The organism is Pinisolibacter aquiterrae, from assembly GCF_019160155.1.
Lineage (GTDB): Bacteria > Pseudomonadota > Alphaproteobacteria > Rhizobiales > Ancalomicrobiaceae > Pinisolibacter > Pinisolibacter aquiterrae.
The window spans coordinates 223,379-273,100 of record NZ_JAFNIH010000035.1; the positions used below are offsets into that span (position 1 = coordinate 223,379).

Here is a 49,722-nt window from a genome sequence, read left to right on the forward strand (position 1 = left end):
CGGCAGAGACCGCAGCATAGCGGCGGCGGCTCGCGAAAAACACAGCAAAATCCACGGGATCGGACTGGCACGCGACTTGCCATCCCACAGGGTGAACGGGTCCGTCGGCCCGGACCTCGATCCTGGGAGCCTTCCATGGGTGTCTATGACGCAATGAGCAACGCGGTGGTCGGCCTCCAGGCCCAGGCCTACGCGCTGCAGAACATCTCCGGCAACATCGCCAATTCCTCGACCACCGGCTACAAGTCGGTCGAGACCGCCTTCGAGGATCTCCTGACCTCGGCCGGCACCACCGCCGCCTCGCAGAACTCCGGTTCGGTCTCGGCGCGGTCGGTCTCCACCAACACCGTCCAGGGCAACATTTCCGCGACCTCGGTCTCCACCAACATGGCGATCAGCGGCGACGGCTATTTCCAGGTCCAGGCCAAGACCGGCGAGGTCGACGGAAGCACGGTCCTGTCGAGCGTCAACTACTATACCCGCCAGGGCGACTTCACGATGAACGCCAGCGGCTATCTGACCAACAGCGCCGGCTATTATCTCGACGGCCTTCCGGTCGACCCGGTCACCGGCAACGTCACCGGCACGACCGCCGAGCCGATCAAGATCGATACCGGGATCATTCCGGCCAAGGCGACGACGACGATCGACTACACCGCCAATCTGCCCTCCGACAGCTCGGTTGCGACGATCTCGGCGACCGATTTGACCGCGAGCACCAACTATCCGACCGAGATCGCGGCCGCCGACAGCACCGCCTTCCTGGCGGAATCGCTCTCCGGCGGCTCGGCGACGGTCTACGACGAGCAGGGCAACGAGATCTCGCTCAACCTGCGTTGGGCCAAGACCGCCAGCGGCACTTGGAACCTCTATTACAAGTCGGATTCCGCGGCCACCGGCTCCGCCGCCCAGTGGACCCAGGCGACCAGCTCCGCCTTCACCTTCGACGGCACCGGCAAGCTGACCTCGCCGACGTCGAGCTCGCTCAGCCTGACCGGCCTCACGGTGGACGGGACCGCGCTCGGGGCGCTGACCTTCAACTACGGCAGCAATCTCACCCAGTACAATTCGGGCACCACCGTCAGCCAGACCGACATCGGCCAGGACGGTTACGGCAGCGGTTCCTACACGGGCCTGTCGATCAGCTCCGACGGGATCCTGACCGCCTCCTATTCGAACGGCAAGACGATCGATCTCTACAAGATCGGCATCTATTCGTTCGACGGCGACTCCGAACTCCTGTCGGTGTCGGGCAACGCCTATCAGGCGACCAAGGGGTCGGGCAGCCCCTATCTCTCGGACAGTTCCTCGATCAAGGGCTCGGCCCTGGAAGCCTCCAACGTCGACATCACCGATCAGTTCTCCAAGATGATCGTCACCCAGCAGGCCTATTCGGCCAACTCCAAGGTGATGTCGACCGCCAACACGATGATGCAGGACGTCCTCAACATCATCCGCTGACGGGCGTGATCGGACGGCGTTCGCCGAAAGGGTAGGGCAATGGGTCTCACGACGACGGTGGGCATCGCGGCGAGTGGCCTCAAGGTCACGCAGACGGCGACGGCTCTGGTGTCGGCGAACATCGCCGGCGCCTCCACCGACGGCTTTACCAAGAAATCGACCAGCACCCAGGGCATCTATGCAGCCACCGGGCTGATCGGCTTCACCACGACCGTGACCCGCGCCTTCGACCAGGAGGTCTTCGACCAACTGGCCTCCTCGACGGCGACGTCGTCCTATCTCGACACCAAGAGCACCTATCTCGATCAGGTCGACACGCTGCTCGGCTCGACCGAGACCGGGGCGGCGCTGCCGACGGCGCTGTCGTCCTTCTCCACCGATCTGCAGACGCTGGCGGCGCAGCCCGACAGCACCGCCGCGCAGATCCAGGTGGTGAATTCGGCGACGGTGTTGTCGCAGACGCTCAACTCGCTGTCCTCGACGGTGTCGGATCTCTCCGACTCCGTCTCCGTCTCGATCTCCGAAGGGGTCGATTCGGTCAATCGCCTGACCCAGCAGGTCTCCGACCTCAACGCCAAGATCATCCAGTTCCGGGCGACCGGCATGGATTCGACCGGGCTCGAGGATCAGCGCGATCAGGCGATCCTCGAATTGTCGACCTATGTCGACGTGCAGGTGAAGCCCCAGGACGACGGGGCGCTGCGGGTCTCGACCGGGTCGGGTCTGACGCTCGTCGACAATGCCCGCGCGACGCAACTCGTCGTCGACGGTCAGGGGGACCTGCGGATCGACGACGGCCACGGCACCGGCACGGAGCTGATCTCCTCGGGCATGATCGGCTCGGGTTCGCTGAAGGCGCTCTACGAGGTTCGCGACACGATCCTGCCGCAGGTCCAGAGCCAGCTCGATCAGGTCGCCGCCGGGCTCGCCTCGGCGATGTCGGACACGACCTCGGCCGGGACCGCCGTCACCTCCGGCACCCAGGCGGGTTATTCCGTCGACACCGGCGATCTCGTCTCCGGCAATCGGATGACGCTCACCTATACCGACACCGTCACCGGCGAGAGCAAGACCGTCTCGCTGATCGCGGTGAACGACCCGAGCGCCCTGCCGCTCTCCGACGACGCGACGCTCGATCCGAACGACACGGTGGTCGGGATCGACTTCTCCGGCGGCAGCGCCTCGGTCGCCTCGCAGATCCAGGCGGCGCTCGGCTCCTCCTTCGCGGTCTCGAACCCGAGCGGGTCGACCATCCAGATCCTCGACGCCGGCACCGGCGCGGTCACCGTCGACGGCCTGACCAAGACGGTCACGGCGACGACGACGCAGTCGGGCTCGGCCGGCGTTCCGCTCTTCACCGACGCGGGCACGATCTACAGCGGCAGCCTCGATCAGGGCGCGCAGATCGACGGGCTCGCCTCGCGCCTGCGGGTCAATTCCGCGATCACCGCCGATCCGTCGCTGCTGGTCGCCTATTCCTCGACGACCGAGGTCGGCGATTCCACCCGTCCCGACGCGCTCTTCGCGGCGCTCTCGAACGGCACGGTGACGACCACGCTCGGCAACGGCAGCGCGCCGAAGACCGGCACGATCGCCTCCTTCGCCAATTCGATGGTGTCCTATTGGGCCGGCCGCGCCGAGACCCAGCAGACGCTCGCGGACAACCAGTCGGTGATCCAGTCGAACCTGCAATCGCGGATGAGCGACGCCTCGGCGGTCGACACCGACACCGAGCTGACCAAACTCATTCAGCTGCAGTCCTATTATTCCGCCAATGCTCAGGTTCTGTCGACGCTGCGCAGCATGCTCGACACCCTGATGAACGCGATGTGAGGAGTGGCGGGGCGATGGACATCAAGAATTATTCCTACACCGGCCTGAACGGATCCCTCGCCAATCGGCTGAGCGCGCAGCGCGCCCAGATGAGCGATCTGACCCAGCAGGAGGTCTCGCAGCTCAAGGCGCCGACCTACAAAGGGATCGAAAATCGCTCGCTGACCCTCGCGTTCCAGGCGAAGATCGCCCAGAACGAGAGCTATCAGTCGACGATCACGACGATCAACACGCGCCTGTCGGTGCTCGGCAACAGCCTCGACGCGATGAGCACGGTGTCGCAGGACCTCTCCGGCGTCCTCGGGACCAACGGCTATCAGCTGACGTCCTCGGGGCAGACCTCCGAGCAGATCGTCGCCAAGAACGCGCTCGAGACCTACATCTCCACCCTCAACACCGACGTCGACGGGCAATTCGTCTTCGCCGGCAAGGCGAGCGACGTGAGCCCGGTGGTCGACCTGACCACCATGCTCGAGGGCAACGGCGTCCAGGCGGGCTACAAGACGGTCGCGGCGCAGCGCCTTCAGGCCGATCTCGGCTCGGACGGGCTCGGCCGGCTCGATCTCACCTCGTCCGGCTCCGATGTGACCCTGGCGGAGGACGGTTCGCACGTCTTCGGCATGAAGCTCACGGGCGTCACCTCGACGCTCTCCAACGTCACCACGACCGGCCCGTCGGGCACGCCCGCGTCGCTCTCGATCGACGTGACCGGCCAGCCGACCGCCGGCGAGGCGATGGACATCGAGCTGACGCTTCCCGACGGCACCACCACCAAAGTGACGCTGACCGCCGGGACCGAGGCCGATACCGCCAACGGCACCTTCGCCATCGGCGCGACCACCGACGAGACGGCGGCGAACATCCAGGCGGCCCTGCAGGCGCAGCTCGAGACCACCGCGAAGACCGATCTCACCGCCGCCTCGGCGGAGGCGGCCGCGAACAATTTCTTCGATACCGCCGGCGGCGCCGCGCCGATGCGGGTCGACGGCCCGCCCTACGACACCGCGACCGAGCTCGTGGCCGGCACCGAGGCCGACACGGTCATGTGGTATCGCGGCACCAACGACGCCGAGACGCCGCGCGCCGACGCCCATGCCGAGGTCGAGGACGGGCTCACCGTGAACTACGGCGTGCGCGCCAACGAGGGGGCCTTCACCTCGCAGATCAAGCAGCTGGCGGTTCTCTCGACGATCGACGTCTCGGGCGGCACCGACACCGACCAGGCGCTGTTCGCCTCGGTCGTCGAGCGCACCAAGGGGCCGCTCGAGGCGACGACGGGCTCGGATTCGCTGCAGTCGGTCGCGGCCGAGATCGCCGGCGCGCAGAGCACCGCCAAATCGGCGAACACGCGCATGACCGTCGCCAACAACACCTATCAGGCCGCCGTCGACGGCGCCCTCGGCATCGACGAGACCGAGGTGGCGGTGAAGATGACGACGCTCCAGACCCAGATCGAGGCGAGCTACAAGGCCTCCGCGATCCTCTACAAATTGACGCTGACCAACTATCTGTGACGGTGGTCGGGGGGCGGTCCCTTCACTCTTCGTTAACCTTGTTTAACTAAGGGTCAACGAAAGAGGGAGAGCCGCCCATGAAGGTGATCATCGCCACGCCGGTCTACGGCGACACCATCTCGACCGGGTGTCACGTGTCGATCCTCGATACGATCCGCTTCTTCGCCCGCGAGTTTCCGCACATCGGCTTCACGACGCACGTGTTGTCGACGTCGTTCTTCCCGATGGCGCGCAACGTGCTCACCTCGAACTTTCTCGCCGACACGAGCGCCACGCACATTCTCTTCGTCGATCCCGACATGAGCTTCTCGCCGGAGCTGGTGGCCAAGATGCTGGCCTTCGGCAAGCCGGTGGTGGGGGTGATCTATCCGGAGAAGGCGGCCGATTTCGAGGCCTTCCGCGCCGCCATCCGGCGCTCGCCCAACACGCTCCAGGCGCAGATGCAGTCGGTGCGCTACGTCTTCGACGGCGACGCGATCGTCGGGCGCCCGGCCAAGGACGGCAAGAAGGAGATCGAGGTCGTCGACGGCTTCGTGCGGGTGACGCGGGCCGGCACCGGGATGCTCCTGGTGGCGCGCGAGGCCTTCGACCGGATGCGCGAACGGATGCCGGAGCTGTGGGTCGCCGAGCCGCAGGATTGGCTGGTGAAGATGGGTCTCGGCGCGGGAGCCGGCTATCTCCAGTGTTTCGACATGGTGCCGGGCGACGACGGCTCGCACACCGGCTCGGACGTGGCCTTCTCCGATCGCTGGGTGAAGGGGTGTGGCGGAGAGATCTGGTCCTGCGTCGACGAGGCGATCATTCGGCTCGGCGCGCAGAACTACGTCGGTCACTTCCTCACCCACGTCCAGGCCAACTGCGACGACATGCGCGTGATCGCCCTTTCGACGAGCGCCGAGCCGGTCGCGTGAGGCCGACCGCGAGGGGAGGGCGGCGATGACCACCAAGATCCTGATCGCGACGCCGGCCTACGGCGACAAGGTGCACGTCGGCTATCACGAATCGATCGCCGGCCTCGTCTCCGCCTTCGCGCGGGGCGCCCCCGACGTGATCTTCGAGCAGAAGGTGATCAACGTCCCGGTGCTCGCGACCGCGCGCAACATCCTGGCGAGCATCGTCATCGACGATCCGAGCTACAGCCATCTCCTCTTCGTCGACGCCGACATGGCCTTCTCGCCGTCGCTGATCGCCAAGATGCTGAAGGCCGGCCGTCCCTTCGTCGCCTCGGTCTATCCGGAAAAGCTGACGCATTGGAAGGAACTCGGCGAGGAACTGGCCAAGGATCGCATGGCGACGATGCGGGCCCGTCTCGTCACCTCCACCTATGTCTGCGGCAAGGAGTTGTGGGAGGAGCTGCACCCCTCGGGGCGGCGGGTCATCCGTATGGTCGACGGGTTCGCGCGCATGGGGTTGGTCGGGACCGGGGTGATGCTGGTCTCGCGCGCGGCGCTGCTGGCGATCCGCGACGACAATCCCTCACTCTGGGTCGAGGAGCCGGCGGCGGAGGTGCGCGCCTGGGGGCTCACCCAGGGCGGGCTGCTGCGCTGCTTCGACACGTTCGTCAACGAGGGCGGCTATCTGGTGGGCGAGGACATCGCCTTCTGTCACCGCTGGCGGCGCACCGGCGGCGAGATCTGGGCGGCGATGGACGAGGCGATCGTCCATTCCGGCGTGGCGCGCTTCATGGGGCACGCGCTGATCGCGCTGAAGAGCGATCCGAAGGTGCGGGTCAAGGGCGTCGCCAAGCGGTCGCGCGGGCGCGACGATCGTTGGTTCGTACGGGTGCTCGCCGCGAAGGCGTGAGACGGAGCGCCGGAGCGCCTCTCCCGCCGATCGATGCCATCGGCCGTCCGAGAGCACGGGTCTTCCGAAACGCGAAGAGGCGGCGGGGCCTCGGCCCCGCCGCCTCTCGTTCGCGTCGCGACTGCGATCAGAACAGCGACAGCACGCTCTGGTCGGCCTGGTTGGCCAGCGACAGGGCCTTGGTCGACAGGCTCTGACGGGTCTGGAGGGCCAGCAGGTTCGCGGATTCCGCGTTGGTGTCGGCAGCCACGAGGCCGTCGGCGCCGGTGGTCAGGGTCGACACCATGTTGTTGGTGAAGTCCTGGCGCGCCTGAACCATCGACAGGTTCGAACCGAAGGTCGACGATTGGGTCCGCAGATCGGTCAGAGCCGAGGTCAGCGTGTCGAGGACCTTGTTCACCTGCTTGTTGGTCTGGAAGCCACCTTCGCTCTCCTGGTCGAGGCCGAGGCCCGACGAGTTGAAGACCGTGCCGGAGATCGTCATCGTGGACTGATCCTTGCCGGTCTTCTCGTTGAAGGTGGTGGTCAGATCGTTGCCCATCAGCAGGTTGATGCCGTTGTAGCCGGAGTCCTTCGCCATCTGGTCGATCTGGACCAGGATGTCGTTGAACTGCTGGCGGAACGAGTCGCGGGTCTCGGAGGTCTCGGCGGTGTCGGAGGACGCCGTGGTCGAGAAGCCGAGCGACGTGATCGAGGCGGCCGAGCCGGTGATGGACAGATCCTCGCCGCCGGTCTCTTCGATCGAGATCGCGCCGTTGTCGTCGATGACGGCGGAGACGTCGAGCGAGGAGGCGTTGATCGCCTTGAGGAGCGAGCCGACGGTGTCGTATTCGCCCGAGCCGGTGCCGATGGTGAAGGTCTTCACCGAGGTGCCGGTGGTCGAGTTGCCGGTGGTGATGGTGATGTCGGTGCCGTCCGCGACGCCGAGATCGGTCACCATGCTCTTCGACTTGGTCAGATCCTCGACCGAGCCGGTCACGATCGCGTCGGTCTCGCTGTCGGCGGTCTGCAGGGCCTGCTTGGCGGCCGACTGCGCGTCCTTGACGAGCGAGGTGATCGACGTGATGCCGTTCGACGCGGCCTGCAACGTCTGGATGGAGTTGGAGATGCCATCCATGAGGTTGGTCAGGTCGCCGGCACGATCGTTCAGCGAGGCGGAGGTGAAGAAGTTGACCGGGTTGTCGAGCGCCGAGTTGACCTTCTTGCCGGTGGCCAGACGGCTCTCGGTCATCGTCTGCTGCGACTTGATGGACTGCAGCGAGTTGAGGTTCTGACGGACGCCGGTCGAAAGGATAGCGGACATGATACTCAATCCCATTCTTGGGGGTGTGAACGCCTCCTCGTTCTGAGGAGTGCGGCGATCATGTCGGCGGGAAGTTTCGCACGGGTTAAGTTCGAGGCTCGAATTCTCACGAGCGAGATTTCGGGACGAATGCTTGGAATTATGCTTAACGAATACCTAAGTGTGTGAATTCACTCGAAGATTGCATCGGGCTTCGACTTCCACCGACCCAGGCGCGCGGGGGTGATTCGCCCGGTCGCGGGGCCTCCCGCGCGGTGCGCGAACTCGAACCGATTCAAGCGAAGACGTCGGTTCTCGACCGATCGGCGGCATCGACCTTGACGACGTCGATCATCGCGTGGGCGAGGCGCAGATAGGCCTCGGTCGGGTTCTGCGCGACGACGTCTCCGGTGTCGACGTCGATGGTCCGCACGACGGTGAAGCCCGCGTCGTCGAAAATGATCTTGTTGGCGGTCGGGATCTCGCGTGGCGAATTGTCCCGACGCGTGGCGTCGGTGCTCGCGTTGGTCGCGGAGCGGGGCGCGGGGGATGCTTCCGCCGCGCTTCTCTGGTGTCTTTCGCCGGTCGGCGGGAACGCCGACACCTGGGCGATACTCATGTTCATGGCCTGCATCGCCTCTTCAATGCAAAGATGCCACGATCGATACCATCCATCCGTGTCTTCACTATTTCACTCAACATCGCGAATCGATTCAAAGTCGATCGAGTGTTTCATCAACCCGAGGTGGCGACGTCCGGAAGGGGGTGGAATGAGGACATCACCTTACGGCATAGAGTATTTCGGGCGAGATCGACGGTCGCGAACCGAGGGCGCGCAGCATTAAACCGCTGTTAACCCTAATCGGCGTTAATCATGACAACGCAGCTTTGGGAAGCCATCGTTCCCCACGGAGTCCGCCATGTCCACAAGTCCGATTCTCTCGACCGGTGTTCGTCAGAACCTCAACTCGCTGCAGTCGATCAAGACGAACCAGACCATGACCGAGAGCCGTCTGGCCACCGGCAAGAAGGTCAACACCGCACTCGACAACCCGGTCAACTATTTCACCTCCGCCTCGCTCAACGATCGCGCCGGTGATCTGACCAATCTTCTCGACGGCGTGGCGAATTCGATCCAGACGCTTCAGGCGGCCTCGAACGGCATCGAGTCGATCACCTCGCTGGTGAAGGACGCGCAGTCGGCCGCCAAGCAGGCGCTGCAGACCGCCGACAGCGAGACCGACGCGATCGTCACCGGCTCGGTCGAGGATCTGACCAAGGCCAAGAATCTGGTGACCGACCTCGGCGTCGCCGACGGCACCGACTTCACCATCACCACCGGCAATTCCTTGACCGGCACCTCGGTGAAGACCTTCACCATCGGCACCGGCTCGGGCGAATATGCCACCGTCGGCGCGTTGCTGAAGGCGATCAACGCCTCCTCGCTCGACGTCTCCGCCGTCATCGACGACAACGGCGCCATCGAGATCGAAGAGACCGGCGGCGAAGATCTGTCCATCATCGGCTCGGCCGCGACGATCACGGCGCTCGGCTTCTCGACCACGGCGTCGTCCGACACCGCCGAGACCTCCGAGACTCGCGACGCCTATCGCCAGCAGTTCAACGACATCCTCGGCCAGATCGACCAGATGGCGAAGGACTCCGGCTACAACGGCATCAACCTCTTGATGGGCAACGACCTCACGACGATCCTGAACGAGAAGACCGGCTCGGATCAGTCGAAGATGGTCATCAACGGTACGGTCTTCAACTCGTCGGGTCTCGGTCTCGATACCGAGAACGAGGGCGGATTCCAGACCAACAAGCAGGTCAACAAGATCCTCGACACCTTGTCCTCGGCGCTGATGACGCTTCGAACGCAGTCGTCGACCTTCGGTTCGAACCTCGCCATCGTCCAGGCACGACAGGACTTCACCAACAACATGGTGTCGACCCTGACGACCGGCGCCGACGGGCTCGTGGCCGCCGACACCAATTCGGAATCCGCCAATCTGCTGGCGCTCCAGACCCGACAGAGCCTGTCGACCAAGGCCCTGTCGCTGGCCAACCAGGCCGATCAGAGCGTGCTGCAGCTGTTCGGCTGAGGCCGAACCACACGGAAGAGACGAGGGCCTCTCGGTGGGCGGGCGCGACGACCTCGCGTCCGCTTCGCCGTATCCGGGCCGAGCCTCGTCGCCTTGGGGCGAACCGCACGCGGAGCGGGGCTTCCGCAACAGTCGAGGAGAGGGCGATGACGCTCAAGGTGGAGATCAAGCCGGGCGAGCGCATCATCATCGGCGAGAGCCTGATCACCAACGGTGGTGGTCGGGCCAAGCTCTTCATCGAGGGCGATGCGCCGATCCTGCGCGAAAAAGACGTGTTGCCTGCGCGTCAGGCGGACACGCCGGCAAAGCTGGTCTATCTGGCCGTGCAGCTGATCTATCTGAAACGCGGAGACGAAACCGTCTTAGAGGAGTACCGAGCCTTGGCGAAGGACTTCGGAGAGGCCGCGCCGGGCGCTCGTGACATTCTCGATGCGATCGATAACTGCCTATTAATCGGCGATTTCTATAAAGGGATCAAACAGGCGAAGCGTCTGATCGAATACGAGGAGCAGCGGATCCATCATGTATAACAATCATGCCGCACGTGCCTATCAGCAGACCCGGCGCGCCGTGGTCACCGGACGCGATCTGGAATCGATGCTTCTCCTCAAGGCCGCCGCTCAGCTCCAGGCGGTTCGTGATCATTGGGACACCCGTCGGGACGAACTTCTCAACGCCCTGACCTACAATCGCAAGCTCTGGACCGTGCTGATCGATCTCATCCTGCGCCCGAGCAATCCGCTGCCGCAGGAAGACAAGAACAACCTGTTCAACATCTCGATCTTCATCTTCAAGCACACGATCGAGGTTCAGGCCGATCCGTCGCCGGAGGGGATCGCGCCCTTGGTCGACATCAACCGGGCGATCGCCGAAGGGCTGCGCTCCTGAGCGACCCGGAATGTCTGCCTCATGCAACGGCCGCCCCTCGGGCGGCCGTCGTCGTTCGTGGGGGGGGGCGCGCATCTCTGGGGTGTGGGGCGTTCGTGAACGGCGGTGAGGCTTCGGCCCGGCGTGTCGTTCCCGGCCTCTGGGGCGCCGTCGACGGCTTGCTCAGGCGCGCGGCGGCCAGAAGCGCGAGGCGGGATCGCCGACGAAGTCGATCGGGCCGGTGTGGGAGAGGCTGCCGAGCGTGTCGAGCCAGAGGGTGCCGCCGAGGGCGCGCCAGCGGCGGCAGAAGCCGAAGTCCTCGCTCAGATATTCGCCGGTGTCGGGATCGATCAGGCATTCGAACAGGGCATGGGCCGCGCCGCCGCCGGCGCCGGAGGCGGTGTGGACGTGATCGCTGCGATAGGCGGTCTCGGGGTGAGCGGCGACCATTCTCTCCAGTACGGAGCGCTTCATCAGCATGAAGCCGGTGCCGCAATAGACGCCGGTGACGAAGCCGTCCCGCGTCGCCAGGGCCTCGCCGGTCTCGAACTGGCCGACGTAGTGGAGGAGGGCGGTGCGCGGGTCCTCGGGGTGCTTCAGCGTCGCCGGCTGCTCCCAGCGCAGCGCCTTCAGCGGATACATGCCGGCGACGACGTCCGCGTCGAAGTCGAGCATTCGCTTCACCTGCTCCGGGCGGAAGCCGATGTCGGCATCGATGAACATCATGTGGGAGGCGGTCGATCCGCCGAGGAAATGCGCGACCAGCGTGTTGCGGCTGCGGGTGATCAGCGAGTCCTTGCCGAGCAGGTTCACGGAGACGTCGAACCCCATCTCCGGCGCGCTCCGGGTGAGATCGAGGACCGACAACATGTAGGCGGTCGTCACTTGACCGCCGTAGGCCGGGGTGGCGAGGTAGATCTCGGGGCGCGACATAGGGCGTCCTCGTGGATGGCGTCGAGTGGTGAGGCCGTCAACTGCGGCGATCGACGGCGATGCCGCGGGCGGCGAAGCGGGAGGAGGCGAGGGCGGCGGCGTCGCGGCCATAGGTGCGCGGCGCGGCCTGACGGCCGACGCTGGCGGAGACGTTGCGGACGATACCCTCGGCGACCTCGCGGGCGATGGCGAGCACGCCGAGATTGGCGCGGACCTTCTCGATCGCGGCGAGATGGTCGTCACGCATCCGGGAGAGACGCTCGGGGATCAGCCGCGAGATCGTCTCGAATTCGTTCTTCAGCCGCGTGCGGATCTGGAGATAGTGGCCGAGCTGGGCGTTCTTGCGGGTGATCACGTCGGTGGCGGCGAAGAGGCGCCCGGCGCGGACGAGCGCGGTCTCCTCCTCGATGGTCTCCATCAACGCCCCCATGGCGGCCTCGAACTCGGCGACGAAGGCGCGGGCCTCGTCGGCGGTGCGGATGGCGCGGTCACCCGCCTGGGCGGCCTGGATCAGGACGAGATCGGGGGTCATGCGCGGGCGCCTTCCTGTACACCGAGGAGATCGCGATAGACCGAGTCGGCGATGCCCACGCCGCCGGCCTTGGAGATGGTTTGGGCATATTGATCGACCAGCATGCCGCGCCAGGTCTCCTCGGCCTGTCCGCCGCCGAAGGGGGCCTCGGTGGAGAGGCCGGCGAACATCTGCTTGAGCATGGTGGCGAGATAGACCTGTTCGAATTCGGTCGCCTGGGCGCGGGCCTTCTCCTCGCGGGTGGCGGTCTTGGGCAGGGTGGTGGGGACCTGATGCAGGGCCGGGGCGGAGACCGCGAGGGAGAGGGTGGCGTCGTAACCCATCACATCACCTCGATTTCGGCCTGGAGGGCACCGGAGGCCTTGATCGCCTGGAGAATGGTGATCATGTCGCGCGGGCCGACGCCGAGCGCGTTGAGGCCGTCGACCAGTTCACGCAGCGAGACGGTCTGCTGGATGATGCCGAGCTTCTTCTTGTCCTGGGTGTCGACCGTGACCTGGGTGCGCGGCACCACCACGGTCTGGCCCTGGCCGAAGGGGTTGGGCTGGCTCACCTCGGGGATCTCGGAGACGGTGACGGTCAGATTGCCCTGGGCGACGGCGACGGTGGAGACGCGCACGTCCTGGCCCATGACGATGATGCCGGTCGCCTCGTCGATCACCACCTTGGCCGGCAGATCGGGCTCGACCGCCAGTTGCTCGATGTCGGTGATGAGGTCGACGATGTTGCCGTTGAACTTCGGCGGCAGGGTGAGGCGGACGGTCGAGGGATCGATCGGCTCGGCCGAGGGCACGCCGATCAGATCGTTGATCGCCATGGCGATGCGGCGGGCGGTGGTGAAGTCGGGGTTGCGCAGGGCGAGACGCACGGTGCTCTGGGCGCCGAGCTTGAACTCGACCTCGCGTTCGACCAGGGCGCCGTTGGCGATGCGGGCGGAGGTCGGAACGCCGCGCGTCACCGAGGCGGCGTCGCCCTTGGCGGTGAAGCCGCCGACGGCGAGCGCGCCTTGGGCGATGGCGTAGGCCTCGCCGTCGGCGCCGATCAGCGGGGTCACCAGGAGGGTGCCGCCCTGGAGGCTCTTGGCGTCGCCGAGGGCGGAGATCGACACGTCGATGCGGGTGCCCTGGGTGGCGAAGGGGGGGAGATTGGCCGTCACCATCACGGCGGCGACGTTGGCGGTGCGCATCGAGGCGCCGCGGGTGTTGACGCCCATGCGTTCCAACATCGCCTGCAGCGACTGTTTGGTGAAGGGCGCGTTGTTGAGGCTGTCGCCGGTGCCGGCGAGACCCACGACGATGCCGTAGCCGACGAGTTGGTTCTCGCGGACGCCCTCGATCGAGGCGAGGTCCTTGATGCGCGAGGCGGCGGCCAAGCTCTCGGCCGTGGGGCCGAAGGCGAAGGCGGCGACCAGGACCGCGCGGACGAGGGTACGGCTGTAGCTGAACATCGATGGAGATCTCCCCAAATCTCGCGTCTTCATCTGCGAAGGCCGTGCCAGATCGAGGGGCTCGCGCGCCGTCCCGCCAAGTCGCTGAAACGAAAGGCCGACCGCCGCGCGGGCGGGATCCGGCGGCGGCGGCGGGATCGCGCGAGGGGCAAATCGTGCCGATTCGTGCTAGACAGATGCGGTGACCCGTCGGCAAAACCTGCCGAGGGCGAGGAGGGGCGACGTGGCGATCAGGATCGACGGACCGGGACGGACGGGCGGGCTCCAGGGAACCGTGCCGGGGCGGCGGACCGAGGGCACCGGCGCGGCCTTCACGCTGCCCGATCAGGACGCGCCGTCCCGCGCGGCGGTGACGGGAGGTCCGGTCGGCGTCTCCGACGTCGCGAGCCTCCTGGCGCTCCAGGCGATCCCGAACGTCGACCCGCGCGAGAAGCGCCGCAAGGCGGTGCGTCATGGGCTCGATCTGCTCGACGTGCTCGAGGAGGTGAAGCTCGATCTGCTCGGCGGCGGCGTGCCGGTGGAGCGGCTGGAGCGGCTCGTCGCGCTTCTCGGTCGGCGCGAGCCGTCGGGCGAGGAGAAACTCGACGCTCTCGTCGCCGACATCGAGCTTCGGGCGCGCGTGGAGCTCGCCAAATACGGCCGCTTCCCCGATTGAACGGCCGATCGGGCGGCGTCCGGCCGGCCCGGCTCCTGGAATTTCTTGGGACCATTGGATATTCGTCGGCGTACTGCCGAGAATTTGTCCACTTCCGGCACGCTTTCTACGTGACCTTTCCGTCTCGTCGTTGTATTGGGGCGCCGCGACGGCCGATCATGATCCATCGGCCGTGCCCGGACCAACGTGGACCTGGAAGGGAGCATGATGTCGGTCGTAGTCACTGATTATCGCCCGTCGGACGACGAACCCTTCATGAACGAACGCCAGCGCGAGTACTTCCGTAAGAAGTTGCTCGACTGGAAGGACGACATCCTGAAGGAATCGCGCGAGACGTTGCAGCATCTCGCCGACGAGAGTCAGAACCATCCGGATCTCGCCGATCGCGCCTCCTCGGAGACCGATCGCGCGATCGAACTCAGAGCCCGCGACCGTCAGCGCAAGCTGATCTCCAAGATCGACGCCGCCCTGAAGCGGCTCGAGGACGGCAGTTACGGCTATTGCGAGGAGACCGGCGAACCCATCTCGCTGAAGCGCCTCGACGCCCGCCCGATCGCCACGTTGTCGATCGAAGCGCAGGAGCGTCACGAGCGTCGCGAACGGGTCTATCGGGACGATTGAGCCCGAGGCGATCTTCGTCATCGAAACGAGAGAGGCGCGGTTCCCGGGGAGAGGGGAGCCGCGCCTCTTCTTTTCGTCGCCTCGCCGCGGATCTGGGGAGAACGGCGGGCGACGGATGGGCCTCTCGACACTCTCGTCCGGTCTCGGGGAGCGACCGGCGAGAGGGGGACGTCGGGAGGCGGTTCCGGGGAGGGGATCGCGGATCGGGTGGGGAGGCCCGATCCGCGCGCGATCAGAAGGGCATCAGCACGTCCATGACCTGGGTGCCGTAGCGGGCCTGTTGGACGTCGGTGATCTGGCCACGGCCGCCGTAGGAGATGCGAGCCTCGGCGATCTTGGCGCTCTCGATGGTGTTGTCGGAGGCGATGTCCTCGGGACGGACGACGCCGGCGACGATCAGCTCGCGGATCTCGTTGTTGACCCGGACCTCCTGGCGGCCCTCGATGACGAGGTTGCCGTTGGGCAGGACCTGGGTGACGAGGGCGGCGACGTTGGTCGACAGGGTCTCGGAACGGTCGACCGAGCCGGTGCCGGTCTGCGAGGTCTTGGTGGAGTTGGCGACGAGGTCGGAGGAGGCCATGCCGGCCGGCAGCAGCACCTTGTCGATGACCGCGCCGGGGACGCCGCCGACCGAGGTCGAGTCGGTCTCGGTGCGCGAGCGGCCGCTCTCGTTGGCGATCTTGGCCTTGTCGGTGATGACCACGGCGACGGTCAGGATGTCGCCGATGCGGCGCGCGCGCTGATCCTTGAAGAAGGCGCGGCTGCCCTTCGACCACAGCGAGTTCGGGGCGTAGGCGGCCGGCTCGGGCGTCGGCATCGGCATCGACACCGGCCGATAGCCGGGCTGGGCGGTGGGGTCGTCGATGGCGGCGAGCTTGGGCGCCTTGCCGACGTTCTCCAGGCGATCGATCGTCGAGGAGCACCCGGCGAGGGCGACGGCGGCGATCAGGAGCAGAGAACCGCGACGGAGCGCCGAGGCACGGACGAGGGAGAGAGCGAGCATCACTTGACGACCTTGCCGATGGAAGCCACGGCGGTGGCGGGGGCGGCGATCTCGACGAGACCGGGGCCGGCGACGGTGGCGTGTATCGTGCGTTTGGACTGGGGGTTGAGGACGGGGACCATGTCGCCGAGGGCGCCGGCCTGGAGGGCCTGGCCGCGCGCGGTGACCTGGAGGGCGCGGGTGCGGAAGACGATGGTGACGGTTTCGCCGCGCGCGACGATCTGGGGGCGGGCGAAGTCGGCGGCGGCGACGGCCTGTCCGGCGCGGAGCGCGCAGCGGGCCTGACGGCCGACGATCTCGCTCGGATCGACGATCGAATGGAGCAGGCCGGAGCGGCTGCGGGGCTGGCGATCGACGCGGACGTCGTCGGCGGTGACGATGTCGCCGCGCGAGAGCGGGCGGTTCAAGACGGTGACGGCGGCGGTCTCGACCACCTGACCGCGCAGGTGGACGCGCTCGTTGCGTTCGCCCTGGTCGATCTGGACGAGGGCGTCGAAACGGCCGTTCATCGGGTTCAGCGACAGCGACACGATGCGGACCGGCACCTCGGCGCGGACGTCGGCGTGGCGCGGCTCGACCGGGGCATCGAAGACCACGTCGAGATCGTCGATCGAGACGTCGTCGGTGCGGCCGGGGCGGCGCAGCGCCTCGGTGGCGATCAGGCGGGCGATCTCGGTCGCCTCGACCGAGCGCGACAGGCGGGTGACGGAGATCTCGACGAGACCGTCGGCGCGGGCCGTGGCGAGGCCGGCGGCGCGGGCCATGTCGACCACGCGGGCGGCGGAGACGGGGCCGGTGGTGCCGAGATCGGGGGCCCGGAACAGCGGCCGGTCGGCGAGGGGGCCGGCGTCGTCGAAGAAGTCGCCGAGAGTGACGACGTCGCCGTTCACGCTCACCGAGGAGCGCAGCGTCGGCGCCTCGGCGCTGGCGGCCGGCGACGGGTCGATGATCGACAGCAGCAGGGTCGCGAGCAGGGCGAGGGTGGCGGCGCCGAGAAGTGTGCGGACCAGCCGCTCGCCGGCCTCGCCGGAACAGGAGAAGAGACAGGGGCGCGGGTCGCGCCGGGCCGAGTATTTCATCACGGGCCTCCTCACTTCGGCGTCACCGAGGCCGACATCATTTCGTCGGCGGCGCGGATGACGCGCGAATTCATCTCGTAGGCGCGCTGGGCGGCGATCAGGTCGGAGATCTCGGAGACCGAGTTGACGTTGCCCTGTTCCAACTGGTTCTGGAGCAGGGTGCCGTAGCCCTCGTCGCCCGGATTGGCGGTCTGGGGGGCGCCGGAGGACGCGGTCTCGAGGAACAGGTTGTTGCCGATGGCGTCGAGGCCCGACTTGTTGACGAAGCGGGCGAGCTGGATCTGGCCGATGGTGGTGGGGGCGGTGGCGTTGCCGACGGTCACCTGGACCGAGCCCTGGGCGTTGATGGTGAGGCCGGTCGAGTTCTGCGGCACGGTGATGGTCGGATCGAGCGTGTAGCCGTCGGCGGTGACGATGCGGCCCTGGCTGTCGAGCTCGAAGGAGCCGTCGCGGGTATAGGCGGTGCGGCCGTCGGGCATCAGCACGCGGAAGAAGCCCTCGCCGCGAATGGCGACGTCGGTCTCCTTCTCGGTCGAGGAGAGGGTCCCCTGCGACATGATGCGGGGCGTCGCGGCGGCGCGCACGCCGGACCCGATCTGGACGCCGGTCGGCAGGATGTTGCCGCTCTCCGAGGTCGAGGTGCCGACCCGGCGCATGTCCTGATAGAGCAGGTCCTGGAAGTCGACGCGCTGGCGCTTGAAGCCGGTGGTGCGCATGTTGGCGATGTTGTTGGAGATGAGTTCGACGTTCATCTCCTGGGCCAGCATGCCCGAGGCGGCGATGTGAAGAGCCTTCATGGTTCGTCCTCCCCTCAGGCGACCTGAGCCAGTTTTTCGATGGCGTTGCGGCGCAGTTCGTCGGCCTTGCCCATCCACGAGGCGACCGCCTCGTAGGAGCGGCCGACCTCGATCAGACGCGAGATCTGCTCGACGGCGCGCACGTTGGACTTCTCGAGCTGGCCCTGGACCAGGCGGGGGAGAGTGGCGGGCTGGGGGTTGGTGCCCTGAAAGAGAGTTTCGCCGACCTTCTTGAGCGAGCCCGCGTCGGCGAAGTCGACGACGCGGAGCTTGCCGCGAACGCCTTGCGAGGTGGAGATGGTGCCGTCGGCGGCGATCGACAGGCGGGTCTCGTTGGGCTGGAGAACCAGCGGGCCGCCTTCGGTGAGGACCGGGTTGCCGTCGCGGGTGACGACGGTGCCGTCGGCGGCGATGGCGAAGGAGCCGTTGCGGGTGTAGCGCTCGCCCTGAGCGGTCTGCACCGCGAACCAGCCCTTGCCGTCGACGGCGACGTCGAGATCGTTGCCGGTGGTGATCATCTGACCGGCCGAGAGGTCGTAGCGATTGGCGTCGTCGAGGACGAAGCTGATCGGACGGTCGGAGCCGCGAAAGTCGAGATCGGCGGCCGGGGCCATCCGCTGCTCCTTGGCGAGCAGCGCCTGGGCCTTGAAGCCGTTGGTCTCGACGTTGGCGACGTTGTTGGCGATCAGGTCGAGCTCGCGTCGCAGAACGATCTGCCTCGACAGGCCGACGAGTTGCGCATTTTCCATGTGGACTTCTCCCCAGCGACCGCGCCGGCTCCCCAGCCGACACGATCGGGAGAGGTGGTGCAGGGGGCGTGCCATATGGTTAACGTGCGCAAAATCAATGTCTTATGTCGACGACCGGCCGCTTCGGGGTGGGCAGTTCCTGCCGAGCGGCAAGTTCTTACGGCAGCGTTTACCGAGGTTTCGGAAGAGTTAAGATTCACCACTCGTTAACCATTCTCTCTTTAGATCTTCCGGGGGACGGACTCGCGTCCGATCGGGGGAGAGGAATGGCCAAGAAGCCCGCCAAGACGGAAGCTCCGGAGCCCGGCGCCGAAGGCACCGAGGGCGAGGCCGCGGGTGGCAAGAAGAAACTCTTCATCATGATCGGCGCCGGTGTGGCGCTTCTCGTGGTCCTCGGTGGCGCCGGCGCCTTCTTCATGGGAGCGTTCTCGGCGAAACCGAAGCCGGAGGACGCGGCCCAGCATCAGCCGGTCAAGACGGTGATGTACGTCGACCTGCCGGACATGACGGTCAATCTCTCGGCGGTCGATGGGCGCGCGACCTATCTGAAGGTGAAGGTGTCGCTGGAAGTCTCCGACAAGGAGACGGTCGACAAGATCACCCCGGTGCTGCCCCGGGTCCTCGATGCCTTCCAGATCTATCTGCGCGAGCTCCGGACGTCCGATCTCGACGGGTCGGCGGGGCTCTACCGGGTGAAGGAGGAATTGCAGCGGCGCATCAATTCGGCGATCGCGCCGGCGCATGTGGATGCGGTGCTGTTCAAGGAAATTCTGGTCCAGTGAGGCTCGGCGATGGCCGGTGAGGCGGAAGAACTCGAAGATCTGGATGCCGCCTGGGGCGCCGCGCTCGACGAGCAGAAGGGCGGCACCGACGCGGGCGACGACGATCTCGCCGCCGACTGGGGCGCGGCGCTCGCCGAACAGGGCGTGGAGGGGGGCGACGAGCTCGCCGCGCATCTGGCCGGTTTCGACGACGGCGAGTTCGATCTCGACACGGCGACGCGCGGCGGCGACCGCATCCTGAACCAGGAGGAGATCGACAACCTCCTCGGTTTCGACATCGACGAGCAGCTCTCCTCCGACCAGTCCGGTATCCGCGCGCTGATCAACTCGGCCATGGTCTCCTACGAGCGTCTGCCGATGCTCGAGATCGTGTTCGACCGCCTCGTGCGCCTGACCACCACGTCCCTGCGCAACTTCACCTCCGACAACGTCGAGGTGTCGCTCGACAGCATCACCTCGGTGCGCTTCGGCGACTATCTGAATTCGATCCCGCTGCCGGCGATCCTCGGCGTGTTCAAGGTCGAGGAATGGGACAATTTCGGCCTCGTCACCGTCGATTCCAACCTGATCTACTCGATCATCGACGTGCTGCTCGGCGGCGGTCGCGGCACCACGCCGATCCGCGTCGAGGGGCGGCCCTACACCACCATCGAGACCAATCTGGTGCGCCGGATGATCGAGGTGGTGCTGTCGGATGCCGAACAGGCCTTCGCGCCGCTCTCGCGGGTGCACTTCAATCTGGAGCGGCTCGAGAACAATCCCCGCTTCGCGGCGGTCTCGCGCCCGGCCAACGCGGCGATCCTGGCGGAATTCCGGATCGACATGGAGGATCGCGGCGGCAAGATCGAAATCCTCATACCCTATGCGACGCTCGAGCCGATTCGTGACCTGCTGCTGCAGATGTTCATGGGCGAGAAGTTCGGGCGCGATCCGATCTGGGAGGGACACCTCGCCACCGAGATCCACGCCGCCGAGATCGCCGTCGACGCGGTGTTGTTCGAACGCGAGATGTCGCTCGGTCAGGTGCTCGATCTCCAGGTCGGGCAGACGCTGGTGTTCGACGTCGGTCCGCGCGACCCCGTCACCATCAAATGCGGCGAAGTCGCCTTGACCGAGGGCTCGATGGGGCGTTCGGGCGAGAATATTTCGATCCGGGTCGACCGCAATCTGCGGCGCCCGAAGATGACACTGGCCGCCTTCGAGAAGGCGGCGACCAAGAAGGAGATGCAGGCGTCATGACGACCCCGTGGATCGATCTCGCCATCGAGGGCCTGGTGGCCGTTCTCCTCGTCCTCACGATCGGTTACTGCATCGTGCTCGACAAGCGTCTCAAGCGCCTCAGGGCCGACGAGGCCGACCTGCGCGCGACCATTTCCGAGCTGCTCACCGCGACCGAGATCGCCGAACGGGCGATCGTCGGGCTCAAGGACACGGCGGCGGAGGCCGATCGCACCCTGGCGCAGCGGCTGCGCGAGGCGGAGTTCTTCTCCCAGGAGATCGGGCGCGAGCTCGGCGAGGGCGAGAAGCTCTTGAACCGCATCATCCGCATCACGGAGGCCGCCCGCGGTGGCGCGCCGGCCGAGCCCTCGCCGGTGGCCGTGGTGCCGGTCGCGGTGGCGACGCGCGCGGCCGAGGCGCCGCGCGACCGCGCCTCGCGGCTCGGTGAACTCCGCGCCCAGGTCACCGAGGCGACCAGCCGGATCGGCCAGCTCAAGGCGCGAGGCGCCGCCGCATGACCAAGATCCGACTGCTTCCGCTCGTCGTCGTCGCCGCGCTCGCGCTCCTCGGCCTGAAGGTCGTGGAGTTCGGGCTGCGCGACGGGCGCGGGCGCGAGGTGGTCGCGGTCGATCCGCGCTCGGGCGCGGAGGTCGACATGATCACGACCGGCTCGTCGAGCGGCGGTCAGGGCGGCGAGGCGAAGCCGGCGGAGGAGGGCCACGGCGCGCCCGCCGCCGGCGAGGCCGCCGCCGGTGGCGTCACGCCGAGCAAGGTCGACACCAAGGTCTCCGGCGACAAGCCGAGCGAGGCGAAGCCGGTGCCGGGCCAGGAGCTCCTGTCGGAGATCGAGGTCCTGCAGAAGCTCGCCGAGCGCCGCAAGCAGCTCGAGGAGCGCGAACGCCAGATCCAGATGCGCGAGGACCTGCTGCGGGCGAGCGAGGGCCGCATCACCAAGCGGATCGACGAATTGAAGGGGCTCGAGGACCAGATCGGCACCGCCGCCGCCGCCAAGGAGCAGGCGAAGTCGCAGGAGCTGGCCGATCTCGTCAAGATGTACGAGTCGATGAAGGCCAAGGATTCGGCGCGGGTCTTCGACAAGCTGGACATCGGTCTGCTCGCCGAGATCGCGCGGCAGATGAATCCGAAGAAGCTCGGCGACGTGGTCGCGAAGATGACCCCCGAGCAGGCCGAGAAGCTGACGGTGGAACTCGCCAATCGGCGGCCCAAGGAGGTCGTTCGGCCGCCCCAGGCGGAATTGCCGAAGATTCAAGGCCGCAGCTGAGGGCGCGACACCCGCCGGGGTCTTCCGCTTAACCCGCCGTTCACCGCGACGACCTAGGCTCGATCGTCGAGTTCTCGTGTCGGATTCCGGTCTTGCCCCTCGTTTCGCCTCCCGCGTGTCGTCCGTCTCGCGATCCCTCCCCGGGTCGTGGCGTCGGCGTGCGGGCGCGGGCGCTGTTGAGCGCGGCGCTGGCGGTGATCCTGGTGGCGACATCGCCGCTGCCGGTGCGGGCCGAGCGGGTCCAGGCGGAGGCGGCGGCGAGCCTCGAGAAGGGCTTCGGCCGGCTCGTGCTCACCTTCAAGAACCGCAATCTCGTGCCGCAATACACGCTGCGCCAGAACAACGGCGTGGTGGTGATCGAGTTCACCGACGAGGTCGACGTCGACATCGACCAGATCCCGACCACGCTCGGGCCCTACGTCACGGTCGCCCGGCGCGATCCGGAGGGGCGGTCCCTGCGCATCGCCCTGTCGCGGCAGGTGCGGCTCAACACGATGGAGGCGGGGGAGAAGCTCTTCCTCGACTTCCTGCCGGCCAAATGGGTCGGGGCGCCGCCGCCGCTGCCGCCGGAAGTGGTCGAGGCGCTCGCCAAGCGCGCCGAGGCGGCGATGCGGGCGGCGCGTGAGGCGGAAATGGCCAAGTCGGGCTCGCGGATCACCCCGAAGCTCGACTTCAAGATCGGCCGCCTGCCGACCTTCACCCGCTTCTCCTTCGGCTGGAACGTGCCCTTCGACACGCGCATGACCCGCGAGGGCGAGCGCGTCACGCTGACTTTCAACAAGACCGCCAAGATCGACTTCTCGCCGATCGACCTGCAGCCGGTGCCGGGTCTGGTCGACGTCTATGCCGATCCGACCGACGAGACGATGAAGATCGTCTTCACCGTGACGCCGGACGCCGACGTGCGCGGGTTCCGCGAGCGCGACGCCTATGTGCTCGATCTCGTGCATTCGACCAAGCCGAGCAATCCGGGCGAGGCGCTGGTCCAGTCGGTGCTGACGCCGACGACGCCTGGAACCGACCGGATCATCGCTCCCGGCCGCGCGGTCGCGCCGTCTCCGGACGCCGCCGCGTCCGCGCCTACGCCGGCACCGGCACCGGCCCCCGCGCCCGTCGCCGCCGCCGTTCCGGCTCCGGCTCCCGCTCCCGCGCCTCCGCCCGCGCGGGCTCTCGTGGCCGCCGCCGCGCCGCCAGCCGCCGCCGCGCCTTCGCCGGCGCCCGCGTCCGCCGCCCCGCCGGAGGCGCCAGCCGCCGCGCGCCCCGCCGACGCCGAGGTGGTGGTTCGGGAGCGGTCTCTGCCGGCCGGGCAGATCCCGACGGCTGCGCCCGCGCCCGACCCCGCGGCGCGCCCGGCCGAGCCGGCCCAACCGATGGCGCCGGATCAGCCGGCCGGTGAGCGTCCGCCGGCGCTGGTGCCCCATCGCGCGATCGGCGACGTCGGGGCGATCAAGACCGAGGTCAAGCGCATCGGCGACGTCGTCCGCATCGCCTTCCCCTTCACCGACCGGGTGCCGGCGGCGGCGTTCAATCGCGGCGAGACGCTGTGGGTGATCTTCGACACGCCCAAGGAGGTCGACGTCGCGCCGATCGCGCCGAACCTCGCGAGCCTCGCGCGGGGCGTCTCGATGATCCGGGCCAAGGCGTGGACCGCGATCCGGGTCGATCTGAACGAACCGCTGCTCACGACGCTCTCGCCGGACGGGAACAATTGGGTCTTGTCGATCGGCGAGATGGTGCTGGAGCCGACCAAGCCGCTGGCGCTCCGCCGCTTCGTGCGCGGCGACGGCAATCGCAGCCTGAAGATCACGCTCGCCGACGGCGGGTCGGTGCGCGAACTGGTCGATCCGGTGATCGGCGACCGTGTGGTGGTGGTCACGGCGCTGCCGCCGGCGCGTGGGCTGTTGAAGCCGCAGAGCTTCGTCGATCTCGATCTCCTCGCTTCGGCGCACGGCGTCGCGTTGGTGCCGCACGGCGACGATCTCCTGGTCACCTACGAGAACGGCGATGTCTCTATCGGCCGCGAGCGCGGCCTCAGCCTCTCGACCGGGGCGGTCGAGGAGCGCGGCGCGCCGGTACCTCGGTTGCAGCCGGTGCTCCATCGCATCGCCATCGATCCGGCGACGTTCGACAGCCGCGACGCCGCGCAGAACGAGCACCGCGCGCGGGCCCTGCTCGACGCCGTGGTGATGGGGAGCGACCAGCCGCGCCGTCAGGCGCGGATCGATCTGGCCGAGTTCTACATCGGCCGTCGTTTCGCGCCGGAGGCGCTGGCGCAGCTGCGGATCCTCGCGGAGGAGGACCCGGCGATCAGCCGCGATCCCGGCTTCATCGTGCTGTGGGGTGCCGGTCAGGTGCTCGCCGGCCGTGCCGCCAAGGCCCGTGAGGCGCTGATGCGCTCGGAAGTCGCCGAGATTCCCGATGCGGCGCTGTGGCGGACGATCGCCGCCAACGACCTCGGCAAATGGGACGAGGCACGCGAGAGCGCGCTGCGCGCCACCAGTGTGCTCGGCGCCTATCCCAAGACGATCCAGGCGATGTTCAACATCGCGGCGGCGGAATCGGCGATCGAGTTGAACGATCTCGGCCTCGCCCAGACGCGTCTCGCCGAGATCGAGCCGGAAATCCTCGATCGGGATCTGGCGGGCCGGTTCGAGATCGCCCAGGCGCGCCTCGCCGATCTCGCCGGGCGGCCGGAGGATGCGGTCGCACGCTTCGAGCGGGCGGCGGCGACCGGCGATCGCCGGGTTCAGGCCGACGCCGAATATCATCTGGTGCGGTCGCTCCTACGCGATCACAAGATCGACAAGGAGGCGGCGATCGAGCGGATGCGGTCGCTCTCCTTCGGCTGGCGCGGCGACGAGATCGAGCTCCGGACGCTCAGGACGCTGGCCGGGCTCCTCGCCGACACCGGACGCTACCGCGAGGCGTTCCAGGCGATGCGCTCGGCGATTCAGGTGGCGCCGGATTCGCCGACGACCCGCCTGTTGCAGGACGAGATGAGCCGGCGCTTCCTGGCGCTCTATCTCGACGACGCCGACAAGTCGCTCTCGCCGATCGACGCGCTGACGCTCTATTACGATTTCCGCGAACTGGTGCCGATCGGGCGGCGCGGCGACGAGGTCGTGCGCAAACTCGCCGATCGCCTGGTCGGGGTCGATCTGTTGCCGCAGGCGGCCGAGCTTCTCTCCTATCAGGTCGACAATCGTCTGAAGGGCGCGGCGCGGGCGCAGATCGCGGCCGATCTCGCCGTCGTTCATCTGCTCGACCGCAAGCCGGAACGGGCGTTGGCGGTGCTCAACAAGACCCGCCAGAGCCAGTTGCCGCTGTCGCTCGAGCGTCAGCGCAGGCTGGTCGAGGCGCGGGCGCTGTCGGACGCCGGGCGCACCAACACCGCGCTCGAGCTGCTCTCGACGATGTCGGGCGGCGACGCGGTGCGTCTGCGCGCCGACGTGTTGTGGAAGGCCAAGCGCTGGCGCGAGGCGGGCGAGCGGCTCGAGGTGCTGCTCGGCAATCGCTGGCAGGACGCCGTGTCGCTCGACGATCAGGAGCGCCAGGACGTGCTCCGAGTGGCGATCGCCTTCGCGCTCGCCAACGATCAGCTCTCGCTCGATCGGCTGCGCGGCAAGTTCCGGGCGAAGATGGCGGAGAGCCCGCAGGCGCACACGTTCGACGTGGTGACCCAGCCGATCCAGAGCCAGGGCGGGGAATTCCGCGACGTCGCCCGCGACATCGCCTCGATCGACACGATGCGCCAGTTCCTCCAGGAATATCGTGCGCAATATCTCGATCCGAAGGCGCGCACCGTCGAGCCGGAGCCGAGCGTGCCGCCGGCCGGGGCCGACAAGGCGAAGCCGGAGGCGAAGGCCGCGACGGGCGGGGCGAAGACGCTGGCCCAGGCGGACGCCGCCGCGACCGCCTCGCCACAGTCCGAGGCGAAGGCCGCCGGGCGCTGAGGGCGCCGCCGGAGGGGGCGGCGCGCGGCCTCACCCGCCGAACGAGCGCACCAGCGAGCCCGCGACCAGATTCCAGCCGTCGACCAGCACGAAGAAGATCAGCTTGAACGGCAGCGACACCGTCGCCGGCGGCAGCATCATCATGCCCATCGCCATCAGGATCGAGGCGACGACGAGATCGATCACCAGGAACGGCAGGTAGAGCAGAAAGCCGATCTCGAAGGCGCGGCGCAGCTCCGAGATCATGAAGGCGGGGATCAGGACGCGGAAGCTGACGTCGGCCGGGGTCTGCGGGCGCGGCTCCTTGGCGAGATCGAGGAAGAGCTCGAGGTCCTTCTCTCGGACGTGGGCGCGCATGAATTCGTGGAACGGCGGGGCGCCGCGCTCGATCGCCTGCTCGATCTCGATGGAGCCGTCGCCGAGCGGCTTGATCGCCTCGTCATAGGCGCGGTTGAAGGTCGGTGCCATCACGAAGGCGGTGAGGAACACCGCCAGCGACACCATCACCGTGTTGGGCGGCGCGGTCTGCAGGCCGATCGCCGAGCGCAGCAGCGACAGAACCACGACGATGCGGGTGAAGCTCGTCACCATCACCACGATCGACGGGGCGATCGACAGGAGGGTGATCAGGGCGATCAGCTGCAGCGCGCGTTCGGAGATGCCGGTCGCGCCGCCGAAGTTGATCGCCACGTCCTGAGCGCTCGCGGGGGCGACGGCGAGGGTCACCGCGAAGGCGAGGAGACCCGCTCCGATCCGCGCGGCGCGCGGCGGCGCGGCCGCCGGGACGACGTCGCGACGGAGCGGACTCGAACTCATCGGCGCGGCTGGCCGGAGAGTTCGGAGAGCAGGCGGGCCATCTCCTCCTCGAGCTCGTCGACCGAGGTCGGCGGCTTGGGCTGCGGCGGCTCGATCGCCGGGGGCTCGGGCAGCGGCGCGGGGACCTCGACCTCGATCTCCTCGTGACGGGCGATCTCGATCTCCGGGGCCACGTCGATCGCCGGCGGCGGTTCGACCGGCTCGGGCGCGCGCATCGGCCGCGCCGGGGCGACCGGCGGGATCTCTCTCGCGCGCGCCGGAGCGGGGGCCGGAGCCGGGGCGGGCGGCGTCAGGCCGAAGTCGAAATCGAAGTCGAAATGGTCCTCGGGCGCGGGCGGCGGCGGGGGCTCGACCTCAGGGGCGGCCGCGACCGGCGCGGGCTCCTCCAGCGGCTGTGCGAAAGGCAGGGTCGGTTCCTCGATCTCCGGCTCGATCTCGATCTCGGGCGCGGCGACGGGCTCGGGACGCGGCGGTTCGGCCGAGATCGGTTCGGGCAGCGTCGGCTCGCGCTGGGGACGGCGCGGCGCGGAGAGTTCGGCGGCGATCTGATCGAAGTCGGCGAGGAGATCGATGTCGTCGATCATGCGCGGCGGGATGCGGCCGGGCGCCGGCTCGGCGACGACGGTTTCGCGCAGGACGGGCTCGCGCGGGAGCGGCTCGCGGAGGACGGGTTCGCGGTGGAGGGACGCGCGGTCCATCGGCTCGGCGAAGGGCGGCGCGAAGGGCTCGTCGAGATCGAGGGGGGCGACCGGGACCACCGGCTCGACCGGCTCGGGCGGCGGCACCACGGCGCGGGCGGCGGGCTCGAAGGGACGGCGCGGCGCGAGATCGGCCGGCGGCGGGGTGATGGGCGCGCGCGCGGCCGGGCCGGGCGACGGGATCGGTTCGGCCATGGGCAGCGGTTCGGGGATCGGCTCGGGGGCGGGGCGGCCGAGCGGGGCGTCGAAGGCCTGATCCAGGGTCCGGCGATCGGGCTGAGGCGCGGGCGTCCGGCGGGCGGGCGCCTCCTCCGGCTCCTCGGAGCGGGCGATGCGCGAGCGCAGCAGCGCCCCGGCCGAGGCGACGGCCGCGACCATGGCGGCGGCGCCCCCGGCGACACGGGCGGCGGGGGAGACGGTGGCCGATTCCGGCGCGGCGGCCGGCGCGGCGCCGGGCGCCGAGGTCGGGCCGAGCGGCGGCGTGGCGAGCGGCGGCGTGGCGAGCGGGGCGGCGGCCGGCGGGGCCACCGGCGCGGGCGCGGCGGTGGCCGGCATCGGCTGGCGGGTCGGTTGCGCGATCGGCCGTCCGGTCATGGTCGGAGCGGCGCGCAGGATGCGGCTCTCGACCAGGACGTCGTTGGGGCCGCCGATCAGCACCAGATGCTCGACGTCGTCGCGGCGCACGAGAAGGAGGCGGCGATGGTGGTCGACGACGGTGGAATCGACCACCGACAGGCGCGAGCTGCGGCCGCGTTGCACGATGCCGCCGAACAGGCGGCGGAACAGCCAGGTCACGGCGAGGATGAGCAGGACGACCAACAGCAGCGCGAAGAGCATCTGAATCGCGCGACCGCCGTCGGACCCGAACAGGGTGTTCAACCACTCCCGAAATGCACTCATCGGGTCCTCTCCTTCGTACTCGCGGCGAGATTCGGTCCTGCCCGAATCTCGCTTGACGGTCGCATGTTAAACGATATCGGCAGAAGTTGCCGTCCCGACCCTCGACCCTTTACCGGAAGTTTACGAAAAAGACGAGCATCCTCCGGGCGATGGCCGGGGCGGTGTCGAGACGAGACGGTGGATTAACCCTTCGTTAACCATGAGCTGGGAACAATCTGCCGATCTCGACGGCCGCGATCGGCGTCGTTCGGAGGGGTTCGGCACATGGGCATCGGCGACGTGACACTGATGGACGCCCTGAAGACGCGGATGCGGTGGCATCAGGCGCGCCAGCGGTTGATCGCCGAGAACGTCGCGAATGCCGATTCTCCGGGCTACCGGGCCAAGGATCTGGCCGAGCCGGCGCTGCCCGCGGCGGCGACGGCGGCGAGCGGGGCCTCGTCGGGGCAGGTTCGCGCGCCGGCGGTGGCGCTCGCGGTCACGTCCTCGGGTCACATGGCCGGCTCCGGTGGAGCCGGCGGTTTCAAGACGGCCGGCAAGGGCGATTTCGAGGTGCGGCCGAGCGGCAACGCGGTCGATCTCGAGGAGCAGATGACCAAGTCGGCCGAGAACCAACTGGACTATCAGACCGCCGCCTCGCTCTACCAACAGTCGCTCGGGCTGTTGCGCGTCGCGCTCGGGCGCAAGTGAGTTCGGATCGGGAGACGCGTCATGTCGATGGAATTCCTGCAGTCGCTGAAGATCGCCTCGTCCGGCCTCAGGGTGCAGTCGGGGCGCATGCGGGTGATCGCCGAGAACATCGCCAATGCCGATTCGACCGCGCGCACGGCCGGACAGGATCCCTACCGGCGCAAAGTGCCGACCTTCGTCTCCAAGTTCGACAAGGAGCTGGGCGCGGCGACGGTGGCGATGGGGCGGGTCCAGCGCGACCAGACCGACTTCAAGATGCGCTACGAGCCGGGTCACCCGGCCGCCGACGCGAACGGCTACGTCAAATATCCCAATGTCGAGCCGCTGATCGAGACCGTCGACATGCGCGAGGCGCAGCGCTCCTACGAGGCCAATCTCAACATCGTCTCGGCGACCCGCCGGATGATCACCAAGACGCTCGAAATCCTCAAGGCCTGAGGCCTTTTTCCTCCCGTTCCGCCGAAGGAGACGCCCCATGACCCCCGCCGCACTCGCCGCCGGTGCCTATCGCGCCACGCAGGGTCTTACGAATCGCACCGAACCGAGGCAAGTTGCCGAGGTCGGCGGCACCGATTTCGGCGCCATGCTGAAGGCGGCGGTCGGCGACGTGTCGCGGCAGGGCGCGGCGATGGACGGCAAGGCGCTCGCCTATGCCGGCGGCAAGGCCGACGTGATCGACGTGGTCACGGCGGTGGCGGAGACCCAGGCGACCTTCGAGACCGTGGTGGCGCTGCGCGACAAGGTCATCTCGGCCTATGAGGAAATCATGAAGATGCCGATCTGAGGGGCGCTCCTCGATCGACGGGGAGACGGGGCCATGACCGGAGCGGACATCTTCGACATCGCGCGCGACGGCATCATCACGCTGGTGCTGACGGCGGCGCCGGTGATGCTGGTCGGGCTGTTGGTCGGCGTGCTGGTCGGCCTCTTTCAGGCGGTCACCCAGATTCAGGAAGCGACGCTCGTCTACGTGCCGAAGATCCTGGCGATCTTCGCGACCATGCTGATCACCTTTCCCTTCATGGGGGCGCAGCTCTCCGGCTATTTCGCGCGGTTGATGGATCGCATCGCCAACGGCGGCTGAGGGAGCGGCGATGGTCCTGCACCTTCTGCCCGAGGTGGCGCTCCTCTTCATGCTCGCCTTCGCCCGTCTCGGGGCGATGGTGATGCTCGCGCCCGGTTTCGGCGAGACCACCGTGCCGGTCCGGGTGCGGCTCGTCTTCGCCTTCTTCCTGACGCTCGCGCTCTATCCGATCGTCGCCGGGCTCTATCCGGCGGGGCTCTCGAAGTCGCTGCCGGCGGCGGCGACCATGCTCGCGGGCGAACTGATCATCGGCCTCTTCCTCGGCATGGCGACGCGGCTCCTGCTCGCCGGCGCGCAGGTGGCGGGCGCCACCATCGCCACCCAGCTCGGCCTCGGCTTCGCCATGACGGTCGACCCGACCCAGGGGCAGCAGGGGGTGATCGTCGGCAACTTCCTGTCGCTGACGGCGGTGACGCTGATCTTCGTCATGGATCTGCATCTGGTGGCGATCGGCGCGATGACGTCGAGCTTTCAGATGTTTCCGCCGGGCGGGTGGATCCCGTCGGGGGATTTCGCGCAGGTGACGGTGCAGATGGTCGCCGAATCGTTCAAGGTCGGCGTGCAGATCTCGGCACCGTTCCTGGCCTTCGGCCTCGTCTTCAACCTGGGGCTCGGCATGTTGCAGAAGATGATGCCGCAGTTTCAGATCTATTTCGCCGCCATGCCGGCCTCGATCGGCCTCGGGCTGCTGCTCTTCGGCCTCGTCCTCGCGTCGCTCCTCGCCTGGTACATGGATCATGTCCGCGACGGGCTGATGCGTCTGGTCGCGGGGTGAGCCATGGCGGGCGAGGAAGACGACGACTCCAAAACCGAAGAACCGACACAGAAGAAGATCGACGAGGCGATCCAGAAGGGCGACGTCGCCAAGAGCCAGGAACTCTCGACCTTCTTCGTGCTGGCGTCGGCGATGGTGTTCGTCGCCTGGCTGTCGCCGGGGGTGGCGGGGGATCTCGCCAAGTCGCTCGCCGCCTTCATCGATCATGCCGACACGATGGCGACGGATCCGGCCGGCGTCGAGCGGATCGTGCTGCATCTGCTCGGGCTGATCGGCGGCGTCCTGGCGCTGCCGGCGCTGCTCTTCCTCGTCGCCGGGATCGGCGGCAACGCCATGCAGCACCGGCTCCTCTTCACCTTCGAGCCGCTGGTCCCCAAACTCTCCAAGATCTCGCCGATCTCCGGCTTCAAACGGCTGTTCTCGGTCGAGGGGTTGGTCTCCGGCCTCAAGGGGGTGATCAAGATCACCATCGTCGCGGCGGCGATGACCTTCGCCCTGCAACCGGAATTCGCCCATCTCCAGGGCATCGTCGCGATCGAGCCGGTCGGGGTGCTCGAGGTCACCCGCCGCGCGGCGCTCAGGCTGATGGGGGCGGTGGTGGTGGTCATGGCCTTCGTCGCCGGGCTCGACTACCTGTTCCAGCGTCATCGCTGGGTCAAACGCCTGCGCATGACCCGCGAGGAGTTGAAGGAAGAGTTCAAGCAGACCGAGGGCAGCCCCGAGATCAAGGGCAAGATCCGTCAGATCCGCATGGCGCGGGCGCGCAGGCGGATGATGGCGGCGGTGCCGACGGCGACCGTGGTGGTGACCAACCCGACCCATTACGCGGTGGCGCTCAAATACGAGAGCGGCATGAAGGCGCCGATGCTGGTGGCCAAGGGCATGGACGACGTCGCCCTCAAGATCCGCGAACTGGCGACCGCCAACGAGGTGCCGATCGTCGAGAACCCGCCGCTGGCGCGCGCGCTGCACGCCGGTGTCGATCTCGACAAGGAGATCCCGGAGGAACACTACCGGGCGGTCGCGGAAGTGATCGGGTTCGTGATGCGGCTCAGGGAGAAACGGCGCCGGTGATTTCGGCGCCGGCCTCTTGTGGGGCCGCGTGGTTCGGGCAACGCTGGCGCCGCGCGCGCGCTCGGGGATTCGGTGCCCCTGGCGTGCCCGCGGGCACGGGATCGGACGAGATGGAACAGGACGACGTCAATCAGGGTCGGGCGCCGGTGATCGACCGGGGAGCGCGCTCCGGCAGCATCGGGCTGCTGGTGGCTCTGGCGCTCTCCTTCGTGGCCGCCGCCGCCGTGCTGGCGGTGGTGAAGCCGGAGGAGGCGGCCCCCTACGTCCAGGTGATTCTCGGCCTTCTGGCGGTGGTCGGCGTCTTCGCGCTCTTCGCCGGCGCGATCGGTCTTGTCCGTTTCGGCGCCAAGCCGCAGGGGCCGACGCTCTCGGGCGTGTTCCTCGACGGCTTTCCGGAGGGCGTGGTCGTCACCGACGATCAGGGCCGCATCATCTACACCAATCCCGCCTACGCGGCGCTGACCCGGGCGGAAACCGCCAACGATCTCAGGACCATCGAGCGGATCTTCGCCGCCAATCCCGAAGTCGGCGAGGAGATGTTCCGTCTCTGCGAGTCGGTGCGCGGGCGCGTCACGGCCGAGACGGAGCTGCGGACCCGCACGCCGATCGGCAGCGAGGAGGGCGGCGCGCGCTGGTATCACATCCGCGTCGACCCGCTCGCCTCGGCGAGCGACCGAGAAGGCGGCGACCGGCTCACCTCGTGGCGCATCGTCGACGTGACGCGCGAGCGCGAGCGCCAGGAATCGAGCTTCCAGGAGTTGCAGCAGGTCGTCACCTTCCTCGATCACGCCCCGGCCGGGTTCTTCTCCGCCGATGCCGGCGGGCGGCTGACCTATCTCAACGCGACGCTCGCCGATTGGCTCGGCTGGGACCTCGCCAAGTTCGAGGCGGGGGCGATCCGGCTCAAGGACATCGTCCAGGGCCAGGGCATGGCGCTGATCCTCGATGCGGCGGCGGACGGGCGCACCCGGGTGCTCGACCTCGATCTCGTCAAGCGCAACGGCCAGTCGCTGCCGGTGCGCCTTCTCCACAAGGTGCCGATGGGCCCCGGCGGCAAGCCGGGCGACAGCCGGACGCTGGTGATCAACCGTTCCTCCGGCGAGGACGCCTCCGAGGCCCTGCGGGCGGCGGAAGTGCGCTTCCAGCGCTTCTTCAACAACACGCCGATCGCCATCGCCGCGCTCGGCCGCGACGGCGCCATCGGCCAGACCAACGCCTCGTTCCTGGAACTCTTCGGCGGCATGGTGCGCGAGGACGCCAACGGCGTGCGCGGCAGCCTGATCGACACGGTGATCCCGACCGACCGGCCGAAGCTCGCCGAGGCGCTGGCCGCGGCGCTGGCGGGGCAGGGCGACATCGAGCCGGTCGACGCGCAACTGATCGACGATTCGGTCAAGAAGCGCTCGGCGCGCTTCTTCGTCTCCTCGGTCGAGGAGGGCACCGGCGACGGCGAGGCGGCGATCGTCTACGCGCTCGAGACCACCGAGCAGCAGGAGCTCGAGCAGCGCTTCGCCCAGTCGCAGAAGATGCAGGCGATCGGTCAGCTCGCCGGCGGCATCGCCCACGACTTCAACAACGTCCTCACCGCGATCATCGGCTTCTCCGATCTCCTGCTCGCCAGCCATCGGCCGACCGATCCGTCGTTCCAAGACATCATGAACATCAAGCAGAACGCCAACCGGGCGGCGGCGCTGGTGCGCCAGCTGCTGGCGTTCTCGCGGCGCCAGACGCTCCGGCCGGAGGTGATCCAGTTCGGCGACACGCTGGCGGACCTGCACATGCTGCTCGGTCGGCTCCTCGGCGAGAAGGTCGGGCTCGAGGTGGTGCACGGTCGCGATCTGTGGCCGATCCGCGCCGACACGAGCCAGCTCGAGCAGGTGATCGTCAATCTGGCGGTCAACGCGCGCGACGCCATGCCGAACGGCGGCCGGGTGACGATCGCCACGCGCAACGTCGGCGCCGACGAGAAGCTGCCCTACAAGACGCCCGGCATGCCGGCGGCGGACTATGTGCTGATCGAGGTGAGCGACACCGGCACCGGCATTCCGCCGGAGATCATCGAGAACATCTTCGAGCCGTTCTTCACCACCAAGCCGGTGGGGCAGGGTACCGGCCTCGGCCTCTCGACCGTCTACGGCATCGTCAAGCAGACCGGCGGTTTCGTCTATTGCTCCTCGGAGATGGGCAGGGGCACCACCTTCCACATCCTGCTGCCGCGCCACGTCGAGACCGCGGCGGAAGCCGCCAAGGCGGCCGAGAGCAGCAAGGCGGAGCAGCCGCAGGCGGCGGGCGCCGATCTGACCGGCTCGGCGACGATCCTCCTCGTCGAGGACGAGGAGGCGGTGCGCGCCTTCGCCAGCCGCGCGCTCGCCTCGCGCGGCTACACCGTGCACGAGGCCGGCACCGGCACCGAGGCGCTCCAGGTGATGGAGGAGACCGGCGGGGCGATCGATCTCGTCGTCTCCGACGTGGTGATGCCGGAGATGGACGGGCCGTCGCTGCTGCGCGAGCTGCGCAAGGCGCGACCGGATCTGAAGATCATCTTCGTCTCCGGCTATGCCGAGGACGCCTTCGCCAAGAACCTGCCCGAGGGCGAGAGCTTCTCCTTCCTGCCCAAGCCCTTCACGCTGAAGGCCCTGGCGACGGCGGTGAAGGACGCGCTCGGGCGGTGAACGGGCCGGTCGAGGGTCCTCGCGCGCGCCTCGATCTCGGCCCGGCCGCGCGGGCCGTCGTGGTGATCGCTGTCGCGCTGGTGCTGACGGCGGCGATCCGTCTCGTCTTCGCGCGTGCCGTCGGCGAGGACGAGGCCTTCTTCGTCATCGTCGGGCGCAATTGGCTCGCCGGTCTCCTGCCCTATGCCCATGGTTACGACGTCAAGCCGCCGGGTCTCTTCCTGCTGGTGGCGGCGGCGCAGCTCCTGTTCGGGCCGACGATCGCCTCGATCAAGGCGCTGGAGATCGTCGCGGTGGCGGCGGGGGCGGCGGCGCTCCACGGGCTCGCGGCGCGCCACGTGTCGCGGCCGGTGGCGTGGTGGGCGCTCGCGGTCTATCCGGTGGTGACGCTCTTCGCCTCCGGCGACATCCTGCCGACCATCCTGATCCAGGCGCCCTTCGTGGTGCTCGCCTTCTGGGCGGTGCTCGAGGCGCGCGGCGGGGCGGGGATCGGGCGGCTGGTCCTCGCGGGGCTGGCGATCGGCGCGGCGGGGATGATCAAGCAGACGGCGCTGTTCGAGGCGATCGCGCTGGTGGTGCTGGCGGGCGTCGGGCGGCGCGACGGGGTCCCGCTCGTCCGCGCGCTCATCGGCGCGACGACGGCGATCGGGGCCGGGGCGCTGGTGGTGCCGGCGCTGTTCGCGCTCTATTTCGCCCATCACGGTCTCCTCGGCGTCGCCTTCGACGGCGCGGTGATCGGCGCCGTCGGGCGGCTGAAGGGCGACGTGATGGTCGCCCCCGGGTCGACCGACGTGGTGCGGCTGACGATGCTCGACGCGGTGACGCGGCTGCCGGCGCTCCTGAAGCCCTTCGTCGGGCTGGCGAGCCTCGCGCTCCTCGCCTGGATGCGGCGGGGGGCGATCGCCGCGCGGATCCCGGGTCTCTGGTTTTCGACGACGGTGATCTGGTTCGTCGCGGCGATCGCCGGGGTTCTCGCCGTCAAGGCGATGTACGACAACTACATGCATGCGGCGATCGCGCCGATGGTGTTGGCGGCGGGCGTCCTCGTCTGCCACGGCCTCGAGGCGGCGACGCACGCCGGGCGACGCGCCGGGGCGGCGATCGCCACCGCCTTCGCCTTCGTCCCGCCCTTGGTGCTGCCGATGCCGCTCGCCTCCGACGCCGCCGACATGGAGGCCGTTCGTGCGGCGGCGGCGATCGTGCGTCGGGCCGGGCCGGTTCCCGGCGATCTCGTGCTGGTGCCGTTGCGGGGGCTGCCGCTCACCGTCGAGGTCGGGCTGTTCCCGCCGTGGCGCTACGTCGACCCGCTGCACATGATGTGCGACTTCCCGGCGCCCGACGAGGATCCGCTGGCGCGGGTGCTCGCGACCACGCCGCGCTTCGTGGTGACGGCCTCGCCCGAGCGCGCGATGGTGTGCGAGCGCGCCGATCGGCACGCCGAACTCGCCGCCGCGCTCGCCGAGCGCTATCGGCCGCTCGGCGTCGGTCGCGGGCGCTGGGACGCCTACGCCGTCTACGAGCGGGTCGCGCCGGCCCTCTGAGGGAGAGGCCGCGGGGCGCGACGGATGGTCTCGTCGGCGGAGGGGGGGCGTCGGTCACGCGATGCGGCCGGCCGAAAGGCGAGCCGCCGCTGCCCCGACCGGCGGCCCGGGCTCCTCTCTCCGCGGCCGTCGGCCGGGTCAGGCCTTGCCGGCGCTTCGCTTGGTCGTCGATCGCGCCGCGCGCTTCTTCGGGGCCGGGCGCTCGGCCGGCTCGCTGGGGACGGGCGGAGCCGGATGATCTTCCGCTGGGGGCGGGGGCGCGACGGGAGCGACCTGCGTCTCGGGCGAGACGGGGGCTTCCTGCGCGGGCTCGGCCGGCGCTTCATCTTCGCCGACGTCGTCGATGATCATGTCGACGAGCGGGTAGAAGCCCCGTTGGATGCAGCATTTCGCCAAGTGGTCGGTGAGCGCCGGGGAAGCCGCCGCCGCGAATTGCGGCGAGTGGATGCAGTCGGCCAGGTCGTCGGCCTGCGCGTCGCCGAGGTCTTCGAGGATCGTCTCCGAACCGGCGAGATGCGCCCGACGCAGCACTTGCAGGAAATCGGACCAGTCGCCGGTGACGGCGCCGAGACAGAGGGCGAGCGTGGCGGCGGCGGCCGTCGGCTCTCCTTCGGTGAAGGTAGTCCGAAGCTCCCGCATCAGGGGATGGGCGACGAAACTCATCGGCCGCAGTCCGAGCCGCTTGAGCCGTTGAATGCTCGCCTCGCAGGGCTGACGGAGATATTCGACACGATCGGCGTAACGGCCACCCGTGCGTGCCTCGACATGTTGCGCGGCGCTCTCGTATTCACCGAGGCGGTAGAGGATCTTGGCCAAGCGCAGGTCGCGCTCCGCCGCGAAGGCGGGATCCGTGAGTTCGGACCAGACATCGAGAGCCCGGAGAAAGAACGACTTCTCCATCAGTCTGCGTCCGAGGAGGCGCTGGTCGCCCTCGACCTCTTCGATCCCGGTCGATTGCAGTTCGCTCAACGCCGCCGCGTCGGCCGCGATCTGCGCGACGAACTTGTACTGCATCAGCGCGGGGCTCAATCCGTCCGCCATCGCCTTCGCCGTCGCGCCGTCTCCGACGCGCACCGCCGTCTGCAGCACGAAGAAGCGCAGCAGCGGATCGGCGCCGACGTCGCTCATCTCCGACCACAATTCGTTGGCCTTCAACCACTCCTGCGTCGTGCATCGATACAAGGCTTCAATGACTTTGGATCTGTCGATCATGAGAATTCACCTTCGGCTCGACGTCGATCAATGGGCGTGTGACGTCTCGTAAATTGCATAAATTTCATCTCGCCGCGCCGGTCCGGCGATGGGCGATCCTGGCCGCATTGCTCCGGGGGGCTTGAGGGCGTCCGCCTGCCGCCGCCGAACGGCGTCTCGCGCGGGGATGGGATCCGTCGGGAAGGGGCCTTCGGCGATCTCCTCGGGGGGGAAGGGGGGCGGTTCGGAGGCGCCACGGCGCGGATGCCGAGGCGCCGGCGACGGGGTCGCGCCGCCGATGGGCGACCCACGCGGTGGTACGTCCGAACCTCGGACGAAACGCTCTGCCACGTCATCGGTCTCGCGTTCACGAACCATGGCTTCCAGCGTCCCCCCGAGCAGGTCCGTCATCGACGACGATCATGTGCGATCCCCGGCTTCGTCGCCCAGGAGACAGCGCTATCACGGCCCCCGTCGGGTCGTCGAGCCCTTCGTGGGGCGGGAGGCGGGCAGGTCCTGAAGCGGGTAGGCGTCGTTTCCGAGACCGGCAGTCGTGGCTCTCGCGGCCGGACCCGCCCGATCGTCCTCGGTCACGTCCGGAATTCGAGCGCGGTGATCCGATCCTCGGTTCTCTGGATCGCGCGCAGCCGTGCCGAGGCCCGGGGGCGGCCGTCGCCGCGAGCGTCGGAAATCGCCTCGAGCGCGCGTCGTCCCGCCGCGTCGAGCCGGTCGCGATTGGTGAACCGGGTCGAAATCGCGGCCACGGCGACCGGGCGCCCGAAGGCCGCGTCGATCGCGGCGCTGCCGCCGATGAAGCGCCATTGCGGGCTGATCTCCGCGAGGCTCGCCGCGAGCCTCACCACGGCACCGGCGGTCATGCGCTCCACGTCGACGACGAGACGGCCGCCGTCGCCGTTGAGGCCCAGGCTCGTTTCCCATTCGGCGAGAGAGGTGGGCGGCGGCACGGGCGTGCCTCCGGAGACCCTCGGCACGGCCAGCAACCGCTCGCGAAAGCGGAGGGAGGGAAGCGTGCGCGGGTCGTCGAAACAGACGAGCGCGGCGCCGATGCGTCCCGGCCCGTGAGGAAGCAGGTCGATCAGCGCGTCGTCCGCGAAATGCGCGATCGATGCGGCCGCCTCGCCCAGGGTGCGGGCGGTGCGACCGAAGTTCAGGCGGTCCGGATCGATCCCGGTGGCGGTGATCGCGGGCAGAGCCGTCGCCCAATCGATGGAGACACGGCGGTTCGTCTCGGCCGGTGGCGTGGCGCCGGTCTCGGATGCCTCCTCGCCTTCGGGCACGATGCCGTATCTGCGGCGCAGGTCGTCCTTGACCGAGCGCTGGATGCCGGCGAAGCGGGTCGTCACGCTTCCGAGGTGGAGCCGGCGCAGGACCGTGAAGGTCTCGGAGTGCACGAATTTCGCGCCGGCGGCGAGAAGTCGTGCGTTGAGGTCCATGTCGCACCCCATCGACAACCGGGAATCGTATCGATGCCGCAGGATCTGGCGACTGGAATAGGCGGCCGCGCCCTGTCCGATCACCGTGCTCTCGCGCAGGAGCGCGGTGAGCGTCGGGGCGGGGTGCGCCGTCACGAACTCGAGCTGCCCGGCCTCCACGGAAAAGTTGATCCAGCCGGACGTGGCGACGTCGGCGCCCGCCTTCAGCACCCGGGCGTGGTTCGCCAGACGATCGGGAAGCATGAGGTCGTCGTCGCCCATGGGAACGACGGCATCGGCCGTCACCTGATCGAGGCCGAGATTGTTGGCGACCGCGATGCCGGATCGCCCTGACCGGACGACGATCGTCTCGGGAATGATCGCGCCGCAGATCGCCGCGGTGTCGGGATCGTCGCCGTCGTCGACGACGACGACTTGCGCCGCCGGATAGGTCTGCGCGCGGACGCTCTCCAGACACGACCGAAGGAATTGCGGTCGATCCTGCGTCGCAATCACAACTGCCAGTCGCATTCCCTGCCTCTCTCGCCGGTCCGCGCAGCCCATCCGCTCCGAACTGTCTCCGGAAGGAGGCCGTCGTCGCGCCATCGCAGCAACTCCCGCCGTGCGACTTTTAGCCCAGTGAGCCACGTCTGGCCATCTGGACGCCAGTTGAAGAGCCGCGTAATAAGCTAGGGCGGCTCGGTAGTGGTACATTGTCGATCTTGCCATCTCTCGGCGTGGCCCTTTCCATCGTTCAGGGGACCACGAGCATTCGATGCGGATCATGTGACCGAGTGGTGGGGCGGCGCGAAATCAAAGGTTGTATACGGAACGCGCCGTGTCTCGCAGTCTCGACGCAGAGTAGGTGCGCGCATGCCATGACCATGAGGTCTCGTCGTCCCTGGACGGAGCGAACGCCTTCTCAGACGTACTGGAACCAGTCGATAGGTCGCGGGAAGTTGGCACGATGAGCGAAGCGCTAATGGTCAGATCGGCACTCACGTCACACACCGTCGACGAAGGACTGCAAATTGCCGTCGCGGACCTTTCCTGCGCTCGATGGAATCGGGCCGTCCAGTCGTGGGGGGATCTCGCGGAGGCGGGGCGCTATCCTGTGCTGGCGAAGCTCTTCATCGCCGACTGCGCGGCCCGGTGCGGTGATCTCGAGGTCGCGAGTGCGCATCTGCCGGTGATCCGGCGGCACCTGAGTGAGGAATTCGCCTCCCGGCACGAGAGTGCGGTCGAGACGTTGCGGGCGCGACGCTCGGGCTCCAGTCATCCGGACGCGCTCGAAGACCTCTCGCGCGAGGAATTGATCGCGCTCGGTCGGGCGGCCGTGAACGGGCGGATGTGGAGCTATGGCGCCCGCGTCTGGAACCACTATCTCTCGAGAGGCTTCGACACGGCGCACTTCGAGGCCTGCAAGCGGCTGGGGAGTTGCTATGCCGGGCTCGGAGAGCATCGCCACGCCATCACCTATTTCGAGGAGGCTCTGGACCTTCGGCTCGACGAGAAGATCTCGCTCCAATTGGACCGCGCGCGACGCCTCGAGCAGCGCGAATCCGACGGCTTCAACAAGCATACGGAGCGTCTGGCCGGCAGCGTCGTCATCGAAGAGCTCAGAAAGGGGACGGCTCGGCTCGCATCGACCGACGTCGACGCCGCCGCCGAAGTCGTCGCCGAACTGCGAGAGTTGGGGCGTGCCCTCGGTGTCGATCTGGTCGGCGATCTCGCGGCGACCGTCGAGGCCGCGAGAGGGCGGGCCGCATCCGTATCCGAGACGGAGCCCACGAGCCGGGCCGCGTCCACGGCCGAGATCCACGAGATTCAGCTGTTTCCGCGCCCCCGGATCGATGACGGTCCGATCGTCGCGCCGAGCGAGGCTCCGAGCGCCGTTCCTCCCGAGGCGCCGGCGTCGAGCCCGGCCGAGCATCGGCCGCAGGTCCCGGCGCGCGGCTTCGCCGCGATCGACGATCTGCCGCTGACCGCGGCGCGCGGCCTCCGTGACGAGCTGCGCGGCCTCGCCCCTCCCGACCTGCCGAGCGACGTGCGGAGCCGGTTGGCGGCCGGCGCATTCGATACCGTCGTGTTCGTCCCCGGCGCCGTCCGGACGAACGCGGCGGCCGTCCGTATCGCCTCGGAGGCGAGTCGGTCGGGGCGCAGGGTGCTGGCCGTCGGCGTGCAGCCGAACGACCGATCGGACGCTTACGACTTCGTCGAGGCCAGCGGGATCGAGGGGCTCGAAGACGTCGGGGTTCTGCTGCTGCCCGACATGAATCGCGCGCTCACGCGAGCTCTCGGCGCGCAGGTCCTCGGCGCGGCCGACGGCGCGGCTCGGCTGGAGTGCCGGCTCGTGACCCTGGCGAGTTGCCTCGGTCCCGTGATCGGCGCCCTCGCCGAACGCCGCACCGTGATCTTGCTCACGCGTGGCCATACCGGCCTCTTCGTCGGAGGCGCGGCCCTCCGAGGCAGTCCGGTTCGCCACGCCGTCCGCTGGAGGCACGACGTCGCCGGTGTTCCCCGGGCGGGCGGTACGACGGTTCCCTCCCTCCATGCCGCGTCGATCGCGTGGATGACGCGCTTCGCCGGAGAGGTCGACGATCTCAGCGTCGCCGAGGTGGAGACGGCGACGTCGGTCATGCAGACCTATGCGTTGTCTCGGACGCCCCGCGTCCGCGCCGGCGAGAGCTGGGCGGAGCAGTGGTATCGGGAGGTCGGTGACGCCGGGTCCGTGCTGCCGGCGCCCCGCGTGCCGCCGGTCGAGCCGGAGCCGGTCGCGGACGAGGCGGACGAGGCGGGCGAGACGGCCGACGCGAGCGACCTCGACGGGCATCGCCTCCTGAGCGGCAGGCTCGACGCCGACATCGTCGAATCGCTGCCGCTCGTCGCGGCCAAGGACATCGGCTCCGTCCTGCTCGACGTCGAGTTTCCTCCCGCGCCGAGCGAGGTCATGGCGCTGCTGCGGGATCGATCCTTCGACACCGTGATGTTCGTCGTCAACGGCTTCACCAACGATCCCCGCGTGGTCAAGACCGCCTCGGCTGTCTCCGGCTTCGGCCGACGGCTCCTCGCGATCGGGCTGCAGGCGAACGACGGTCCGCTGACCTATACGCTGAAGAGCCTGGACGACGGCACGCCGTTGATCCTCGTTCCCAACATGAATCGGCCGATCAACATCGCGATGCGGGCTCGTAAGCTGCCGACGGCGGCCCGCGCGCCTCGCCACGAATTGTGGCTCGCCTGCATGGGCCTCTGCGTCGGATCGATACTCGAGCAGATCCCGAGCAAGCCGGGTCTGGTGCTGCATTCACACGACTATCACGGCATGCTGGTCGGCGGCGTCGCCCTCGCGAAATGCGGCCGCCGCCGGGACTTCTGGTGGATTCACGACGCGCACGAGTTCATTCGCCAATACGACATCATCGACCCCGGTCTGCAGGCGGCGGGTGCCGCATGGGAAGAGATGTTCATTCGCGACGTCGATCACATGTGCACGGTGAGCGAGGAACTCGCCGCGCGACTGCAGGAAGCCTACGATCTCCCGCGTCTGCCTTCGGTCATCTACAACACGAACCTGCTCTCCTCTCGGTACAAGTACCGGGGAGAGTCGGTGAAGGCGAAGATGGGGCTGACGGGCAAGTACCTGATGGTTCACTCGGGGACGGTCACGAAGGGGCGTGGCGTCGAGAACGCGATCGTGGCGCTGCCGCGCTTTCCGAATGCGGTGCTGTTGCTCATCACCGAGTCGAAGAACGCGACGACCGACAAGATCGAGAAGCTCGCCCTTCAGCTCGGTGTGGCCGACCGCGTTCTCTATCATCCGTTCCTCCCTCACGACGAGGTCGTCGGCTTCATCGCCGACGTCGACCTGGGGCTCATCACGCCCGACAGGTACGGAAACGCGGACGTCGGTCTGGCCAACAAGCTCTTCGACTACATTCTCGCCGGTGTTCCCGTCGTCAGCTCCGACACCGACGCGATGCGTCGCTTCATGACGGAATGGCCGATCGGCGAAGTCTTCGAGGCGGGCAATGCGGAGAGCCTGTCCAAGGCGATCGCCTCGGTGATGGCCAATCCCGAGCGCTACAAGCAGGCCATCAACTCACGTATCGACTTTATTCTGAAGGTCACGTGGGAGGAGCAGATTGCGCGTCTCTACCGAATCTACGACGAATTGACGTCCCCCCAGCCCTCGGCAGACGAATAGGCCGCCCCATGCGATCCTCGAACTCCCTGACGGCAGGGGACCTGCTCGCCTCGCTCGGCGCGAACGTTCGTCTGGTCGGCGATCCCGCAAGGAGCGTGACGCGAGCGGTGTCGCTCAACGACGCCACCGACGGTGTTCTGACCTTCAGCCGGCGCGAGGGCGAGGCTCTCGCGCGCGACCTCGCCCGTCTGTCGGGCGTGACCCTCATCTGTCTCGACGACCCGGTTCTGGCGACGGTGGACGCGTCTCGTCTCACGCTGCTCGTGACCGACAATCCACGGCTCACGTTCATTCGCTCGGTCGAGAAGTTCTTCGCGCCGCCCGCGCCGCCCGCCGGCGTCCACGCCACGGCGGTCGTCGACCCGTCCGCGCGCATCGATTCCACCGCCAGCATCGGCGCGTTCTGCGTCGTCGGCCCGGATTGCTCGATCGGGGCCGGCTCGGTGCTCTACCCCCATGTCACCGTCTACCGGGGCGTCCACATCGCCGAGCGTGTCGTCGTGCACGCCGGGACGGTGATCGGGGCGGACGGGTTCGGGTACGAGCGCAACGAAGAGGGTGAGCTCGAGAAGTTTCCGCACATCGGCGGTGTCGTCATCGAGAGCGACGTCGAGATCGGCTCGAACACGTCCATCGATCGCGGGACGCTCGGTGACACGATCTTGCGACGTGGCGCGAAGATCGACAATCAGGTGCACATTTCACACAACGTCGACGTCGGTTGCTCGGCGGTCGTCATCGCGCAGAGCATGATCGGCGGAAGCGTGGTCTTGGGGGACCACAGTTGGATCGCTCCGTCCGCCTGCGTCATGAACCAACGCCGCGTCGGCGCGCACGCCACCGTCGGGTTGCAGGCGCTCGTCGTGAAGGACGTGGCCGCAGAGCAGACCGTCATGGGGTCGCCGGCCGTCGACCAGCGCGAGTTTCAGAGCCAGAGAGCGCGGCTGCGGCAGTTGGCGGAGAAGGATTGAGGCCTCATGAGGCTCGGTGCAAATCGGAGAGGATGTCGTGAGTAGAGCGCTGTTGGTACTCGCCCCGCACACGGACGACGCGGAGCTCGGTTGTGGCGGCTCGATCGCGCGGCTCGCCGAGGAGGGGTGGGACATCCACGTCGCGGCGTTCTCGAATGCGGAACAGTCGCTTCCTCCCGGGTCGCCGAAAGACCGGCTCGAACGCGAGATGCGCACGGCGCTCGCCGAGCTGGGTGTCGCGAGCTCGAACATCTATCAGCATCACTTTCCGGTGCGGCTCTTCTCGGAGAACCGGCAGGCGATCCTGGACACCATCATCGGCCTGCGAAATCAGGTTCGGCCGAACATGCTGATGATTCCGTCGAGCCACGACGTGCATCAGGATCACTCGACCGTGCACAGGGAGGCGCTGAGAGCCTTCCGAGAGTGCTCGATCTGGGGTTACGAACTGCCGTGGAACCACATGGTGACCGAGACGATCGGCTTCATGAGGCTGGAGCGCCGGCATGTCGATCGGAAGATGAGCGCACTGCGCTGCTACGAATCGCAAATGGAATTGGCGCGACCCTACTTCCAGGACGAAGTCATGGTCGGCCTCGCCGCGGTGCGCGGCGTGCAGATCAAGGCCCCCTACGCCGAGGCGTTCGAGGTGCTCCGATCCGTCATCTGAGGGATGGGGGCGATCCGAGCCCCGTTTCACCGGCCCGGGTGGCGGCCACCCGAGCCCTCGTGTCGTTTGCCGCCGTGAGGAAACGAGGGTAGCCTTCCCGCTCGGGTCGGGTGCGCCGGAAGGAGTGCTGGTTGAACAAGGTGTCGAACACCGGAAGTCTGCGCCCTTCCGCTCCCCTGGAGGACTCGATCGAATCCGCGGACGCGGCGGCGCGTCTCGCCGTTTCGGCGGGGAATTCCGGCGATCTCGACGAGGCTCTGCGCCAATGGGGCAGGGCGGTCGAACTCGAGCCGGGCGTCCCGTCCTGGTGGGCTCAGTTCGGTCGCATTCAGATGCGGGCGGGCCATGACGACGCGGCGTTGGAGAGCTATCTCACGGCGGATCGTCTGAAGCCGGACGTGACCGCGTGGCGCATCGCCATCGACGAGCTGCGATCGCGCGTGAGGCAGGCGGCCCCCGGAGATCGTAGTCTCGAGTTGAGCGCCGCCTACTACGATGCGGTCTTCAAGATCAAAGAAGCCTATCGGATCTCCCACGAGGCGAGTGTGTACTTGCCGGTCTGGGAGCGCATCGTCGCGCTCCTGCGGGCACGCGGCACGCGGTCGATCGTCGATCTCGGGTGTGGTCCGGGACAGCTCGCCGAGTTCCTTCTCGGCCATCTCCCCGTCCGTTACGTGGGTTTCGACTTCAGCTCCGAGGCGATCGAGCTCGCGCAGTCTCGGGGGCTCGAGGCCACGTTCAAGCGATCCAACATCGTCGGTTGGCGCAAGCCCCTGACCGGCCGCTTCGACACGGTGATCGCCACCGAATTCCTCGAACACGTCGAGGACGATCTCGGCGTCCTGGAGCGCCTGCCGGCCGACGCGTATCTCGTCGCATCGGTGCCGAATTTCGATTCGTTCGGGCACGTGCGCTATTTTCAGTCCGCGGATCAGGTGCGCGAGCGCTATGCGCCCCTCGTGAAGGAAATCGTCGTCGAGACGATAGATTTGTCCGAAAAGAGTGCCATCCACGTCTTTTCCGGCCTGCTGGTGGGTTCGGGAGGGGAGCAATAGGCGCGAACGATGCGGCTCGGACACGGTCTTCTCTCGGCCCTCGCGATCTCCGCCATGGTGGCGTCGACGGGATACGTGGGCCCCGCCGTCGGCGATCCTCGCAGCGTCGAAGAGCTCCGGAGTGATCTCGCCGTCGTCGCCGGGCGCCGGCTCGAGCAGACCGTCGATACGCGTGCCTCGATCAACGGTCTCGCCCAGTCCTGCCTGCTCGCCGTCGCGCTCGCGCCGTCCTTCGGCGAGCCCGCGCGCAAGAAGGCGCTCGCCATAGCGCACACGATCATCGACCGGGCCGACGAGAACGGGGACGGCGTGGTGGGATGGGGTGTCAATCGTGACGCCGATGGTGCCAGTTGCGCCGGACCGGGGACGAGGAAGGGGCTCACCTGGGGGCGGACGACCTGCAACTCCGTGGGGACCGAGTATACCTACCAGACCGGGCTCGCCATGACCTGTCTGGCGCGGACGTTCCTCGTCACCGGCGACACGCGCAGTCTGGAGTTTGCGAAACGCGCCGTGGATGAATCCTGGCGGTACGGGTCGAAGGACACGCCGTGCCCCGGCTGCTTCACCTACTGGCCGAGCTACAGTCCCAACGACGAGGGGCGGTTCATCCGCAACATGAACGTCGCGATGGGGATGGGGATGGCGTGGTTGTTCGAGGCGACGGGCGACGCACGCTACGCGGCCCGCGCGCGCGCCATCGCGGCGAGCGAGCATTTCGAGGTCGGTCACGGCAACAGGGGATACCTCGGCGTCGCCGATCCACAGTATCGGGCCCGTCCCGCAGTGGAGTCGGCCCGCACCGAAAATCACCTTCCTCTCGTCGCCAAGGGGCTTCGAGACATCGGAACCGTTCTTCAGTCCCGCGACACGATCGCCGATGCCGTCCGCGTCATGGATCAGTGGATCGAGTGCGACGACCGCCGTTGTCGCGAGGCCCAATGCCGAAATTGGGCAGGCGACCTGTCCCGATGCACCACCCACCACACCCTGTATTCGTGTTGGCTCAAGGACGAATCTGCGACGGCGCTCGGACATTGCACGCGAGCGGCGGCACGCATCGGGAGTTGGACCGACCTCGCGCTCTGGCTCGTGTTCGAGCCGTGATCCGCCTCGCGGCGGCGGTGGTCGGGCCTCTCCTTCGAACCGCGTCTCTCATCCGGTGAAGGCCTGCGACATCGGGTACGTTCGGGGGGGATGCGGCGGGCCACCCGGTGACCGACGCGACCCGCAACTCGGTGCGTCTGAGGCTGAGATCCGGGCTCGTCGCGAGGACGGGTCCGTCCGGTCGGACAGCCGCCGTTTCCGAAGGGGATGGCGCTCCCCCGACCGTCACGACGCGCGAGGGCCGATGCCGCCGCCGATGCGACGGTCGCCTATCGCGTCGCCCGCACGGCGGCCCGCACCTCGTCGATGATGCGCGTCTGCGTGGGCAGATCCAGATAGGGATGCATCGGCAGGCTGAGCACTTGCTCGGCGACACCCTCCGAGACGGGAAGCCCGTTCCCCGCCACGGGGAAATGCCGGTAGGCGGTCTGGAGGTGGAGAGGCTTGGGATAGTAGACCGCCGTCGGAATCCCCACCGCCTTGAGCGCGGCGGCGACCGTGTCACGCGTTCCGGCGGGGAGCCGGATGGTGTACTGCGCCCACACCGACGTCGCGCCCTCGATGACGGTCGGGACGATCACGTCCCCCGCCAATCCCTCGCCGTAGGTCGCGGCGATCCGGTCGCGCGCGACGATTTCTTCGGGAAATACTCTGAGCTTCTCGAGCAGGACGGCCGCCTGCATCGTGTCGAGCCGGCCGCTGAGGCCGATGCGCACGTTGTCGTACTTGTCGCTTCCCTGACCGTGGACGCGCAGCGACCGAAGGATCGACGCCAGATCGGCATCGTCGGTGAAGATCGCGCCGCCGTCGCCATAGCAACCCAACGGCTTGGCCGGGAAGAAGCTCGTGGCGGTCATCTGCCCGATCCGCCCGATCGCGCGTCCCCGGTAGGTGGCGCCGAAGGCCTGCGCGGCATCGTCGAGGATCCAGAGACCATTCTCGGCCGCGATCGCCTCGATCGCATCGTAGTCGGCGGGCTGTCCGAAGAGGTCCACGACGATGATGCCGACCGGACGCAGTCCCGCCGCGCGCGCGGTCGAAATGCCTTCTCGCAGGCTCGTCGCCGACATGTCGAAGGTGTCGGCCTCGATGTCGACGAACACGGGCGTCGCGCCCACCAGGGCGACCGCTTCCGCCGTTGCCGCGAAGGTGAAGCTCGGGCAGAGCACGGCGTCGCCGCTGCCGATACCCTTCGCCATGAGCGACAGGATCAGTGCGTCCGTGCCGCTCGCGCAGGAGATCACGTGCGCCGCGCCACAGAAGGTGGCGAGCTCGGCCTCGAGCTTCGCGACCTCGGGGCCCATGATGTACTGGCCCGCCTCGGCGACGGCGACCAGCGCGGCATCGATGGCGGGGCCGATGCGGCGACGCTGCGCCGCGAGGTCGATGAACGGGATCGACGCGTTCTTTGATGCCGACATGTTGCCTCTCGACGGACCGAACGGTCACCGATCAGTGCAGATTCGTTTCGATCGTGGTCGCGACGCTCGACGGGAACGATCTCGGCCGCGACGGCCTCGCGACCCGACCGATCAGCTCACGAGCACGAGCGAATTCCCCTGCTCGCGATACTTCTCGCCGGTACGCGGGCAGACGAGATCCGCCCCGAGCCGCTCGCCAGCCCGGCTCATCCAGCCGATCCGACGCGCCGGATTTCCGACCATCATGGCGAAGTCACCCACGTCCTTGGTCACGACGGAGCCCGCGCCGATGAAGGCATAGGCGCCGAGCGAATGACCACAGACGATGGTGGCGTTGGCGCCGATGGTCGCGCCACGTCCGACGGGGGTCGGCCGGAACTCGCTCTTGCGATTGACGTGCGCCCGCGGCGTATTGACGTTGGTGAACACGCAGCTCGGGCCGCAGAACACGTCGTCGCCGAGCTCCACGCCGTCGTAGAGCGAGACGTTGTTCTGAATCTTGCAGCCGTCCCCGACCTTGACCTGCGGGCCGATCATGCAGTTCTGACCGATGGAACAGTTCGCCCCGATCACCGTGCCCGCGAGAATGTGGGTGAAGTGCCAGATCTTGGTGCCCGGCCCGATCTCGGCCCCCTGGTCCACGAAGCTGGAGACGTGGATCAGAACGCCGGGGAAGCGCGGATCCTCCCGCATCTCACTCATCGGATGTACCCCTTGGCGAAGGGATGGGCGTCGGCGCTCGAGACGATCGGGGCGTTGCGGAAGTCGGCGACGACCTCGATCGACGGCCGCGCCTCCTCGAGGCCGAACCCGCGGCCGGCGAGGATCTCCTCGTAGCTCCGGGTGTGGAGATCGGTGAACCCTTCCGTGAACTCGAGCTCCTCGCCGTCGACGAGGATCGAGCGGAAGCTGGTCTTCTGGCCGCGCACGGATTCCGGCAGATCGTTGCGATCGACCGACAGGAACCAGCGCACGTCGGCCTTCTCGCAGGCGAGGAAGCCGGCGGCGCGCTCGGGTTCACGCAGGTGCGCGACGTTGGTCGTGGCCTTGCCGAAGACGAACGAGAGCATATCGAAGAAATGGATGCCGATGTTCGTCGCGACACCACCGGACTTCGCAATATCGCCCTTCCAGGACGTGTGATACCAGGGGCCGCGCGACGTGCAGTAGGTGATGTCGACCTGATGGCGCTTCGGCGAGGTGGCGCAACGCTCGCGCAGCGCCAATATCACCGGGTGCAACCGGAGTTGCAGGATCGTGAAGACCTTTCGGCCGGTCTCTCGCTCCATGTCGGCGAGCCCGTCGATGTTCCACGGATTGAGGACCAGCGGCTTCTCGCAGACCGCCCAGGCCCCGGCGCGCATGGCATAGCGAGTCACCCGTGAAGAACGACCAAGCCATTGACGTGGCGCGGTGATTTGACTCCCGAGCGTATTCGCGATTGCCGGGTTTCGATGGGTTCTGATCGAAAACCTTGCGATTTCGCGCGCCCGCCCGCGAG

Annotated in this window: 45 protein-coding genes; 28 read left to right on the forward strand and 17 right to left on the reverse strand. The window is 68.0% G+C overall.

From position 1 onward, the window contains the following. Positions 1 to 135: 135 nt before the first annotated feature. The 5 genes from J3S89_RS14705 to J3S89_RS14725 all read left to right on the forward strand — a co-directional run bounded on the left by J3S89_RS14705 (position 136) and on the right by J3S89_RS14725 (position 6,611). The gene (locus J3S89_RS14705) at positions 136 to 1,461 is read left to right on the forward strand and encodes a flagellar hook protein FlgE (RefSeq protein WP_217928404.1); all 1,326 of its coding nucleotides are present in this window, start codon (positions 136 to 138) and stop codon (positions 1,459 to 1,461) included. Positions 1,462 to 1,500: 39 nt separating this feature from the next. Then, a complete protein-coding gene (flgK, locus tag J3S89_RS14710; protein WP_217928405.1) occupies positions 1,501 to 3,294 on the forward strand; it encodes a flagellar hook-associated protein FlgK in 1,794 nt (597 codons plus the stop codon). Positions 3,295 to 3,308: 14 nt separating this feature from the next. Further along, a complete protein-coding gene (locus J3S89_RS14715) occupies positions 3,309 to 4,808 on the forward strand; it encodes a flagellin (protein WP_217928407.1) in 1,500 nt (499 codons plus the stop codon). Between the two features lie 77 nt (positions 4,809 to 4,885). Further along, positions 4,886 to 5,719, forward strand: a complete 834-nt coding sequence (locus J3S89_RS14720; RefSeq protein WP_217928409.1) for a hypothetical protein — start codon at positions 4,886 to 4,888, stop codon at positions 5,717 to 5,719. A 25-nt stretch (positions 5,720 to 5,744) separates the two neighbouring features. Continuing rightward, positions 5,745 to 6,611, forward strand: a complete 867-nt coding sequence (locus J3S89_RS14725) for a hypothetical protein (RefSeq protein WP_217928410.1) — start codon at positions 5,745 to 5,747, stop codon at positions 6,609 to 6,611. Between the two features lie 127 nt (positions 6,612 to 6,738). On the opposite strand, the gene J3S89_RS14730 is transcribed toward J3S89_RS14725, so the two are convergent. Together J3S89_RS14730 and J3S89_RS14735 are read right to left on the reverse strand one after the other, a co-directional pair. Beyond that, a complete protein-coding gene (locus J3S89_RS14730) occupies positions 6,739 to 7,914 on the reverse strand; it encodes a flagellin (RefSeq protein ID WP_217928412.1) in 1,176 nt (391 codons plus the stop codon). 274 nt (positions 7,915 to 8,188) lie between these two features. Beyond that, the gene (locus J3S89_RS14735) at positions 8,189 to 8,518 is read right to left on the reverse strand and encodes a hypothetical protein (RefSeq protein WP_217928414.1); all 330 of its coding nucleotides are present in this window, start codon (positions 8,516 to 8,518) and stop codon (positions 8,189 to 8,191) included. A 295-nt stretch (positions 8,519 to 8,813) separates the two neighbouring features. Between J3S89_RS14735 and J3S89_RS14740 the strand changes: the two genes are divergently transcribed. The 3 genes from J3S89_RS14740 (at position 8,814) to flaF (ending at position 10,886) form a co-directional block, all read left to right on the forward strand. Further along, the gene (locus J3S89_RS14740; RefSeq protein WP_217928415.1) at positions 8,814 to 9,998 is read left to right on the forward strand and encodes a flagellin N-terminal helical domain-containing protein; all 1,185 of its coding nucleotides are present in this window, start codon (positions 8,814 to 8,816) and stop codon (positions 9,996 to 9,998) included. Between the two features lie 146 nt (positions 9,999 to 10,144). After that, complete coding sequence (locus tag J3S89_RS14745; RefSeq protein ID WP_217928417.1) at positions 10,145 to 10,528, forward strand: flagellar biosynthesis repressor FlbT; 384 nt, start codon at positions 10,145 to 10,147, stop codon at positions 10,526 to 10,528. Next, positions 10,521 to 10,886: a flagellar biosynthesis regulator FlaF gene (flaF, locus tag J3S89_RS14750; RefSeq protein ID WP_217928419.1), complete on the forward strand. Its 366-nt coding sequence runs from the start codon at positions 10,521 to 10,523 to the stop codon at positions 10,884 to 10,886. The genes J3S89_RS14745 and flaF overlap by 8 nt, the downstream gene beginning before the upstream one ends. A gap of 162 nt (positions 10,887 to 11,048) precedes the next feature. On the opposite strand, the gene J3S89_RS14755 is transcribed toward flaF, so the two are convergent. The 4 genes from J3S89_RS14755 to J3S89_RS14770 are packed head-to-tail and all read right to left on the reverse strand — an operon-like array spanning position 11,049 to position 13,777. Next, on the reverse strand, positions 11,049 to 11,798 hold the full coding sequence (locus J3S89_RS14755; protein ID WP_217928421.1) for a hypothetical protein: 750 nt from the start codon (positions 11,796 to 11,798) through the stop codon (positions 11,049 to 11,051). Positions 11,799 to 11,835: 37 nt separating this feature from the next. Next, a complete protein-coding gene (locus J3S89_RS14760) occupies positions 11,836 to 12,330 on the reverse strand; it encodes a hypothetical protein (protein ID WP_217928423.1) in 495 nt (164 codons plus the stop codon). Further along, a complete protein-coding gene (locus J3S89_RS14765) occupies positions 12,327 to 12,653 on the reverse strand; it encodes a rod-binding protein (RefSeq protein ID WP_217928424.1) in 327 nt (108 codons plus the stop codon). Before J3S89_RS14765 ends, J3S89_RS14760 begins: the two co-directional genes overlap by 4 nt. Beyond that, positions 12,653 to 13,777, reverse strand: coding sequence for a flagellar basal body P-ring protein FlgI (locus tag J3S89_RS14770; RefSeq protein WP_217928425.1), 1,125 nt, complete (start codon positions 13,775 to 13,777; stop codon positions 12,653 to 12,655). The genes J3S89_RS14765 and J3S89_RS14770 overlap by 1 nt, the downstream gene beginning before the upstream one ends. Before the next feature lie 223 nt (positions 13,778 to 14,000). On the opposite strand from J3S89_RS14770, the gene J3S89_RS14775 reads away from it, so the two are divergent. Both J3S89_RS14775 and dksA read left to right on the forward strand, forming a co-directional pair. Further along, positions 14,001 to 14,432, forward strand: a complete 432-nt coding sequence (locus tag J3S89_RS14775) for a flagellar assembly protein FliX (RefSeq protein WP_217928426.1) — start codon at positions 14,001 to 14,003, stop codon at positions 14,430 to 14,432. A gap of 207 nt (positions 14,433 to 14,639) precedes the next feature. Further along, positions 14,640 to 15,053, forward strand: a complete 414-nt coding sequence (gene dksA / locus J3S89_RS14780; protein ID WP_217928427.1) for an RNA polymerase-binding protein DksA — start codon at positions 14,640 to 14,642, stop codon at positions 15,051 to 15,053. Positions 15,054 to 15,285: 232 nt separating this feature from the next. Here dksA and flgH read toward each other — a convergent pair whose 3' ends face one another. Genes flgH through flgF form a run of 4 tightly spaced genes read right to left on the reverse strand, consistent with a single transcriptional unit; the run spans position 15,286 to position 18,681 of the window. After that, a complete protein-coding gene (flgH, locus tag J3S89_RS14785) occupies positions 15,286 to 16,056 on the reverse strand; it encodes a flagellar basal body L-ring protein FlgH (RefSeq protein WP_217928428.1) in 771 nt (256 codons plus the stop codon). Next, on the reverse strand, positions 16,056 to 17,135 hold the full coding sequence (gene flgA, locus J3S89_RS14790; protein ID WP_217928429.1) for a flagellar basal body P-ring formation chaperone FlgA: 1,080 nt from the start codon (positions 17,133 to 17,135) through the stop codon (positions 16,056 to 16,058). Before flgA ends, flgH begins: the two co-directional genes overlap by 1 nt. Positions 17,136 to 17,146: 11 nt before the next feature. Further along, a complete protein-coding gene (flgG, locus tag J3S89_RS14795) occupies positions 17,147 to 17,932 on the reverse strand; it encodes a flagellar basal-body rod protein FlgG (RefSeq protein WP_217928430.1) in 786 nt (261 codons plus the stop codon). 14 nt (positions 17,933 to 17,946) lie between these two features. After that, entirely contained in the window at positions 17,947 to 18,681 is a 735-nt protein-coding gene (gene flgF, locus J3S89_RS14800; RefSeq protein ID WP_217928431.1) for a flagellar basal-body rod protein FlgF, read from the reverse strand. 266 nt (positions 18,682 to 18,947) lie between these two features. Between flgF and fliL the strand changes: the two genes are divergently transcribed. The 5 genes from fliL to J3S89_RS14825 all read left to right on the forward strand — a co-directional run bounded on the left by fliL (position 18,948) and on the right by J3S89_RS14825 (position 25,916). After that, positions 18,948 to 19,463 (forward strand): flagellar basal body-associated protein FliL, encoded by a 516-nt coding sequence (gene fliL, locus J3S89_RS14805; protein WP_217928434.1) that lies wholly within the window; start codon positions 18,948 to 18,950, stop codon positions 19,461 to 19,463. A 9-nt stretch (positions 19,464 to 19,472) separates the two neighbouring features. Beyond that, entirely contained in the window at positions 19,473 to 20,702 is a 1,230-nt protein-coding gene (gene fliM, locus J3S89_RS14810; protein WP_217928435.1) for a flagellar motor switch protein FliM, read from the forward strand. Further along, on the forward strand, positions 20,699 to 21,199 hold the full coding sequence (locus tag J3S89_RS14815) for a DUF6468 domain-containing protein (RefSeq protein WP_217928436.1): 501 nt from the start codon (positions 20,699 to 20,701) through the stop codon (positions 21,197 to 21,199). Before fliM ends, J3S89_RS14815 begins: the two co-directional genes overlap by 4 nt. Then, positions 21,196 to 21,963 (forward strand): MotE family protein, encoded by a 768-nt coding sequence (locus J3S89_RS14820; protein ID WP_217928437.1) that lies wholly within the window; start codon positions 21,196 to 21,198, stop codon positions 21,961 to 21,963. The genes J3S89_RS14815 and J3S89_RS14820 overlap by 4 nt, the downstream gene beginning before the upstream one ends. A 176-nt stretch (positions 21,964 to 22,139) precedes the next feature. Continuing rightward, positions 22,140 to 25,916 (forward strand): tetratricopeptide repeat protein, encoded by a 3,777-nt coding sequence (locus J3S89_RS14825; RefSeq protein WP_217928438.1) that lies wholly within the window; start codon positions 22,140 to 22,142, stop codon positions 25,914 to 25,916. A 30-nt stretch (positions 25,917 to 25,946) separates the two neighbouring features. Here the strand turns inward: J3S89_RS14825 and fliP are convergent, their stop codons facing one another. Both fliP and J3S89_RS23415 read right to left on the reverse strand, forming a co-directional pair. Beyond that, positions 25,947 to 26,732, reverse strand: coding sequence for a flagellar type III secretion system pore protein FliP (fliP, locus tag J3S89_RS14830; protein WP_217928439.1), 786 nt, complete (start codon positions 26,730 to 26,732; stop codon positions 25,947 to 25,949). Continuing rightward, complete coding sequence (locus J3S89_RS23415) at positions 26,729 to 28,330, reverse strand: flagellar biosynthetic protein FliO (protein WP_217928440.1); 1,602 nt, start codon at positions 28,328 to 28,330, stop codon at positions 26,729 to 26,731. Before J3S89_RS23415 ends, fliP begins: the two co-directional genes overlap by 4 nt. 264 nt (positions 28,331 to 28,594) lie before the next feature. Here J3S89_RS23415 and flgB point away from each other — a divergent pair, with 264 nt between their 5' ends. The 8 genes from flgB (at position 28,595) to J3S89_RS14875 (ending at position 36,166) form a co-directional block, all read left to right on the forward strand. Beyond that, on the forward strand, positions 28,595 to 29,020 hold the full coding sequence (gene flgB, locus J3S89_RS14840; RefSeq protein WP_217928441.1) for a flagellar basal body rod protein FlgB: 426 nt from the start codon (positions 28,595 to 28,597) through the stop codon (positions 29,018 to 29,020). Between the two features lie 27 nt (positions 29,021 to 29,047). After that, a complete protein-coding gene (flgC, locus tag J3S89_RS14845; RefSeq protein ID WP_217928478.1) occupies positions 29,048 to 29,458 on the forward strand; it encodes a flagellar basal body rod protein FlgC in 411 nt (136 codons plus the stop codon). Between the two features lie 37 nt (positions 29,459 to 29,495). Beyond that, positions 29,496 to 29,804, forward strand: coding sequence for a flagellar hook-basal body complex protein FliE (fliE, locus tag J3S89_RS14850; protein ID WP_217928442.1), 309 nt, complete (start codon positions 29,496 to 29,498; stop codon positions 29,802 to 29,804). Between the two features lie 33 nt (positions 29,805 to 29,837). Then, positions 29,838 to 30,104: a flagellar biosynthesis protein FliQ gene (gene fliQ / locus J3S89_RS14855; protein ID WP_217928444.1), complete on the forward strand. Its 267-nt coding sequence runs from the start codon at positions 29,838 to 29,840 to the stop codon at positions 30,102 to 30,104. Positions 30,105 to 30,114: 10 nt separating this feature from the next. Beyond that, the gene (gene fliR, locus J3S89_RS14860) at positions 30,115 to 30,879 is read left to right on the forward strand and encodes a flagellar biosynthetic protein FliR (RefSeq protein WP_217928446.1); all 765 of its coding nucleotides are present in this window, start codon (positions 30,115 to 30,117) and stop codon (positions 30,877 to 30,879) included. Positions 30,880 to 30,882: 3 nt separating this feature from the next. Continuing rightward, positions 30,883 to 31,953 carry a flagellar biosynthesis protein FlhB gene (gene flhB, locus J3S89_RS14865; protein WP_217928448.1) on the forward strand — a complete coding sequence of 357 codons (1,071 nt, stop codon included), beginning with the start codon at positions 30,883 to 30,885 and terminating at the stop codon, positions 31,951 to 31,953. A 110-nt stretch (positions 31,954 to 32,063) separates the two neighbouring features. Then, positions 32,064 to 34,625, forward strand: coding sequence for a cell cycle histidine kinase CckA (cckA, locus tag J3S89_RS14870; RefSeq protein ID WP_217928450.1), 2,562 nt, complete (start codon positions 32,064 to 32,066; stop codon positions 34,623 to 34,625). Continuing rightward, complete coding sequence (locus J3S89_RS14875; RefSeq protein ID WP_217928451.1) at positions 34,622 to 36,166, forward strand: ArnT family glycosyltransferase; 1,545 nt, start codon at positions 34,622 to 34,624, stop codon at positions 36,164 to 36,166. Before cckA ends, J3S89_RS14875 begins: the two co-directional genes overlap by 4 nt. 138 nt (positions 36,167 to 36,304) lie before the next feature. Here J3S89_RS14875 and J3S89_RS14880 read toward each other — a convergent pair whose 3' ends face one another. Then, complete coding sequence (locus tag J3S89_RS14880) at positions 36,305 to 37,348, reverse strand: hypothetical protein (protein ID WP_217928452.1); 1,044 nt, start codon at positions 37,346 to 37,348, stop codon at positions 36,305 to 36,307. Positions 37,349 to 37,947: 599 nt separating this feature from the next. Continuing rightward, on the reverse strand, positions 37,948 to 39,576 hold the full coding sequence (locus tag J3S89_RS14885; RefSeq protein WP_217928453.1) for a glycosyltransferase family A protein: 1,629 nt from the start codon (positions 39,574 to 39,576) through the stop codon (positions 37,948 to 37,950). Positions 39,577 to 39,655: 79 nt separating this feature from the next. Between J3S89_RS14885 and J3S89_RS23530 the strand changes: the two genes are divergently transcribed. The 5 genes from J3S89_RS23530 (at position 39,656) to J3S89_RS14910 (ending at position 46,800) form a co-directional block, all read left to right on the forward strand. Next, positions 39,656 to 42,997 carry a glycosyltransferase gene (locus J3S89_RS23530; protein WP_217928454.1) on the forward strand — a complete coding sequence of 1,114 codons (3,342 nt, stop codon included), beginning with the start codon at positions 39,656 to 39,658 and terminating at the stop codon, positions 42,995 to 42,997. Positions 42,998 to 43,104: 107 nt separating this feature from the next. Next, positions 43,105 to 43,968: a UDP-3-O-(3-hydroxymyristoyl)glucosamine N-acyltransferase gene (locus J3S89_RS14895; RefSeq protein ID WP_217928455.1), complete on the forward strand. Its 864-nt coding sequence runs from the start codon at positions 43,105 to 43,107 to the stop codon at positions 43,966 to 43,968. Positions 43,969 to 44,020: 52 nt separating this feature from the next. Further along, positions 44,021 to 44,638: a PIG-L deacetylase family protein gene (locus J3S89_RS14900; protein WP_217928456.1), complete on the forward strand. Its 618-nt coding sequence runs from the start codon at positions 44,021 to 44,023 to the stop codon at positions 44,636 to 44,638. A gap of 140 nt (positions 44,639 to 44,778) precedes the next feature. After that, positions 44,779 to 45,693 carry a methyltransferase domain-containing protein gene (locus J3S89_RS14905; protein WP_230489062.1) on the forward strand — a complete coding sequence of 305 codons (915 nt, stop codon included), beginning with the start codon at positions 44,779 to 44,781 and terminating at the stop codon, positions 45,691 to 45,693. A 9-nt stretch (positions 45,694 to 45,702) separates the two neighbouring features. Then, entirely contained in the window at positions 45,703 to 46,800 is a 1,098-nt protein-coding gene (locus J3S89_RS14910) for a hypothetical protein (protein WP_217928458.1), read from the forward strand. A gap of 269 nt (positions 46,801 to 47,069) precedes the next feature. Here J3S89_RS14910 and J3S89_RS14915 read toward each other — a convergent pair whose 3' ends face one another. From J3S89_RS14915 to J3S89_RS14925, 3 genes are all read right to left on the reverse strand, one after another. Continuing rightward, complete coding sequence (locus J3S89_RS14915) at positions 47,070 to 48,221, reverse strand: DegT/DnrJ/EryC1/StrS family aminotransferase (RefSeq protein WP_217928460.1); 1,152 nt, start codon at positions 48,219 to 48,221, stop codon at positions 47,070 to 47,072. Positions 48,222 to 48,332: 111 nt separating this feature from the next. After that, positions 48,333 to 48,923, reverse strand: a complete 591-nt coding sequence (locus J3S89_RS14920) for an acyltransferase (RefSeq protein WP_217928462.1) — start codon at positions 48,921 to 48,923, stop codon at positions 48,333 to 48,335. Continuing rightward, on the reverse strand, positions 48,920 to 49,600 hold the full coding sequence (locus J3S89_RS14925; RefSeq protein WP_230489047.1) for a Gfo/Idh/MocA family oxidoreductase: 681 nt from the start codon (positions 49,598 to 49,600) through the stop codon (positions 48,920 to 48,922). The genes J3S89_RS14920 and J3S89_RS14925 overlap by 4 nt, the downstream gene beginning before the upstream one ends. Positions 49,601 to 49,722: the final 122 nt, after the last annotated feature.

Bases quoted from the DNA above. Each gene is read 5' to 3' on its own strand.
- J3S89_RS14705 (WP_217928404.1), top strand. From the start codon at position 136: ATGGGTGTCTATGACGCAATGAGCAACGCGGTGGTCGGCCTCCAGGCC.
- flgK (WP_217928405.1), top strand. From the start codon at position 1,501: ATGGGTCTCACGACGACGGTGGGCATCGCGGCGAGTGGCCTCAAGGTC.
- J3S89_RS14715 (WP_217928407.1), top strand. From the start codon at position 3,309: ATGGACATCAAGAATTATTCCTACACCGGCCTGAACGGATCCCTCGCC.
- J3S89_RS14720 (WP_217928409.1), top strand. From the start codon at position 4,886: ATGAAGGTGATCATCGCCACGCCGGTCTACGGCGACACCATCTCGACC.
- J3S89_RS14725 (WP_217928410.1), top strand. From the start codon at position 5,745: ATGACCACCAAGATCCTGATCGCGACGCCGGCCTACGGCGACAAGGTG.
- J3S89_RS14730 (WP_217928412.1), bottom strand. From the start codon at position 7,914: ATGTCCGCTATCCTTTCGACCGGCGTCCGTCAGAACCTCAACTCGCTG.
- J3S89_RS14735 (WP_217928414.1), bottom strand. From the start codon at position 8,518: ATGAACATGAGTATCGCCCAGGTGTCGGCGTTCCCGCCGACCGGCGAA.
- J3S89_RS14740 (WP_217928415.1), top strand. From the start codon at position 8,814: ATGTCCACAAGTCCGATTCTCTCGACCGGTGTTCGTCAGAACCTCAAC.
- J3S89_RS14745 (WP_217928417.1), top strand. From the start codon at position 10,145: ATGACGCTCAAGGTGGAGATCAAGCCGGGCGAGCGCATCATCATCGGC.
- flaF (WP_217928419.1), top strand. From the start codon at position 10,521: ATGTATAACAATCATGCCGCACGTGCCTATCAGCAGACCCGGCGCGCC.
- J3S89_RS14755 (WP_217928421.1), bottom strand. From the start codon at position 11,798: ATGTCGCGCCCCGAGATCTACCTCGCCACCCCGGCCTACGGCGGTCAA.
- J3S89_RS14760 (WP_217928423.1), bottom strand. From the start codon at position 12,330: ATGACCCCCGATCTCGTCCTGATCCAGGCCGCCCAGGCGGGTGACCGC.
- J3S89_RS14765 (WP_217928424.1), bottom strand. From the start codon at position 12,653: ATGGGTTACGACGCCACCCTCTCCCTCGCGGTCTCCGCCCCGGCCCTG.
- J3S89_RS14770 (WP_217928425.1), bottom strand. From the start codon at position 13,777: ATGTTCAGCTACAGCCGTACCCTCGTCCGCGCGGTCCTGGTCGCCGCC.
- dksA (WP_217928427.1), top strand. From the start codon at position 14,640: ATGTCGGTCGTAGTCACTGATTATCGCCCGTCGGACGACGAACCCTTC.
- flgH (WP_217928428.1), bottom strand. From the start codon at position 16,056: ATGCTCGCTCTCTCCCTCGTCCGTGCCTCGGCGCTCCGTCGCGGTTCT.
- flgA (WP_217928429.1), bottom strand. From the start codon at position 17,135: ATGAAATACTCGGCCCGGCGCGACCCGCGCCCCTGTCTCTTCTCCTGT.
- flgG (WP_217928430.1), bottom strand. From the start codon at position 17,932: ATGAAGGCTCTTCACATCGCCGCCTCGGGCATGCTGGCCCAGGAGATG.
- flgF (WP_217928431.1), bottom strand. From the start codon at position 18,681: ATGGAAAATGCGCAACTCGTCGGCCTGTCGAGGCAGATCGTTCTGCGA.
- fliL (WP_217928434.1), top strand. From the start codon at position 18,948: ATGGCCAAGAAGCCCGCCAAGACGGAAGCTCCGGAGCCCGGCGCCGAA.
- fliM (WP_217928435.1), top strand. From the start codon at position 19,473: ATGGCCGGTGAGGCGGAAGAACTCGAAGATCTGGATGCCGCCTGGGGC.
- J3S89_RS14815 (WP_217928436.1), top strand. From the start codon at position 20,699: ATGACGACCCCGTGGATCGATCTCGCCATCGAGGGCCTGGTGGCCGTT.
- J3S89_RS14820 (WP_217928437.1), top strand. From the start codon at position 21,196: ATGACCAAGATCCGACTGCTTCCGCTCGTCGTCGTCGCCGCGCTCGCG.
- fliP (WP_217928439.1), bottom strand. From the start codon at position 26,732: ATGAGTTCGAGTCCGCTCCGTCGCGACGTCGTCCCGGCGGCCGCGCCG.
- J3S89_RS23415 (WP_217928440.1), bottom strand. From the start codon at position 28,330: ATGAGTGCATTTCGGGAGTGGTTGAACACCCTGTTCGGGTCCGACGGC.
- flgB (WP_217928441.1), top strand. From the start codon at position 28,595: ATGGGCATCGGCGACGTGACACTGATGGACGCCCTGAAGACGCGGATG.
- flgC (WP_217928478.1), top strand. From the start codon at position 29,048: ATGGAATTCCTGCAGTCGCTGAAGATCGCCTCGTCCGGCCTCAGGGTG.
- fliE (WP_217928442.1), top strand. From the start codon at position 29,496: ATGACCCCCGCCGCACTCGCCGCCGGTGCCTATCGCGCCACGCAGGGT.
- fliQ (WP_217928444.1), top strand. From the start codon at position 29,838: ATGACCGGAGCGGACATCTTCGACATCGCGCGCGACGGCATCATCACG.
- fliR (WP_217928446.1), top strand. From the start codon at position 30,115: ATGGTCCTGCACCTTCTGCCCGAGGTGGCGCTCCTCTTCATGCTCGCC.
- flhB (WP_217928448.1), top strand. From the start codon at position 30,883: ATGGCGGGCGAGGAAGACGACGACTCCAAAACCGAAGAACCGACACAG.
- cckA (WP_217928450.1), top strand. From the start codon at position 32,064: ATGGAACAGGACGACGTCAATCAGGGTCGGGCGCCGGTGATCGACCGG.
- J3S89_RS14885 (WP_217928453.1), bottom strand. From the start codon at position 39,576: ATGATCCGCATCGAATGCTCGTGGTCCCCTGAACGATGGAAAGGGCCA.
- J3S89_RS14910 (WP_217928458.1), top strand. From the start codon at position 45,703: ATGCGGCTCGGACACGGTCTTCTCTCGGCCCTCGCGATCTCCGCCATG.
- J3S89_RS14915 (WP_217928460.1), bottom strand. From the start codon at position 48,221: ATGTCGGCATCAAAGAACGCGTCGATCCCGTTCATCGACCTCGCGGCG.
- J3S89_RS14920 (WP_217928462.1), bottom strand. From the start codon at position 48,923: ATGAGTGAGATGCGGGAGGATCCGCGCTTCCCCGGCGTTCTGATCCAC.